This window comes from Nocardia sp. NPDC003345, from assembly GCF_053589395.1.
In genome coordinates, this window is record NZ_JBSFRU010000014.1 from 1 (window position 1) to 41,875 (window position 41,875).

A 41,875-nucleotide genomic window follows, 5' to 3' on the forward strand; every position below is an offset into this window, starting at 1 on the left:
CAGCCCCGACAGGTGCTGCGGATCGGCGACGAGGTCTTCGGGCATGGGGGCTACTTTCGGTGACGCGCTTGATCTTCCTCCGGTGGGTGAGCCTACCGGTTCGACGTTCGGTCATCGCTATGTGAGCGGGTCGACGGCCACCTGTACCCGTGTTCGGGCAGCGTCACCGCCTGGATGATCACCGGGATATTGCAGCCGTCTTCTTCGGTCGATCGGCACGGAAAGCAAGGGGCCGATCGCGCGAGGAATCGGCCCCAGGGTGTGCTTCCTACTTGTTGAGGTGGATCCAGGCCTTACCCGAGAGCTGTTCCAGCTCAGGGTGCTGCGGGTACTGGTCCGCGGTGGCGACCAGGGTCGCCTCCACCCGCCCCGGCCCAGGGCCCATACCCATACCGGTGATCACATTTCCGGGCGCGTACTCGAGGACACCGTTGGCGAGGACCTTGTGGGACTGGCCGCCGGTGGCGCCGGTGTCGAGATTCTTCCACCGGATCGCCACCCGGTAGGGCTGACACCCTGTCCCGACCTGGGTGATGTTCACTTTCACCCCGAGATGTCCCACCCCCGGCTGCGGGACCGTTTCGGCGTTGATGATGGCCGAGCAACCCGCCCCCGGCACCCGGGCGAGGGTGGGGTTGAACTGCGTGACCTGATCGGACGGCACTGCGGCCGCTGGACTACTGAAACCGACGAGCGCGGCAACGGCCGCCGCGGCAGCCACCCCCACCTGAAGCGAAACCTGTTTTGCACAAGCACTTTTCAGATTCATGCTCGGTCTATCGGCGGAGGCCGGGGCGTCGTTAGTCACCGGTCGGTCTCGATGCGGTATCGGCAGGGTCCACGTAGGGCATCCGGTAACGGTGCCCCGGGTTGTCACGGCACGTCACCTTCGCGGCGTCTCTTCGACCCAGATCGGATCGGAGCGACTGTTGTGGCGCACCCATTTGTGCGAATCCGCCTCGAAACCGACGGCGTCGGTGAGCCAATAGGTTTCATCAGGTGCCCAGCCCGCGATAACGCTCGCTGTCTCCGCGTCGACGTCTATCGCAGTGCCCGCCGCGGCCAGGTAGCCCGACACCGTGAGGTGCACACCCGCATACTGCTCGGAGCATCGGACCCAGTCGGGGATGACCCATCGTCCGCGGCGGCCGGTCGTCCGGTACCAGTCGTCCTGCTTCTGAGCGGTGACCTCGATCGGGGACAGCCTGCACAGTTCGGCCCACGCCCGCGCGCTGTCGACCTCGTATACGCGGGAGCCGGTAGGGATGTTCACGCGCCGGACCGCGGCGCGCTCCCATCCCAGGCTGTCTTCGACGAACCACAATCCTGCGGGGGCACCATCGAACAGGCGTCGGGTCGAACAGCGGACATTCGGGGCCGACCACCACCTACCGGTCCAATTCACCGACGGGTCCGCCGACCGCTTTCGTGCTGCCCGGTCTTCCTCGCGGAGGGTGCTGTCATGGTGGTCGCGCAGAAGTTCCGCGTTGGTCGAGCCGTCCGAACCCGGACCGGTCTCACTCCAGCTCACCGACCACTGCTCCGGGTCGGCGGCGGTTGTCCACCATCGCGAAAGCGGGGATCGGGCAATGTGTTCGGCGAACCGGCTTAAGCCGCTTCGTATGGGCCCGGTGCCGGCGAGGAGATCGTGGCCGTCCGGTTCCTGCCAGTACATCGCGGTGTCGGTTGCCTCGAAGAGAGCCGAGCGTAGCGACTCGTCCGTCACGTCGGGGAGTGGCAGCTCCGACAGATGATGTGCGACATCCTCCGGAGTGCGGACGGTCCGGCGGGCTTCTTCCGCGCCGGGCCCGAACAAGCCCGGTGCGCTTCCTCGACCGCATTCGAGGTGGTAGGAGGCGAGGAAGACCGAGGAGCCGAGCGAGTCGGATGGCTGTGTTCGCGCGACCCCCATCGCATAGGCCAGTAGCATTCGCCGCCCGCGGGGGCCGGCGGTCAACGCTTCCGCTGTGGTCATCGCATCCACCGTAGGCTCGGCGGGGTGGATGCGCGAATAGCGAAGATCGTCGGTGAGCTGGCGGACCGGGGGGATATCACGGGCATCCGGGAATTGGCAGACGATTGTCTCGCGCGCGGCGAGGCCGCTTTCGTCGCGGATCTCGGTATCGCGCTGGCGCGCGAGTACGGTGCCGACAGCACGCGGAAATGGCAGTACCGCGGCGTCTTCGATCATCTGCTGCGGCTGCTGGCCCGGACACCCGGGCCGGAGAACGTCGCCCAGGCGCTGCGCCTGCTCACCGCCGTGGACGCGCGTGAGCGGCATCGGTATGCGGCCTCGCTGCTGGCAGCCGGGCAAGACCTGGAGGATCTCGGCGTGGTGTTCGCCGGTGGCGGTTCGCACGGCGGTGCGTCGGAGGAACTGCGCTCCTGCCTGGTGCATGAGATGCTGCTGCGCGGGGCGGCGGTGGCGGACATCGGGCCGCTAGCGGCGTGGGCGACCTCACCGCATCGCGGCGGGCATCCGCTGGCCTGGCTGCCGCTGGTCCGGGCAGGGTTCGAGGACAGGCCCGATCTGCCTGCGTACAGCGCGAGCGGTAGCAGTTACGCGCTGCCGTTCGGCCCCGCGGCCGGTAGCGAGGTCCCGATCCGGGCCGGTGCGCTCGTCCCGCCGGTCGTCGAAACCACGACGCCGTCGCGTGGTGCGGCGATGACCGCGGCGGTGGCGAACTGGGTCGAGGAATCCAACGGGCGGGTCGAGGCGCGAACCTTCGAATTCGCGGAACCGCTCGGACACGGATCGGTCGCGGCTGCCGTCGCGACCCTGGAATTGGGATGCCTGGCGGGCGCGACCGCGAGGACGGGTTTCTCGGTCGTGGCCTCCTCGCCGGCGGCGGTGTGGCGCGTACTTTTCGCCGCGGCCTCGTCGGGAGGCGCCTACAACTCCGGCCACTACGCGGCCTATGGGCGGCTCGCGGCGTGGCGTTCGCTGGCGGCACTGTCGGGATGCGCGGCGGACGCCACCGCGGGCGAGGTCGAGGCCCGCGTCCAGGAGTGCGCTTGGTATGAATTGAGCGCGACCACGGAGTGGTTCGAGCAGGTGGCGTGGGATCTCGGTGTGATCGCTCTCGGCCCGCAGAGGCGGGCTCTGGCCGTGCTCGCCGCCACGGATACCGATTGACAGACATCGAGACCGTGGGCGACCGCGGTGGTTCCCGGGCGGCCGGGTTCACGCCGGCCGTCCGGGAGAGCCCGAACGGTCAGGCCGGAACCCGGTCCGCGGCGAGGAACTCGTCGACGAAGCCCAGTGCCCGCTTCTCCAGACCCGCGTAGTGGGCTTCGCGGACGGCGCCGGTCAGGGCGTCGTCGAGGAGCAGATTTCCGGCCGCGTCCAGCCGCTGCCGCTTCTCTTCGGCGCCGGGCAGCAACCCCACCGACGATCGCGCGAAGCCGCAGTAGTAGGCGATCCCGTCGTCGAGCTGGGTGCTCAGCGCCTGCTGCATGAGTTCGACGACCGCGTCGTCGTCCGCCGCACCCGCCAGGCCGAGCCACAGGATCTGTTTCCCGGCGAGCCGGGGTTTGCTGCGGCCGTAGGCGAATCCGTAGTTCCAGACCCGGTCGATCCACCCTTTCAGGATCGCCGGAACCTGCATCCAGTACACCGGGAACACCGTGACGATCACGTCGGCGGCGAGGACGCGGCGCATATGAGCCTCGGTCTCGGGGGAGTAGGGCTTATCGCGATTACCCCATTCGGGCAGGTCGGCGGCGGTCATCCGGGCGTCGAAGTTCTCGGCGTGCAGGTCGAGCAGGTCGATCCGGTAGCCGGCGGCGGTGAGACGCTCGGTGGCCAGCCGGGCGATATGGGCGGTGAGCGAATCGGGGCGCGGGTGGGCGACGACGACGAGGGCGGTGCGGGTGGTCGTGGCGTCGTCTGTCGGAGTGTGCGACACGGGGGCCTCCATCTCGATCCGGTTCCCCGGATGCTCGGTTGTGCGGTCTCATGTCATTTCACACGCCGATCCGTGGACGATCTATGGATATCCATCTACATCTGATAGGAGTTCGTCTACTCTCGATGGAGTGGATCCATTGAGCAAACTGCTGGGCGGTATCCGAGCGGACGGGTCGGTACTCACCAACGCGGTATTGGAATCGCCGTGGAGTATCCGCTTCGCCGACCGGGCGCCGCTCACCATGATCACCGTGCTGCGCGGCGGCGGAACGCTGTTGCTGCCGGACGGGGTGCGGCGGCGGATCACAGCGGGCGATACCGCGATCGTGCGGGGGCCGGAACCGTTCCTGCTCGCCGATGCCGCCGATACCGTCGGTCGGCCGCACGAGGAATACGAGATCGCCTGTTTCGCACCGGACGTGAAATGCGATGCCGCGCTGGAGGACGGCCGCTGGGGTAACGACCCGGTGGGGGAGACCCGGCTGATCGTCGGCGCCTACCGGACCTCGGGCCGGCGCCACGAGCGGCTCATGCGCGCGCTGCCGCCGGTGCTGGTGGTATCCGACGATCCGGAAGTCTGCGAATGGATGGAGACGGTGGCCGTCGACGCGTCGCGGCGACCGGCCGGGGCGCAGGCACTGATGGACCGTCTGCTCGACTGGGGGCTGGTGTGCACGCTGCGCGACTGGTTCGAGGCACAGGACTGTGAGGCGCCCGGCTGGTATCGCGGACCGGCGGACCCGGTGGTCGGGCCGGCCCTGGAGGCGATGCACGGAAAGCCCGCCGCCGGTTGGACGGTCGCGTCGCTGGCCGCGGAGGCCGGGGTCTCGCGGGCCCTGTTCGCGCGGCGTTTCTCCGAGGTGATGGGGCAGTCGCCGCTGGCGTATCTCACCGAATGCCGCATGGACGACGCGGAGGAGTTGCTCGCCGACCGCACCCTCACAGTGGCGCAGGTGGCGAAATCCGTGGGTTACGCGGACGCGTTCGGTTTCAGCGCGGCGTTCAAACGGCATCGCGGGTTGCGGCCCAGCGATTTCCGTGCCGCCTCCGAAATCGGAGCCTGATCCGGAGGCGCTGCCCGGAACCGGAAAGTTCGCCGGGTGTGTTTCCCTGACGGTGCCCCCGGCTACGCTGTGGCCGGGTTACGGGCTTGTCGGAGGGAACGAACAGTGGCCGCATTGGCTTCGGGGGCGGCGTTCGCCGGATACACCATCGAACGACTGCTGGGCGCGGGCGGTATGGGCGAGGTCTACGCCGCGCGCCACCCCCGGCTGCCCCGCTCGGACGCGGTCAAGGTGCTGGCCGCGGAGTTCACCCGCGACGATTCCTACCGCCGCCGGTTCGAACGTGAGGCCGATCTCGCCGCGTCGCTGTCACATCCCGGAATCGTCAGCGTGCACGATCGCGGGGAGTTCGACGGGCGCTTGTGGATCGCACTGGAGTTGATCGACGGTATCGACCTGTCCGCGTCGATCACCGGCGCACCGGGCGGGTTGCCCGCGGCCGATGTGACCCGGGCGGTTACCGAGGTGGCCGGCGCCCTGGACTACGCGGGCGCCCGCGGACTCGTGCACCGGGACGTCAAACCCGCGAACATCCTGCTGGCCGGGACGGGACATTTCCTGCTGACCGATTTCGGCATCGCCCGGATGGGCCCGGAGAGCTCCGATCTCACCGGCACCGGGCTCACGGTCGGCACCGTGGCCTATGCCTCTCCGGAGCAGATGCAGGGACTGCCGATCGACCCGCGTTCGGACCAGTACTCGCTGGGCGCCACCGCTTTCCATCTCCTCACCGGCACACGGCCGTTCGCGGGCACCAATCCGGTCGCGGTGATCATGGCCCACGCCCAGCAGCCGGTCCCCAGCGTGCGGGAGCGGCGGCCGGACCTCGCGCCGGAGGTCGACGCGGTGCTCGCCCGGGCGATGGCGAAGAACCCAGAGCAGAGGTTTCCCACCAGCAAGGATTTCGCCGGCGCGCTCGGGCACGCGCTCGCAGCGACGGCGCCGCACGGATATCCGCCGGCCGGACCGGCGGTGCCGGCGACGGCGGACCGGTATGCGGCCACCATGGTCCGCCCGCCGCAAGCCGGTTACGGCCCGGTACATCCGTCCCCGCCGCCGGGATACCGGGTCCCGGCGGCGCCACAGCGTAACCGCAGGGTGCCTATGGTCATCGGATCGTTGCTGGCGGTGGCGGCGGTCACGGTCGTGGCCGTGCTGGGTGTCCGGGCATTGTCCGACAGTGCGGGCGCGGCGGAGGCGGCCCAGTTACCCAGGAATCCGGTGACACCGGTTCTGTCATCGCTGGAGAAGCGCCCGGACGCCCCCGTCTGGACCCTGCAGGAGGTACCCGGTCCGCCCGGTTCGCAGTTGGAAGCCGTGACCGCGCTGGGCGGGGATTCCGAGGTCGTCGTCTACGGGCGCACCTACTACTCGGACCGCGCCTACCTCGATATCGTCGACGCGAATACCGGCCGCCTCCGCGACGGCGCCGGGCCGATCGAGCTGGATCCGGCGGGCCGCCGGCTCCGGGACTGCGTGGTGAACGCGAGCCGCTCGGCGGCCGCCTGCCGTCTCGATGGTTCCTCGGTGCCGGCCGACGCGGTGGTCGTAATCGATCTGGCGGCGAATCGGCTCATCGCCACTGTGCCCGCCGCGGGCGATATCTACCGGTTGGTCGCCGCGGGCGACCGGTTCGTCTTCGTCGATACCCCGGACCGGCCGCAACCACCCGCACTGCGCTCGATCGGCGCGGACGGCCGGGAACTCCCGGCGATTCGGTGGACCGGTGCCGACGCGCAGGCGGCGTCGTCGGAACCGCGGCACTCGATCGAGGTCTTCGATCTGGTCCGCCTGGCCGTGATCACTTCCGCGCCCGATCCCGCGGACCCGCTGTCGAAGTGGCAGTTCCGCGTGATCCGGTTGGAGGACGGCGTGGAGGTGTTCCGCCGGGACACCGTCGAGAAGATCGAGGACAACGACTGGAATGTCTTCATCGACGGATTCGTCGTCGCCGAGGGTTCGGCGCCCACCGGCATCTACGACCGGGACGGGGTGAAGACCGCGGAGACGCCGAAAGGGTGGCGTCCGAGCGAACGGCCCTACAGCACCGACCCCGGCCGGGCGGAGACCTCGGTTCCGACTGTGATCCAGACCGACGAGAACAAGACGACCTATGCGGGAGTCGGGCCCCGCTCCGGAACGATTCTGTGGGAGAACCAGTCGTTCGGCGCGTCCAACTACCCGGAACGACTACCACTGCAAGGGCTGGGAACCCTGATCGTGACCTCGGATTCGGGCCGTGTGGTCGACGCCTACACCGGCGAGTACGTGGTCCCCGGCTATGTTCCCGAAGCCATCTTGCTCGGCACGGACGGCAGCCGGATCCTCGTCGGCGACGATCAACTCGGTGCCGGCGCAACACTGCAGGTGTACGACAGCGGCGGCGAAGTCTGGAAGCTCACCGGTAAGGACGAGCCGGCGGCGATCGGGGGCAAGGTCTACTTCGGGAATCTGCGGCTGGTCTGATCACCCTCCTCGAAACAAGCGAAGCATTGTCCTGACCGGGCGGTCTATGCTGTGAAGTGAGGATCCGACGGATGCCGAGGGGCGCATGATGTCGACCATGGTGATGACCGGCGGAACATCGGGGTTCGGGGCCATAGCGGCCGGCCGGCTGCGATGCTCGGAGGAGACCCGTCTGCTGCTGGGGACCCGCTCCGATCCGCAACCCGACTCCCTGTGCCTGCCGCTGGACCTCGCGGCGCTGGACTCGGTTCGCGATTTCGCGGCCGCGGTCCGCGCGGAAATCGCCGAGACCCCGGTCGACGCGCTGGTCCTGAATGCCGGTCTGGTCCTCGCCGACGCCGCTCGCCGCACTCCCGACGGCTTCGAGACGACTTTCGCCGTCAACCATCTGGCGCACTACCTGCTGCTGCGGCTACTCATGCCCGCGCTCGGCGAGGGCGCCCGGGTGGTGCTGACCACGAGCGGCACCCACGATCCGGCGATGGGCGCCGGTCTCGAACCGCCCCGTCATGCGGATGCCTCGCTATTGGCCTACCCCGACCGCGACCCCGGGCTGCACGACCATCCGCGGAAGGCGGGACAGCATGCGTACACGGCCTCGAAACTGTGCGCCGTGCTCATGGCGCGGGCGGTAGCGGAGCGGAAAGAGATGCGGGACAGAGGGGTCACCGCCCTGGCCTACTGTCCGGGCCAGGTGTTCGGCACCGGGCTGGCCAAGGATCTGCCGTTCCCGATGCGCGTCGCGTGGTCGGTGCTGGGATCACCGGTGCTGAGCCGGCCGGCCCGGCGGTTCGACCGGACCCTCAACACCCGGGCCGACGCCGGGGACACCCTCGCCGATCTCGCCTCCGGGGCCGTGACGCCGCCGGCGGGCCGGGTCTACGCCGCCTTGCGCGGTGGCCGGCTGACCTGGCCCGAACCCTCGACCGCCGCCTGTGATGCGGGGGCGGCGCACACGCTGTGGGAGCAGAGCGCGGAACTCGTGGGCCTGCCCGCCTGAGATCGCCGATCCCGCCGACTGTCTACGGGCTCCCGCTGCCGGCGGCCCGCCCCGGTTCACCGACGGGCGGCTCGGTGAGCGCGAGGACGATCGCGGTGGCGGAATCGGCGAGCCGGTCCCGGGGCAGGGGCAGCCGGCCGTCGACCCAATCCAGATACAGCGCGACCAGCGCGCCGCTCAGGGCGGTGCCGATCACCGCCAGGGTCTCGTCGCTGTCCGGTATCAGCGCGACGGCCGCCGCGCCCAGCCCGGGGACGAGGGTCCGCAGGAACAGGGGCAGGCGGTGGGCGCTGTGCTCCCGGAGGGTGTCGTCCGTCATCGGTTCGCGGAGCAGGATCCGGGCCCGGCGCGGGTCTTCCTCGAAGTAGGCCGCGCATATCAGCAGCGCCGCGCGGACGGTGCCGGTGAGATCGGCCGTGGCGGGCGCCTCGGCCAGTCGCGCGAGCAGTTCGCCTTCGTAACGGTCGTAGACCGCGACGATCAGCGCTTCCCGGTTGTCGAAACTCTCGTAGAAGTAGCGCGGGCTCAGGTTGGCCCGGCGGACCACTTCCCGCATGGTGACCGCCGCCGTTCCGCCGGTGCCGAGGAGGTCGGCGCCGGAGTCGAGGATCTGGGTGCGCCGATCCGCCGATCGATCGTCGAGGGTGCGGCCGCGCCACAGCTTGGGGGAGTCCACCGGATCATCATGGCACCGGCGCGAGCATTCATTGACATCGGGTGATTCAACATGAATCATGTGATTCACGTTGAAGCTCGATCGCTTCCGCACCGCGCTCGTCGAAAGGCCCTGCCGTGTTCAGTGACGAACAGTTCCAGCAAGCCCTGCGCCGCCCCCGGCTCGCGCGCCCGGCTCCCGAATTCCTCGACGGCAACCGCGCCGTACCCATCCGGGTGGTCCCCGAACGAGAGTTACAGGCCACCACCGAGGAATGGTTCGTCCAGTTCGACCGGAAACTCGAGTACTACGGCAAACTCGGCCTGGACCTGTCCTGGCTGATGGAGTGGGCGAAGAAGTACTGGTGGAGTTTCCTGGCCCGGGACATGAGCCTCAACCACGAGCTGTACGCGCCGGATATCCGCTATACCGATGTCACCACGTTCGGGCGCACCATCGTCGGCATCGACGAATTCGTGAAATACAACTTCGCCTTCTTCGACGCCATCCCGGACTGGCGCTACGACCCGCTACCCGACCAGGTGTATCTGGACGTGATGCCCGACGAGAAGGTCCGCGTGGTGATCCGCTACATAGGCAGCGGGCACTGGGACGGACCGCTGCGCCTGTACCCCTACGACGAGAGCGCACCCGTCCTGTACGGCACCGGCCGCTTCATCCAGTGCCCGGCGGTCGACCGCTACCACTTCAACGCCGACGGGCTGATGGAAGAGGGGGAGACCCTCTACGACGCCTTCGATGTCACTCAGCGTGGCGGTATCCTCCCGCGCGACGACAGCTGGCAGTTCAAAGCACTGATGTCCGCCTCCAAGATCCCGGCCCTGCTGCAACGCTTGAAGCTCTGACCAGCGAGGGCACTCGCGGGCTCAGGTCAGCGAGCGGACCGCGGCGATATCGTATTCGGCCACCGACGCCGCGCGGATCGCCGCGTTCTGTTCCGCATCCGTGCCCGCGCCGCGGAACGCCTCGACCGCCTCCTGGTCCTCCCACCGTTCGAAGATATTGATCCGGGCGGGGTCGGTGAGGTCGGCACCGAGGGCGAAGTCGAGGCAGCCGGGCGCGGAGCGGGCCTGCGCCACCACGGTGACGCAGCCGGCGAGATAGGCGTCGCGGTTTTCCGGGTCGACGAGAAGGTATCCGGCGACGATGATCATCCGTGCTCCTGACTGTCGGGTTCGTACAGCAGTGCAGACCCGCCGGTCGTGCCCGATTCATCGGTGCCCGGTCAGTACCCCTTGGACCGCAGGAATTCGGCAACCGTGACCACCGCCTGCGGATTGCGTGGACCTTCCACCAGCGCGGCATAGGGCAGGGCGATGATGTTGTCCTCCTGGACCGCCGTGGTCCCCGCCATCAGCGGCTGCCGGCGCAGCTGGTCGATCTTGCCGCGCACCGAATTCTCGGGGCCCGCGCCGTAGTCGACGATCACGATCACCTGCGGATCCCGCTGCGCCGCGGCCTCCCACGAGGTGGTGGTCCAGGAGTTGTTCAGATCGTCGAAGATATTGCTGCCGCCCGCTTCCCGGATTATCTGGGAGGGGGCGGCGGTGCGGCCCGAGGTGAACGGCTCGGGAGTGGCGCTGTCGAACAGGAAGACCCGCGCGGGATCCCGCCCCGCGGGGGCGCTCGCCGCGGCCTTCGCGACCTGGTCCCGGTAGCCGGCGACGAGTTCGTCGGCCTTCGCCCGGACGCCGAAGATATCGCCGAGGTTGGTGAGGTCGGTGTACAGCGCGTCGAGTGGTTCCATCACACCGCGCCGGTCGGTTCCGGGTTGCCGGCACGCCTCGGTGAGCTGGTAGGGGACCGCGCCGATCGAGCGTACCCAGTCGGGGGTGAGGCCGGTCGACTCCTTGAAACCGTAGTTCCATCCGGCGAAGACGAAATCGGGTCCGGCGGCCTGGACGACCTCGCGGGTGAACGCGTCACCGAGCGAGGGCGTGCGCTCGAACTCGGCCTGCCACGGGGAGGTGGCGATATCGCGGTCCTTGCCGGGGTAACTGCCGTACCCCACCAGCCGGTCGGCGAGGCCGAGCGCGAACATCATCTCGGTGATACCGGTGTCGTTGGTGACCACCCGTTCGGGGACTCCGTCCACGGTGAGCGGGGCACCGCAGTTGGTCACCGTCACCGAATCGCCCGGCGCCGCGGCCTCGGGTTCCTGGAGTTCGGCCCCGCAGGCCGCTGGGAAGAGCGCGGCGATTGCGAGCGCGATCGTGACGATCGGCCGGGAAGTGCGCATCTAACAGTCCTTTTCGTCGAAGATCACCTGCGGGACACCCAGCCGGGGATGAGTGACGATATGACCGCCGATCGAGAACCAGCGGCCGATCACCTCGGCGGTGATCACCTCATGCGGAGTGCCGGAGCAGACGAGCCGGCCCCGGTGCAGGACGAAGAGCCGGTCGCAGTGCTGCGCGGCCAGATTGAGATCGTGCAGCGCCGCGATCACCGTGATGCCCAGACCGCGGGCGGCGGACAGAACGCTGTACTGGTGGTGCACGTCGAGGTGATTGGTCGGTTCGTCCAGGACCAGCACTCGCGGCTGCTGCGCCAGGGCCCGCGCGATCAGCACCCGCTGGCGCTCCCCGCCGGACAGGGACAGGAAACTGCGGTCGGCGAGATACCCGATATCGGCGGTTGCCATCGCCGCCGCGCAGATCTCGCGATCCCGCCGGCCCGTACCGCGCAGCAGGGCGGTATGCGGCAGGCGGCCGGTCGCGACGATCTCGGCGGCGGTGAAATCGAAGGGTGTGGTGGCGTCCTGGGTCAGCGCCGCCACCTGCCGGGCGTTCTCGCGCATACCGATCGCCGCGATGTCGGTCCCGCCGACCAGGACCCGCCCCGCGGTGGGCGTCAGCGCCCGGTACAGGCAGCGCAGCAATGTGGACTTCCCGCTGCCGTTGGGGCCCACGATTCCGACGAACTGCCCGGATTCGGCGGCCAGCGTGACCGCCTCGACGATCGGGGTGCCGTCGATCTCGACCGTGACATCCTCGTACCCGACCCGCATCAGTCGCGTCCCCCCAGCAGGGCGCCGCGGCGGCGCATCAGCAGTACGAACACCGGCACTCCGACCGCGGCAGTGATCGCGCCCAGCGGTAACTCCTGCGGCGGGATCAGCGTGCGCGCCAGCAGGTCGGCGGTCACCAGGAACACCGCGCCCAGCAGCGGGGTGACGACGATGAGCCGCCGGTGATCGGCGCCGACCAGCAGCCTGGCCACATGGGGCACCACCAGTCCGACGAATCCGACGGCCCCGCACACCGCGACGAAACACCCCGTCATCGCGGCGGAGATCACGAAGAGCAGCAGCCGGAACCGGGAGGCGGATAAACCCAGCGCGGCACTGACCTCGTCACCCATCGCCAAGGCGTTCAACTGCCGGGCACATACCGCGAGCGCCGCCAGACCGAGCGACGCCACCACGGCGACCAGGGGCACCATCTGCCAGGTGGCGCCCGCCAAACTGCCCAGCAGCCAGAACATCACCGACCGCGCGGCGTCGCCGTGCGGTGCCAGGAACACCAGCACCGTGGTCGCGGCGGAGAATCCGTAACCGAGGGCCGTGCCGGTGAGCACCAGCCGCAGCGGCACCAGCCCAGCGGCCGATCGGGCCATCAGATAGACGAGCACGGTGGCACCGAGCGCTCCGGCGAACGCGGCGGTCGACAGTGCGTAGACGCCCAATGTTCCGAAGATGCCGAAGAGGACGACGGCGGTGGCGCCGACCGAAGCACCCGAGGAAATGCCCAGCACGTACGGATCGGCGAGGGCATTGCGGACCATGGCCTGGACGAGCAGGCCCACACCGCTGAGCCCGGCGCCGACCAGCGCCGCCAGCAGCACCCGGGGCAGCCGTGACTCGACCACGATCCGGTAGTTCGCGATATCGGCCGCGGCCACCGGCCCGCCGGTGAGTTCGGCCCACAGGAACCCGACCGTGTCACGCCAGGGGATGGGCGCGGTGCCGAGCGCCAGCGCGAACACCGACACCACCGCGAGGGCGGCGGTGAGCGCGGCGATCAGTGCGGGCAGCGGTGGCCGGGCCGATTCGGGCGCCCTCATCGGGCCGTATCCACCGGCTCCGTCCGGACGTCGTGCTGCGTGGACATGCCGGTACCGCGACCCATGATCTCGTCAACCGTTCCCTCGGAGTCGACCGAAGACCACACCGTCGGCGTGGTCACGCCGGCAGGTCTTCGGACTCGCGGACCCGGCACCGGAGACTCCGGCGTCACCTACTGGCGGTCGCTTCCCGGGCACGGGCCCAGTGCTGATGACCGCGGTCGTTTCCACATACCGCTGCGGGGCAGCTCCGGATTCACACCGGATTCCCTCTTACGAACCGCCTGTCGGGGACAGGCGGTAACCGAGCGCGGGGCCACGATAGCAATCGGTCCGAGCTCGCCCGGCACCTGCCTGTGTGAAGTGATTCGCCTCACTTGCGTCGCGGCCGAGAGTCACAGGCGGGTGCGTTCCGTGGCGAGCCATGTCCGGAGGTGGGCGCGAGCGGCCGACTCGCCCGCGGGGTATCGGTGCAGCATGAGTAGTCGCCAGCACAGGCCGAACAACTGCCGAAGCCGGATGCACGTGGCGAGTTCGTGATCGCCGGGGCGATCGGGGTAGCCGTCCGCTGCCGATACCGCGAAGTGGGTGCCGTCCAGGTCCGCCAGGGATGCGAGGTCCCAGCCGACCGGTCCGCGCCAGGTGTCTTCGAAGTCGATCCATACCGCACCGTTCGGTGTGGCCAGTACGTTGCCCCGATGCGCGTCACCGTGCAGTGGCTGGGTCGGAAATTCGGCGAATCGTGCACGGAGTTCAAGGGTTTCGGCGCGTAGTGCCGACGCTTCGGTGCCGGTCAGCAACAGTTGTCGGTCGAGGAGGTCGACCAATCGCGTGATGTCCCCGAACGGCCCGTCGGCCGGCAGTTCACCCGGGTATCCACGCAGCACGGTGTGGAGTTCCGCCAAAGCGGGGGCCAACTCCTCCGTGCTCGGTACCCGTCCGCGTTCGTGTGGAATGTATTGCCAGAAGGAGATGTCCAGTCCCGCGTGGTGATGGGGGCCGGCCGGCGGGTCGCAGGCCGGCACAGCGACCGGCATGCCCCGGGTGTGTAGGTAGCGTGCGAGATCGATGTCGCGGGCCAGCCAGGCCGCAACGCCCGGCCGTATCAGGGCGCTCGTGGTCGCGACTCTGGCCACGACAGACGCGGGCCTCAGGTGGATCAGCACGTTGCTGCCGTCGGACAAGACGTGCGGGTCGATGACCCGGCAACCGAGCCGGCGGGCGAAATCGGTTGTTTCGGCGACGACGCGGTGGGTGGCATAGATTCCGGGGAAGGACATCATGGTTCGACCGTCGCAGACGGTGCGCCATCGCGGCCTTCGGTGCCGGGAGTTGTTGTCGATTCGGTCATATCCGTTGCCGGCTTCCCCGTTCGCCCTGCGAAGACGGTGAGGAGGGAGCCCGCCAAGGAGACGAGGGCGCACAGGGTGAACGCGAGCACAGAGGCGTTGCTGAAGGCAGCTGTGGCGGCGGTCGCGAGCTCGTTGCCGGCCGGTTCAGCGAGGTCTTGTGCGATCGCGAGTGCACCACCGATGGTGTCTCGGGCAGCGTCGGCAACGTCGTCGGGCAACTGGTCGGCGATCGGTGCCAGGTCCCGTCTATAGGCGAACAAGGCGGCGCTGCCGATCAACGCGATGCCCAGCGCGCCGCCCAACTCCGCGCCCGCTTCGCTGAGTCCCGAGGCCATGCCCGCACGTTCCGGTGGCGCGCTGCCGACGATGAGATCGGTGATCAAGGCGATGCCCGGTGCCAGTCCGAGCGGGAACACCACCGACCCCAGCACGAACAGTCCGAGCATGGAGTGGGCGGCGGCGAAAGTCCGAGCGCCGCGCCGGAAGAAAAACTGGCGACCCAGATACCGATGGCGACACGCCGCTGCTCGGGGTCGAGAAACATATTGCGAATGAGCGAGAGAGTCGACGGCGCCATCGCCGCCGCCGCCAGACCCAGCAGTGCCCGCGCGACGATCAGTAGTTCGGCCGTCGGCGCAACCGCGGCAAGGATCGATACGAATCCGAAGACCGTCGAGCCGATGAGCAGCAACTTGCGACGGCCGATGCGATCGCCGAGGATGCCCATCGCGATCAGCGCTCCCGCCAGCAGGAATCCGTAGCTGTCGATGATCCACAGCAATTGGGTACTCGACGGCCGCAGTGCGGCCGTCATGGCGGGGACCGCCAGATGCAGGACCGTGAAGTCCATCGAGTAGAGGATGCAGGGCAACGCCAATACCGCCAGCCCCCACCACTCGCGGCGGGTCGTGCGTTTCGGGAGATCGACATGGTCGGGTGCGTGTGTCATACGCGCACCCGGAGGCGCCCGTTCGTGGGCAGGGTCGCCTCCACGGTTCGTTGACAGTTCATGGCGACACAGTGTCGGGACCGGCCTCAGACGTTACGCCGGCCGGGAAAATTCATCTCGAAGAGCGGAACGAGGCCAGCAAGGATTTCCGGGCGTCGCCGCTCAGGGAAGCCCGCGGCTGCTGCCGCAGGGCCAGGATGGTGTCCCGCATCTGGCCGATGTACCGGTCGCAGCCGTCGCAAGACCTCAGGTGATCGGCGAACCTCCGCTCGTTCGCCTCGTCGAGGTTGCTTTCGAGGTGATCGGTGACTGCTTCGACGAATTCGCCACAATCCATCTCCGCCATTACGGCAGCTCCTCCTTTCCGCGACTCCGCACGCCGACGGCAGCGAAGTACTCCTCGATTCTGCCCCGGACGAATGCCCGGGCGCGGTGCAGCAGCACCCGCTGATTCGCCGACGAGATCTCCAGCATCGAACACACCTCGTCCGCGCCGTATCCGTGCACGTCGCGCAGGCTGATGACGATACGTTGCATACGCGGTAACGCCTGCACCGCCGCGGCGACACATCCACGCAACTCCCCATCGAGCAGTGCCTGCTCAGGCGATGGCCACGGCGACGGGAGGTCTCGCCAGTGATGCGGGAACGGCTCGGCCGGACTCTGGAACCTGGCAGGGTCGACCGTCGGCCCGGCAGCATCGCCGACGGGCAGCATCTCGCTGAACGGGACCGAACGGTGTTCGGCGAGTCCACGACGTTTGGCGATGTTGATCAGGATCCGGAACACCCACGTTTTCAGGGACGACCGCCCCTCGAACTTGTCGATGCCCGCGATGACCGCCAGCCAGGTCTCCTGCACGACCTCGGCCGCGGAGTCCGCGGTGGACACGAATTCGCGTGCCAGACGCAACATTGCGCCGGACCACAGATCCAGCAGGAACTCGAACGCCGCTTCGTCTCCGGCCCGCAGCCGCGCCAGCAATTCGGCATCGTCCACGGGATCGGTTCTCGGCATGCCGGAAATGTATGGCGCCATCGCTCCTCGGTGAGATTCACCGGTGAATGTAGCGTCGGTCGGGCTCGGGCGAGCGACTCAGGCGCGCGACCCGAACCGTTCCAGTACGGCGCTGGCCTCCTGGCTGGCGGTGCCCTCGTCGGCCAGATGGGACATGGTCTCCGGGATCGCGCGGCCGTGGTGGGCCATGGCCTGGGCGTAGAGGCGACCGGCGCGGTAGGAGGAGCGGACCAGGGGGCCGGCCATCACGCCGGCGAAACCGATCTCCTCGGCGGCCCTCGAATGCTCCACGAACTCTTCGGGTTTCACCCAGCGATCGACCGGGTGGTGGCGCGGTGACGGGCGCAGGTACTGGGTGATGGTGAGAATATCGCAACCCGCTTCGTGCAGGTCACGCATGGCCTGGGTGACCTCCTCGGGGGTTTCGCCCATGCCGAGGATGAGATTGGATTTGGTGACCAGGCCGTCGGCGCGGGCCGCGGTGAGCACCTCGAGGGACCGCTCGTAGCGGAAGGCGGGGCGGATCCGCTTGAACACCCGCGGGACCGTTTCCAGGTTGTGGGCCAGCACCTCCGGGCGAGAGGAGAAAACCTCGGCCAGCTGGTCGGGTTTGGCGTTGAAATCGGGGATGAGCAGTTCGACGCCGGTGCTCGGGTTGAGTTTCTTGATGGCGCGCACGGTTTCGGCGTACAACCAGGCGCCGCCGTCGGCCAGATCGTCGCGGGCGACCCCGGTGATGGTGGAGTAGCGCAGACCCATCGCCTGCACACTCTCGGCCACGCGGCGCGGTTCGTCGCGGTCCAGCGGCGACGGTTTGCCGGTATCGATCTGGCAGAAATCGCAGCGCCGGGTGCACTGCTCGCCACCGATGAGGAAGGTGGCCTCGCGGTCCTCCCAGCATTCGAAGATGTTCGGGCAGCCGGCCTCCTCGCAGACCGTATGCAGCCCTTCACGTTTCACCAGACCCTTGAGTTCGGTGTATTCGGGGCCCATGGTGGCGCGGGTGCGGATCCAGCCGGGTTTGCGTTCGATCGGGGTCTCGGCGTTGCGGGCCTCGATACGCAGCAGTTTGCGGCCGGCCGGAGCCTGGGCGGAGGTCATGAGTGAGGACCTTTCGGTTCGCGTGCCGGGGTGCCGGCGGCGTGGTCCGCGACTGCCGGGGTGCCGGCCTGCGGAATATCGTGTTCGGTGACCGGCAGCTCCCCGTTGAGCGCGGCCGGGACGAGTTCGGCGATCCGCGGCCGGGCCTCGGCGACGGTGACCGCACGGCCGAGTTCCTGGCTCAGGCTGGTGGAGCCGACATCGCGGATACCGCACGGGACGATGGCGCCGAACGCGCCCAGGTCGGGATTGCAGTTCAGCGATACGCCGTGCAGGGTGACCCCGCGCTGCACCCGGATACCGATCGAGGCGATCTTGCGTTCCGGCAGCAGGCCACTGGCGGCCAGCCAGACGCCGGATCGCCCGGGGACGCGTCCGCAGGGCACGCCGAGATCGGTGACGGCCTGGATGAGCGCCTGTTCGAGCCGGCGTACGTAATCCACCACGTCGAGCGGTTCGGCGAGCCGGATGATCGGATAACCGACCAGCTGGCCGGGACCGTGCCAGGTGATCTTGCCGCCGCGGTCCACATCGATGACCGGGCTGCCGTCGATGGGCCGGTCGGCCTCCTCGGTGCGGCGGCCGGCGGTGTAGACGGGGGGATGTTCGAGCAGCAGCAGGGTGTCGCGGCCGTCTCCGCCGGCGCGGGTGGCGGCGAGTTCGCGTTGCAGATCCCAGGCCTGCTGATAGTCGATCAGGCCCAGATCGCGCACGTCGACGGGGGTGGTGTCGTAACGCGCGGACCGGGTCGCGGTGCGGGTGTCGTTCACGATCACGACGTTACGCTCATCTCCAGTGTGAGCTGCATCAGTGTCAGATCCATCCAGCCGCCGAATTTGCGCCCGACCTCGGGCAGCACGCCGACGGTGCGGAACCCGAACCGCTCGTGCAGGGCGATGGAGCCGGTATTGCTCGATTCGACGGCCGCGACCATCGCGTGGATATCACCGGCGCCCCGGGCCCGGGCGACGAGTTCCCCGAGCAGGGCGGCCCCGATACCGCGACGCTGGAAACGATCGGCGATGTAGACGGAGTTCTCCACCGTGTGGCGGTATCCCGATTTGGGCCGCCACGGCCCGTAGCTGGCATAACCGGCTACCTCGCCGTCTATCTCGGCGACGAGCACGGGACGGCCGTGTCCGGTGCGGTTGGCGAACCAGGCCAGCCGCTCGTCGAGGCCGACGGGTTCGTCGTCCCAGATGGCGGTGGTCTCGGCGATCGCCCGGTTGTGGATCTCCAGGATCGCGGGCAGATCCCCGGTCCGCCCGTCGCGGATCAGGAGGGCGGCGGCAGTCCCGGTCACCGGCTCACCGCGGCGGCCAGGGCCGCGCCGACGGTGGGATGGCGGAACTCGTATCCGGTCTCCTCGAGCACACCGGGCAGGGCGCGCGGACTGTGCAGGATGGCCTCCTCGGCGAATTCGCCGATCGCGAGGCGCAGCGCGATCCCCGGGACGAACAGCGGCGTCGGCCGCCGCAGCGCCCGGCCCAGCGCCCGGGTGAACTCGGCGTTGGTCACCGGCGCCGGACCCACCGCGTTGAGCGGTCCCCGCACGTCGGGGTTGTCGAGCGCGTGCCGGATCGCGCCGACCTCGTCGTCGAGTGAGATCCACGGCTGATATTGGCGGCCGTTCCCGAGCCGGCCGCCCAGACCCAGCAGGAACAGGCCTTTCAGCTGGGGCAGCATTCCGCCGGTCCCGGCGAGGACCACGGCGCTGCGCAGCAGCACCACCCGGGCGCCCGCGTCCCGGGCGGTATGGGTCGCGCGCTCCCAATCGCCGCACAGCGTGGGCAGGAAACCGGTACCGGGCGGCCCGGATTCGTCGACCGCCCGCGAACCGGTATCGCCGTAGTAGTGCACCCCGCTGGCGTTCACCAGCGTGGGCACCCCGGCGCGGGCGACCGCGGCCGACAGGACATCGGTCGGGGTGAGCCGGCTGTCCCGGAGTTCCTGTTTGTAGGCTCCGGTCCAGCGTTTGTCGCCGATACCCGCGCCGCACAGGTTCACCACGGCGTCCACGCCGTCGAGGATCGCGGGGTCGAGATCACCCCGCGCGGGATCCCAGCGGCGTTCGTCGGGGGCGGCGGCCGGCCGCCGGACCAACCGGACCACCTGGGTCCCGTCGCGGCGTAGCGCCGCGACGAGAGCGGTTCCGATCAGTCCGGACGAGCCGGCGACCACGACAGCCATGCGGATGCCCTTACAGGCCCAGGTCGGCCTCGAACGCCGCCTCTTCGAGGCGGTGCCGGATGGTGGTGAGGAACCGTCCGGCATCGGCACCGTCGACGAGGCGGTGATCGTAGGTCAGCGGCAGGAAGCACATCGACCGGACGCCGATGAATTCGCTACCGGATTCGTCGGTGACCACGGTCGGGCGCTTCACGATCGCGCCCGTGCCCAGCATCGCGGCCTGCGGCGGTACCAGGATCGGGGTGTCGAACAGGGCGCCCTGGCTGCCGATATTGGTGATGGTGAAGGTGCCACCGGCCAATTCGTCGGGTTTGAGGCCGCCGGTGCGGGCCCGGTTCGCGATATCGGCGATGGCCCGGGCCAGACCCGCCAGCGACAGATCGCTGGCGTTGTGGATCACCGGCGAGAGCAGGCCCTGCTCGGTGTCGACGGCGATACCCAGGTGCACCGACGCGTGGTAGGTGATCTCCTTGCTGTTCGCGTCGTAGCTGGCGTTGATGTTCGGGTGCACCCCGAGCGCCTCCACCACGGCCTTGGCGAAGAACGGCAGGAAGGTCAGGTTCACGCCTTCGCGTTTGGCGAAATCGGCCTTGGCCTTCTTGCGCAGCGAGGCGATCTTGGTGACATCGGCCTCGTGCACCTGGGTGAGCTGCGCGGTGGTCTGCAGCGACTCCAGCGTCTTGGTGGCGGTGATCTGCCGGATCCGGTTGGCCTTCTGGGTGGTTCCGCGCAGTGCGGCGAGCGCGGGGCTCGGCGCGGGAGCGGCCGGCGCCGCGGCGGCGGGCGCGCCGGTGGACCGGGCGGGCGCCGCGGCCGGTGCGGCGGGCGCCTTCTTGGCTTCGGCGGCGGCCAGCACATCCTGTTTGCGGATCCGCCCGCCGACACCGGAACCGGTGACCGAGGCCAGGTCGACGCCGTTCTCCTCGGCCAGTTTCCGGACCAGCGGAGTGACGTAGGGGGTGGCGCCGTTCGACGAAGCCGGGGCCGGGGCCTGCGCGGGAGCCGGAGCGGCCGCGGCCGGCGCCGGCTGGGGCGCGGGGGCGGGCTGTGGTGCCGGGGCGGGTTCCGGCTCGGGCTCCGGTGCGGGGGCGGGCGCGGCGGCGGCCGGTTCGGGAGCCGGAGCCGGGGCGGAACTCTGCGCGGGGCTACCGGAACCGATGACGCCGAGCTGTCCGCCGACCTCCACCACGTCGTCCTCGTTCGCGGTGATCTCCAGCAGCGTGCCCGCCACGGGAGACGGGATCTCGGTGTCGACCTTGTCAGTGGAGACCTCGAGCAGCGGTTCGTCGACCGCGACGTCGTCGCCGATCGCCTTGAGCCACCGGGTCACGGTGCCTTCGGTGACGGATTCGCCCAGTTCCGGCATTTTCACCGAGGTACCGGAGGCATCGGACGGGGCGGAGGAGGATGCGGGCGCCGGGGCGGGCTCGGGTTCCGGAGCGCTCTCCTGCGCGGGCGCGGGAGCTGCTTCCGGTTCGGCGGCGGCCGGTTCGGGGGCCGGGGCGGGCGCGGGGGATTCACCCGCGTCACCGATCACACCCAGTTCGCCGCCGACCTCGACGACGTCGTCTTCCTGGGCCACGATCTTCGTCAACACACCCGCCGCGGGGGACGGGATCTCGGTGTCGACCTTGTCGGTGGAGACCTCGAGCAGCGGCTCGTCGACCTCGACCGTGTCTCCTTCCTGCTTCAGCCACCGTGTCACCGTTCCCTCGGTGACGCTCTCACCAAGAGCGGGCATCTGGACGGAGAAGGCCATGTCCGTTGACTCCTCTAACTGCTCGACGGGTCTACAACAGTTCGTTCCGGTCGGTCCCGCCGCGGGTCGCGGTGGGGTTCCAGCCGGCTTCATTCTGCGCGGCGCCGGAGATCCGTGTGGTTGTTGTTCCGGTAACCATCCTTGCATTCCACGTCGCGCGCGGTTACCGGAGGGCTTCCCAATCCGTCGCCTGGCACCATGGAATCACCGCCGGATTCGGTGGTATTCGGATGTCGAGCAGGAGGTCGGCGACGGTGGGTTTGCTGGACCGGTTTCGTCGTGCCACGGTCGGGCGCAGCGGCGTTTCGCGGGCCCACGCCGCCGAGACCCGCTATCTGGCGGAATGGGTACGCGCACACGCCGGTGTCGAGGGTTTCGTCGAACCGAAGACCACTGTGACAGATGTCACGGTGGTGCTGGTGGCCGCCGACGGTGAATGGACCCGGCGCGTGGTCGGCGAGCGCGGGGCCCGGCGGCTGGCCCGCGATCTGGGCATCCCCGTGTACGACGTGGGCCGCACCGGCTATCCGCAGCGGATGCGCGACTACGACGCGCGCCGCCGGATCGAGCGCCGGCGCGACCTCGACCGCGAGCTCGGCACGGACTGAGCCGGACGGCCCGGAAGCCGCCCGGCCCGCCCGGCGCTCCCGCTATTCGGCGGCGATGTCCTCGAGCACCGCGATCAGGGTGCGCACCGGTACCCCGGTCCCGCCCTTGCCGATATAGCCGAACGGCCCACCGGTGTTGTAGGAGGGTCCGGCGATATCGATATGCGCCCACTGCACGCCGTCGGCGACGAACTCCCGCAGGTAGGTCCCGGCGACCAGCATGCCGCCCCAGCGGTGCGAGGTCGCGTTGACCATATCGGCGACCTTGGAGTCCAGGTCGGCGCGCAATTCCTTGGGCAGCGGCATCGCCCAGCCGTGCTCGCCCACCTCGCGCGAGATCCGGGCCACCCGATCGCGGAATTCGTCGGTCCCCATCACACCGGGGGTGCGGGTACCCAGCGCGACCATCTGCGCACCGGTCAGGGTCGCCACATCGATCAGATACGCCGGATCGTCCTCGCAGGCACGGACCATCGCGTCGGCCAGGATCAGGCGGCCTTCGGCATCGGTGTTGGTGACCTCGATGGTGGTGCCGCCGTACTGGGTGAGGACATCGCCGGGCCGCTGCGCGGTGCTCGACGGCATGTTCTCGGCCATCGGCACCGTCGCGGTCACGCTGATCGGCAGACCGAGCCGGGCCGCGAGCAGGGTGGTCGCCACGACCGCCGCCGCACCGGCCATATCCGAGGTCATGTTCTCCATGTTGGCGGCGGGTTTGATGGAGATACCGCCGGTGTCGAAGGTGATGCCCTTACCTACCAGCGCGACCAACTTGTCGCCGCCGCGGTAGGTGAGCCGCACCAGGCGCGGTGGACGCGAGGAACCCTTGCCGACCCCGACCACACCGCCGTAACCCCCGGCCTCCAGCGCCTTCTCGTCGAGGACCTCGACCTCCAGGCCCGCGCCCTCGGCGAGGAGTTCGGCGCGGCGCGCGAACTCGGCCGGGAAGAGGTGGCTGGGCGGGGTGTTCACGAAATCGCGGGCGGTGGCCACGGCCTCGGCGGTGAGCCGGGCGCGCAACAGCGCGTCGCCGCCGAATTCCGGTTCGGGCACCAGCAGTTCGACGCGGGCGAGCGGGGCGGCTTCGGGCTTCGGGGCAGATTTCGCCGAACGGAACGGTGTGAACGAGTACGCGCCCAGGTAGAAACCCTCCGCGGCCGCGCCGATATCCAGGCCGGACAGGGTGGTCACCGCGCGCGCCACGCCGGTGAGCGAACGGGCGGCGACTCCGGCGCTGCGGCGGATCTGCTCGGCATCGAACTCGGCCGCGTTGCCCAGTCCCACGGCCAGCACACTGGCGACGCCGTCGAGACCGGCGGGCGCGGGGATCCGGATCAGCTGTTCGGCCTTGCCCGTACCGCCGACCGCGGTCACCTGGTCGAGGAGCCGGGTACGCAGGTCGGCGTCGAGTACATCGCCGAACAGGTCCTCGGGGACGAGCACGGGCCCCGTATCGGTGGTGGCCACACCGACGACGAGGACGTCGGCGCCGGGCTCGATGGTCTGGGTACGTGCCAATTCCGGTCCGAGAGGACGATCTGCGACTGCGGTCATGGCCACAGGCTATTCGCTGGCGGCCGCCTGCCGTGCCGCGACGCCTTCCAGCAGCATGTCCACCGTCTCTTCCAGGAGCCGGTCGAAATCGAGTTCCGGCGGCGGGCCGGCCGGATCGAACACCTTGTGCAGGGTGGGGCGGATCCGGGGATCGATGAGTCCGGCCAGGTCGGCGGGGATCCCGGTCGCGGCGTCCGCGCCACCGATCCGGTCGAGCCGTTCCGAACTCCACACCAGCGCAAGTCCCTGGATGAGGGCCGAATAACCGAGATAGGCCGACATGAGCCGGGCGCGGGGCAGTTCGAGCTGGTCGAGCGCGGCGAAGGCGCGTTCCAGGGCGTCGAACAGCCCCTGGCCCAGCGGCGGCCGGACCCGCGCCAGGACCGCCAGCAGCCACGGATGCCTGCGGTAGAGCCGCCATTCCTGCCGCGCCTCGTAGTGCATCCGGGCCCGCCAGCCCGTCCGATCCGGCGGCGGCGGGGTTTCGGCGAGCACCAGATCGGTCATCGACGCGAGCAGCCCGTCCCGGTCGCCGATATGGCGGTAGAGCGCGGCGGTGGTCACCCCGAGCTCCGCGGCCAGTTGCCGCATGGTGAGGCCCTCGAGACCCGCGTGGTCGGCGAGAGCCACCGCGGTACGAGTGATCTCGACCGTGGAGAGCCGGCGGGGTACCGGCCGGACGCGACCGGGAACGGTGCTGCGCCGGGCGCGGTAGGCGCGTGCCTGGCAGGAGCGGGAGCAGTAGCGGCGGCGGCGCCCGCGCGCGGGCTGGCGCAGGGCGTCACCGCAGACCGAGCAGGGTGTCACGCCTCCGATTTCATCACACGAAATGCTGTGACGAAATAGTGGGCAAGTGCTGGTCACAGGCATAGGTTCGCTGGCAGGAACATCGTTCACAGAGAGGCGGCGACGTGGGTACGCAATTGCGGGTACGGCGGGCGGAGCACGGCGATTTCGACCCGCTGGTGGCAGCGATGCGGGAGGCCGCCCCGGACGAGGCGGTGACCGAATGGATGATGCGCGACCATCCGGCCGGGGAATTCCTCGATATCTATCTCCCCGAGATGATCGAACGTGGTCTGGACGGTGACGAGATCTGGGTGGCCGGGGTGGACGACGAGATCTGGGCGGTTTCGGTGTGGCAGTACGTCACCTCGGCCGAACGCCTGCTGGCCGAGGCGGTCGAAGCGCGCCGCAACGCGGAAGGTATGCCCGGCGTCCGGCCGCTGCAGCGCTGGGCCTACGCCAGCGACCTGCTGGCACGCGAACATCCCCGGCGCTTCCCGCACAGCTACCTGGAGCTGATCGCGACGGTGCCGAGACATCGCGGGCAGGGCGCCGGCGCGGCCATCCTGGCCGATCGTCTCCGCGCCTGTGCCGCCGCCGGGCGGCCGGCCTATCTGGAGGCCAGTACCGAAAGGTCGGCGCGCCTGTACACCCGCCAGGGTTTCGTGCGGATCGGGCACACCGTGACGCTCCCCGAGGACGGGCCCACCCTGATACCGATGTGGTTCGAGGCCTGACCACACCGTGCGCCCGGCGGGGCTCGGCGGGCGCCCGCCCCCGGCGCGGGGCGGGGCGGCGTCCCCACGAGCCGGGATAGGCTCGCCGGGTGAGCGACGCCGAACTGCAGCAGGGCCCTGTCCACGACGTGCATGTCGAACTCGGTGCGAAGTTCGCGCCGTTCGGCGGCTGGGAGATGCCGGTGTCCTATGCGGGCACCGTGGCCGAGCACACCGCGGTCCGGGAGTCGGTGGGGCTGTTCGATGTGAGCCACCTGGGCAAGGCGACCGTCCGCGGTCCGGGCGCCGCGGAATTCGTGAACTCCGCGCTGACCAACGATCTGGGCCGGATCGGTCCCGGTAAGGCCCAGTACACCCTGTGCTGCGCCCCCGACGGCGGCGTCGTCGATGATCTGATCGCCTACTACGTCGGCGACGACGAACTCTTCCTGGTGCCCAACGCCGCCAGGGCCGGGTTATGGGTCCACCGGTTCTCGATGCGGGACCCTCTTCCGCTGGTGGGTTAACGGCGTTACGCTAACGCCACTAACCTATGAAGGCGGGGGCACCATGTTGATCCGAATCGCACATCTGGCCACCAGGTTCCCGAGAGCCGTGCTACTCGGCGCGCTGGTCGTGGCCCTGCTCTGCGGGATCTTCGGGGCCGGCGCGGCCTCCGGGCTGAAATCGGGTGGATTCGTCTCCTCCGACGCCGAATCGACTCGTGCTCTCGACCTGCTCGCCGATCACTTCGACGGGGCCGCCCCCAACTACATCCTGCTGGTGGAGTCGTCCGCGGGGGTTGACGACGGGGCGGTACGGGCGCGGGCGCTGCGCGCTGTCGACACCATCCGGGCGCATGAGCGGACCACGGATGTCCAGTCGTATTGGACCGCGCCCTCGCCCGCCATCGCGAGCGCGCTGCGCAGTACCGACGGTGACGCCGGTCTGATCGCGGTTCACCTGGACGGCGACGAGACCGATATCCAGGACAGCGCCGGGGAGCTCGGCGGTGTGCTGACGGGCACGGCCGACGGGATCACCGTGCGCGCTGGGGGCGTGGCCGCGACGTTCCACGAGGTGAACGAGCAGATCACCCACGATCTGGCGATCGCCGAGACGGCGGCCATCCCGCTGACACTGGTGGTACTGGTCCTGGTGTTCGGCAGCCTCGTGGCGGCTTCGCTGCCGCTGCTGGTGGGATTGTTCGCGATCGCCGCGACGCTGGCGATCCTGCGGATGTTCACCCTGTTCACCGACGTATCGATCTACGCGATGAACCTCACCACCGCTCTGGGCCTGGCGCTGGCCATCGACTACAGCCTGTTCATCGTGAGCCGGTTCCGGGAGGAGCTCGCCAACGGTCTCGACCCGCGCGCCGCCACCGTGCGGGCTCTGCAGACCGCGGGCCGGACGGTGCTCTTCTCGGCGCTGACGGTGGCACTGTCACTGTCGGCCATGCTGGTGTTCGACCTGTACTTCCTGCGCTCGTTCGCCTACTCCGGGGTGGCGGTGGTGGTCGCGGCGGCGGCCGCCTCGGTCGTGGTGTTGCCGGCCGCCCTCGTGCTGCTGGGACATCGCGTCAACGCGCTGGACCTGCGCGCCCCCATCCTGCGGCTGTTCGGCCGCACGCCCGCCCCGCTCGGCGCGATGGTGCCCGAGCGGACCGGCTGGTACCGGCTGGTGCTGCGGGTGATGCGGTTCGCGGTACCGGTATCGGTGGTGATCGTGGCATTGCTGCTGTTCCTGGGATCGCCCTTCCTGGGGATCAAATTCGGCTATCCCGACGAGCGGGTGCTGCCGACCTCGGCGGCGAGCCGGCAGGTGGGCGACGAGATCCGCGCCGAATTCCCGCGCGCCGATCCCGGCGGCAACACCACCATCGTGCTCGACGATTTCCGCGACGAACGGGCCGTCGCGGCCTATGCGGCGCAACTGTCGGAGGTCGACAAGGTGACCGCGGTCCTGTCGAGTGCCGGGGTATACGTGTCCGGGGACCGGCTGGGGGCCACTCCACCCGGTATGGCGAACGATTCCGGCACCTACCTGTCGGTGACCTCCGCCCTGGATCCGTTCTCCCCGGCCGGTGGCGAGCAACTGGAGGAACTGCGGGCGGTGCCCGCCCCGGCGCCGGCGCTGTTCGGCGGGGCCGCCGCCATGAACCACGATTCGCTCGACGCGCTGGCCGATCGGCTGCCGCTGGCCGGACTGCTCATCGTGCTCACCACGTTCGCGGTGCTCTTCCTGTTCACCGGCAGCGTGATCCTGCCGCTGAAGGCGCTGCTGCTCAACACCCTGTCGCTGACCGCCGCGTTCGGCGCGATGGTGTGGATCTTCCAGGAGGGGCATCTGGAGGGCCTGCTGAACTTCACCGCCGTCGGCTACCTGGTACCGACCATGCCGATCCTGATGTTCTGCCTGGCCTTCGGGCTGTCCATGGACTACGAGGTCTTCCTGCTGTCGCGGATCCGGGAGGAATGGCTGCGCCGCCGGGCCGGGCGCACCGGCTCGGAGTTCGCCGCGGAGGACAATGCCGAATCGGTCGCGATCGGGGTGGCCCGGACCGGCCGCATCTTCACCGCCGCGGCCGTCCTGATGGCCATCGTGATCGGCGCGCTGACCACCTCGAAAGTCTCGTTCATCCAGCTCATGGGTCTGGGCCTGACCCTGACCGTGCTCGCCGACGCCACCGTCATCCGGGCGCTGCTGGTACCCGCGCTGATGAAGCTGATGGGCCCGTTCAACTGGTGGGCGCCGAAACCGCTGGCCCGGCTGCACGACCGGTTCGGGTTCAGCGAGGAGCCCGGGGAGGCCCGCACCGTCGAAGAGAGCCCGGTACGCGTATGACGGGACGGCCGCGGTCACCACGGGGTACCGGTCCGCGGTTGCGGGCCGAGATCCTCACGGCCACCCGGGAACTCCTCGAACGCACCGGCAATGTCGGCGCGGTATCGATCCGGGCCGTCGCCGAACTGGTCGGGGTCAGCGCGCCCTCCATCTACCGCCATTTCGCGGACAAGGACGCGCTGATCGAGGCCGCGGTCGCCGAAGTCTTCGAAGCGTTGAATACCGCCATGCAGGCCGCGGTCGACCCCGCGGAACCCTCACCGCTGCGGTTGCGCCGCCTCGGGCTGGCCTATGTCCGGTTCGCGCTGGATCATCCGGAGCAGTACCGGCTGGCGACCATCCCGACCTCACACCGGGGCGCCGTGGACATGGTGCTCACCAGCGGCGCGTTCCGGTACTTCGCCGGCACCGTGGAAGAAGCCATGTCGGAGGGCCTGATCGACCGCGGGGACCCGACTCCCCTGGTACTCGAGTTGTGGGCGGCCGCCCACGGAATCGCCTCCCTACTGCTGGCGAAACCCTATCTGCCCTGGGGAGATCCGATGGCCGTCGCCGCCCGGGTCCTGGATGCGGCGTGTTTCGGACATGTGGTCGGCGAATTGATGGGCCCCGGCACGACGCCGGAGGAGGCGACACACTTGCTGACCCAACTGCGCGACCGCGTACGCGGCCGGGACAGCGACTCGCTCAGCTGACCTGGTCGTCCGACGCCGTGAAGGTATTGCACTGGGCGGTGCGATTGTGTTCGACGCCCAGGCCGAACCAGCGTCCGCCGTTCTCCGGGGTGCCGTGGTCGCGCATATCGCCGCGCTGATCGCCACGGTGATCGGCGTCGGTGCGGGCCTGGGTCATCTGATCGTCGGTCAGTGAACCGCCGTCGGCCGAAGACACCAGATACATACCGTCGAAACAGTTGGCCTGCAGTTCCACTCGCCGCGACAACTCCAGCCCCTCCGGACTCCGTGCACCCGCGTCGACCCGTTCGCTGTTGGCGGCGAGCAGGATTCCGGACATGTTCTGGATGTGGTGACCGTACTCGTGGGCGAAGACCGAGAGGTACACCACCCAGTTGTCGCCGTAATAGTCGGTCTGCAACTGGCTGATCGGCATATAGACGGTGCGATTCGCGGGGCAGTAGAAGGCGGCGAAATCACCGGTCGAGCCGGTGCACGGCGTGGAGATTCCGTCGGTATCGGCCGAGACCATCACGGTCGGTGGCTCGAACGGCAGCCCCGCCGACTCCAGCACCGGTTTCCACGCGTCCTCGAGGCACTGCTCGGCGCCGGCGAAGAAAGCCCGCGCGGTGTCCTCGTCGGTCGACCACGGCGCGTACTCGCAGTTCGCCGGAATCAGAGTGGCCTCGGGGTCGGTGAGCAGGGGGTTGGCCGCGGTGACGGCCGGACCGGTCGCGCCGGTGTCGTAGGTGTGCTCCGGTTGCGGACCGAGTACGTCGAGAGTTCCGGCGTTCAGCGCCCCGCGTACCAGCGCGCCGAGTACCACGACCAGAACCGCGAACAGTACGACCAGCACCCGGCCGCTGCTGCCGCGGGAACGGGGCCGGGGCGCGTTCGGGACTCGATGCGGAACCGGCGGGGGCATGGGCGGTGCGACGATCGGCCGATAGCCCGGTATCGCCTGCCGCTGGGGCGGGGCGGGCGGGTAGCCGGGCGGACGGTGCGGATAGCCCGGCGCGGGCGGATAACCCGGCGACGGACGCTGCGGCGGCGGGTAGCCCGGCCGGTGCGAAGGCCCGGGCTGCGGATAGCCCGGCGGCGGACGCTGCGGCTGCCCCGGGGGCGCCTGGTGCGGCGGGCGCCCGCCGCCCTGATTCGGACGCCGGCCGGGCGGCGGAACGGGGCCGCGGCCGAAAGGTGGTTGTGTCACTCCCCCGGACTCCCTCACATTCTCGGTTCACCAACGGCCGCTGACGGCAGGATAGCAAGCTGTCTAAGGTAACGAGTCATGCTCACTTTTCGGGGGGGCGCGACGGCGCTACTGCTCGCACTGACCGCACTGGTCGCACTACTCTTTCCGGCCGCGCCGGCCCGAGCGCAGGAACCCGGCGGGGCGATCGTGAACCTCGAGATGACCCTCGGCCGCGACGGTGTGCTGGAGGTCACCGAACACGTGACCGTGCCGCCCGGAGGGCGGTTCACCATGTCGCTGCCGCTGCGGGTGCAGATCAGCGAGAATTCCGAACGCCGGTTCGCGGTCACCGATATCGAGGCCACCGGGCCGGGTACCGCCGAGGTCGCCGACGATCTGTTCACCGTCGACGCGGGCCCCGGCGAGACCACCTTCCGCTATTCGGTGCAGAACACCGTCAGCGACGCCGACGGCAGTCAGGTGTTCCGCTGGTTCGGCGTGCTCAATGTCGATATCGCCGAGATCCACGCGTCCCTGATCAGTCCCAGTTTCGAGATGGGGATCGTGGACTGCGTGCTGGGTCCGCTCGGCGCGACGCGGCCCTGTGCGCAGGTGCATATCGAACCCGACGGTGTCCTCTACCTGGATCAGACGAATCTGAGCAAAGGTGAATCCGTCGATCTGACCCTGCAGGTCCCACCGGGCACGGTGCCGGCCAATGCCGATATCAGCGGACCGGGCGTTTCGGCGTTCGCGATCACCGGACCGGCGGTCGTGGCCTTCGTGGTGCTGCTGATCGCCCTGATCGCGCTGGTCCTGTACCTGTACCTGGTTCGGCGGCAGTCGGTTCCGGCCGCGCCCATGGAACCGCTCGATCGCAGCACCGGACGGACGCTGTTCAGCTCACCCGCGGGCATCCTGCCGGGCGAGGCGGGGGTGCTGCTCGACGGCTACGCCGATCCCACCGATATCGCCGCCACCGTCGTCGACCTGGCCGTGCGCAACTATCTGTGGATCGGCCGGATCGGCGAGGACGAGTGGCGGATCGTGCGGGTCAATCCCGCCGACGAGCAGCTGCGCGGCTACGAGCGAGTGTTCTACGACGCCCTGCTGCCCGCGGGCGTACCCGAGGTGACCATGTCCGAATTGCGCGTCCCGGGCAGGCTTCCCGTCGAACCGTTGCGACGCGCGATGGTGGCCGATGCCGTGGAGCGCGGGGCCTTCATCGACCCGGCCCGCCGCCGGATTCCGCTCTGGCTGGGTGGCGGGCTCATCGCACTGGGCGCCGCCGTCACCGTCGTCGCGGCACTGCTGTCCGGGCACGCCCTGGTGGGCGTGGCCATCGCGCTGGCCGGTGGCGCGCTGCTGGGGGCACAGAAGTTCCTTCCGGTGCGCACCGCCTACGGCCGGACCCTCACCGGTCAGGTACGCGGACTACAGCGGGGCCTGGAGCAGGTCCGGAGCATGGAGATTCCCGCGGGCGACAGCGAACTCGTGTTCTCCCGGGGCCTGCCCTACATGGTGGTGTGGAGCCGCGCGGACAACTGGGTGCGCGCCTTCCGGGATATCGACCCCTCCGACGACGACGAACCCGGCCTGTACTGGTTCGGTGGTTTCGACGACGACCGGGATCTGCACCGGTTCGCCGTGCACTTCCCGTATTTCATCACCGCGGTGGAAACGCTCTTCCCCGCGAAATAACGCCGGAGCCCACGCGCACCAGCGCGTGGGCCCCGGCGAGGGTCGGACGGTCAGGCGGTCACCCGGCGCAAGGCGGCGATCGGATCGGCGTACAGCGCGCTGAGCGAGGTGACCACGGCCGCGAATTCCTGCACCTTCGACGCATAGCCGGTGACCCGGATATCGGTGGGCGGCAACACCGTCGCCTCGTTGAAAGCACGCGCCACGTGCGCCAGCCCTGGGCGATAGGCGGTGAACGCCTGGCCACCGAGGACCACACGGTCGGGGTTCAGCATGTCCCGGACCAGCGCGACCGTCCGGCCGAGCACATCGGCGCGTTCGGCGAGCAGTTCACGCGCCGGTTCCGAACCAGCGGCGGCGGCCCGGTACAGATCGGCGATGGCGGAACTGGATTTCCCGTTGTGCGCCGGGATGATTCCACGCCCGACGGCCCGCGCGTGCAGCGCGCGATCGCCGACCGTGGCCTCCAGGCAGCCGCGCCGGCCGCAGCCGCATTCCACCGACGAACCGGTGGGCAGATGCGCGATCGACCCGGGACCGTTACTCGGGGTGTGCACCCGGCCGTCCAGAGTCACCGAAATACCGGCGGTTTCGCGGACGTAGAAGTAGAGGCTGCTGCCGCGGGCGCCGTCGGCGCGCTCGGGATCGTCGGCGGGATTGCCGACCACCGCGGGCAGCAGGAGTTCGGCCGCGGCCATCGCCTCGACGTGCGGGGCGACCGTGATCGGCAGCCCGAGCACCTCGCTGAACACCGCGCCCACCGGGGCCGCCTGCCAGCCGAGTTTCGGATGGTCGACGATACCGGTCCGGGGATCGACCCGGCCGCCGAGCGCCACCCCGACCCACAGCGGGGTCCGCCGGTACCAGCGCTGCAGAAAGGATTTCGCGCTGTGGGCGACGGTTTTGACCGCGAACTCGCTCCCGGTCCGCGGAGTCGCGATGGTGAGACCGCCGAGGATGCGCCCACGCAGATCGGAGACGACGATTCGGGTGGTCTCCGCGCCGATATGGACGCCGAGCGTGCCGAAGGTGTCGACATCGGCCTCGAACGGAACCCGCGGGCGGCCCACCGCACCGGAGGCGGTGAGGTCGGCACGCTCCCGCAGCAGGCCGGCCGCCAGCAGCGAGGACACCTGACGGTTCACGGTGGCGATACTCAGTCCGGTGGCGCGGGCGGTTTTGTCCCGGAACACCGGCCCGGTGGTGGCGGCACGCAGCACGGCCGCGGCGGGATTATCGGAAAGACGCAGGTCGGGAGCGATGACCGGGCGAGCCACCCGGGTACGGACGGTGGTGGGGGCCTGCGACGCGGTGCGTTCGGCGGTGCGGACAGCCATATGATTTTCCCTCGATGAAGATCCCGGATCACGGGAGGCCTACAGGTACTGCAGCGAGGCGGCGAGTGGTTCGGAAACGCTCAACCGCAAAAGCGGGAGCAACACAACTCGCGGGTGAGGGGCAGCCGCAGGCCCAGAGCGGCGGTCACATAAGTGACCGGCTTCGGGGCGACTCGGCTGTCGGACATAACAAATAAATTAACATCCTCTACGGCCATCCACCAACGTTTCCGGGAAATCCGCGACCCCGGCCGGAGCATCTTCGCTGGTAGCGAAGCATTTCAGCAGTGATTCAGCCACCTGGAGGCCGCGTGCGCGGGCAGGACGGCTTCACGTATACCTGGATGTTTCCCCTCTTACCCATCGAATCGAATGAATTCTCCCCGACGGCATGGAGAATTCATGGAATATGCCCGCCTCCTATTCTCCCCGAGCTCCCGGGAAATATTCTCCGCACATCGCCGGGGAATATTCCCCGGGTTTCCGCGGAGAATTACCGCGGCCGGTTCGCCACGCGGGAACCGCCGCCGGCCGCCGGGACGCGCGAATCACCGCGAACGGCCCGGAAATGGGCGAACGGCCCTGTTCCGAGCGGTTTTCCACTGCTATGCTCCGACCCGCTGGGTGGGGAGTTCGAAGGGGGACCGATATGCCCGTACCTGATCCGGATCGGCAACCGGCAACCGGCGACGACGCCGGCGCGAACGACCGCTACGGGACCGCGGCCGCGCACCTGTACGAGGCGGCGCGAGCCGGAGAGTTCCATATGACCGAAGATGCCGCCCGCCTGCTCGCGGGGTCCTGTGATCGGCTGGTGGAACGGATCCGGCTGGCCCGCGCCGACGCGGCCGGCCTCCCCGCGGTCCGCGGGCTCCCGGATCTGCCTTCCGGTCACGCGCTGGCGCGAGGTTTCGGCGCGAAGGGGCAGGAGTACCTCGACACCCTCGGCGCCTTCGAACAGGCGGCGTTGCGTCACAAGGCGGCCTATCTCGCCGCTGCCTCGTTGTTCGAGGAGGCCGACGCGGCGAACCGCGCCGCCCTGATCCCAACGGTGGCGGAACAGGCGTGACGTGCGGCATCATGTCGAACTACGCAGGGGTGCAACAAGTTTGATAGCGACCGGTTTGCCGTGACCACGACGGCCGACGGTGAACCGGACAACCGAGGGGGCCGATGGTGGCGCACAAGGGGCAGACCGGGACGACCGATACCGGAACGGATCCGGCCTATGTGGCCGACCGCGAGGTCTTCGGCGCCTATACCCACCGGCAGATCTGGGATCTGGTCCACGAGCGGCTGGACCCGGGTGAACTGAACCGTCTGGCCGGCGCCTGGGATCTGGCCGCCGAATCGGTCGATACGGCCTTCGACGAGTTCGCCCGCGATATCGCCCGCCTCTCCGGCGAATGGTCCGGTATCGCGGCCGCCGAAGCGGCCCGCGCGGCCGCGGCGCTGGTCCGGGCGGGCGACGATGCCGCCACCGTGTGCCGGGTGGTCGGGCAGCTGCTCGCCGGCGATGCCACCGCCGCCGAATCGGTCCGCGCCGCGATCCCCGCCCCGCCTCCGCCGTATCTGCCGGACCCGGACCCGGCGGTCGAGGCCGCGACGGGCCCGGCTCGCCGCACCTCCTACAACACCACCGCCGCGACGCAGACCGCCGAGGCGCAGGACGCCATGACCTATCGCTACAACCCGGCCATTCCGGCCAGCGGCGACCAGGTCCCACGCTTCCCCTCTCCGGCCGGGATCTCGACAGGCACCGATTCCGGCCCCGCTCCGTCCGGTAGATCCACCTCCACGGAAACGTCACAGCTCACCGGTTACCCGTCGACGGCCGATGCCCCGGACGAATCCCGCCCGGCTCCGCCGGATCGGCCCTCGACTCCCGACGGAACCGTCCCGGAATCGCCGGGCGCCGACGGACCCGCGGCGCCGCAAGCGCCGACGCTCCCCGCGTCGCCATCCCCGGAACCCGCACCGCGGCCCACCCAGGAGCAATCCGCCCCCAAGGTGGTATCGGGCGATTCCGGCCCCGCGGTGCCGGCCGAGCCCGCCCTCGGTGCTACCGAGGCGGCGGAGTCCGGCCCGGGCGGCACTTCCTCCGAATACACATCCACCGGCGAACCGGTCCCGGATGCGGGAACCACCGAGAGCACCGATCCGACCGGCGATACTTCCGGATCCCCGTCGGCCGGTAGAACTGCCGACCCCGCCCCGGCAACCGGCCTGCCGGGCTCCGGCGACCCGGAGTACATCCGATCCGCCCAGGACACGTACACCGAATCCGCGGGGTTCCGGTCCACGGAGCCCGCCTGGGTAAGACCGGATTCGGCGCCCGGAACCCACTCCGCCACACCTACCTTCAGCGGTCCGGCCGCCGGCCCGGGCGGCGAGCGGATCACGACCGAAGCGCCCGGGGCGCCGCGTGCCCTACCCGGTTCGCCCCCGTCCGCCCCGGCCGGAGTTCCGGCCGCGCCGCCCGGCGGCCCGGGAACGACGATCCCCGGCGGCCAGGCCGCGACTCCCCCCGGAACCGCGCTTCCCGGGACGGCCACCCCGGATGGCCGGCCCACCGCGACCACGCCGGGCTCCGGCGCACCACGGCAGGGCCTCCCGCATCCCGCCGATCCCGTGTCCCCGCCCGGCCTCGCCGATGCCGCGGGCGGCGGGACCACAGGACCCGAACCCGCCGATTCGAACACAAAACCGGACGACACCACCGACGCGGCCGACCCACCGGGCACGAGGCCACCCCGGCTACCTCCGGCCGCGGTTCCGGTGACCGGGCCATCGGCACCGGGCACGCGCCGGTCCCGGCCGAGCCCGGACTACCTGCACACGCCGAACGAAGCGCTCACCGAAACCCCGCCGAGAGTGCCGCCGGTTCCCGGCGAGCAAACCGGCTCCGGCAGACCGGACGGCGCCGATCCGGACGGCGTCGCGCCGGGCAGCGCCGATCCGGACGGCGCCGAGGGTGGCGCCGATCCGGGTGGCGCCGATCCGGGTGGTGGGAGCCGCTGATGGAATGGGTGTTCACGCCGGACGAATTCAGCCATATCTGGCAGACCGAGACCGGGCTGGACCGGCGTCCCCATCCCATCGACCTCGCGCCACGCGGCACCGTCGCCACCGAGCGGGCCTTGCACCGACTCGACCTGCCGGGTCGTTTCCCGCCGAACGGCGACGCCGACCTCACCGGCACACTGCGCTTCGTGGCCCGAACCGATGTCACGCGGGTGACCGTCTTCGGCGACGAGTTCGACGGCGCGGAACGCGGGCCCGATCCGGTGCTCGCGGTGGCGGTGGCGTTCGGGAACTGGGGTGCGCTGATCCGCGCGCATTCCGCCACGATCACGGTGGTGGCCTGCCATGCGCGGACGCTGGGCAAACACCTGGTCAATACGCTGGGGCCGGCACGCCCCGGCACCCTCCCGGTACTCCGGGAGCCGCGCGCCGCGGTGCTGTGCCCGGACCCGGCGGACAGTCGGGGCACGGCCGCGGACCGGGCCGCGAATCTACGCGCGACGCTGCACCGGCCCATAGACGCGCGCGGGTTCTTCACCATCGCGGTGGCACCCGATGATCCGATGTCACCGCCGCCGATCCACCGCACCTGGCTGGATTTCACCGGCGACGGCCGCTATCTGCTCAGCGCCGGCAGCCATCTCACCCTGACACCCGTGGACGAGGCCGGGCTGGCGGCCGAACTGATCCGCCTCGCCCGTATCCGCTGACCGCCCGGCGTCGCGGGATTCACTTCTGCTTCGCGGCGGCCTTCATCTCCTTCTTGAACGCCCGCACCTCGAGCAGCGTCTCCGAATCGACGATATCGGCCGCCGACCGCCGCGACCCGGGTTCGGCGTAGGCACCGGCAGCGGCCTCCCAGCCCGCCGGACGCACTTCGAGCTGCTTGCCGAGCAGAGCGAGGAAGATTCGGGCCTTCTGGTCGCCGTAACCGGGCAGCGCCTTCAGCCGTTTCAGTACCTCTTTACCGTCCGGATCGCCGGCGGTCCAGATCGCGGTAACATCGCCGTCGTACTGCTCGATCACGTATCGGGCCAGGTCCTGGATTCGCCGCGCCATGGACCGGCCGTAGCGGTGGATGGCCGGGGGCGTCGCGGCCATCTCCTCGAATTCGCCCTGATCGGCGGCGGCGATCGCGCGGATATCCAGCCCACCCATTCGGTCGGCGATCTTCTTCGGCCCGCGGAAGGCGTGTTCGAGGGGATACTGCTGGTCCAGGAGCATCCCGATCACCAACGCCAGGGGGCTCGTCGACAGCAGTTCGTCCGACTCGGGGTCCTGCGCCAGGCACAACTCGGCCATACCGTGCTCCTCACTCTGGACTACCAGCGATGATCCCACGGCGGCGCCAGCGGCTAGGCTCGCCCCATGCCAGACACGGCGATATACCCACCCACCACACTGGATGGACACGGACCCATGGACAGTTTCGGGTTACGCCCCGACCGTTTCGATGCCGCCGGCCAGGATCAGCTGGTCGATATCCGCGATCTACAGGCCACTCTCCCCGGCCTCACCAGATTGCGCGACTGGGCGCACGAAGCCCTCGCGCTACAACCGGGTGAGAGCGTCGTGGATCTCGGATCCGGGACCGGCTCCGAGGTCATCACCTTCGCCGAGGAGGTGGGACCCACCGGTTTCGCCGTCGGCGTGGAACCCGACCCGAATCTGCTGGCTGCCGCCGAACAGCGCGCCGCGACGGCGAATTCGACGGCCACCTTCCACTCCGGCGACGCCTACGGCATCCCGTTCGGCGCCGCCACCTTCGACGCGGTGCTGTGCGAGCGGGTGTTCCAGCATCTGACCGCACCGGCCCGGGCGGCCCGCGAGATCGCCCGGGTGCTGCGGCCGGGCGGCCGTACCGTGGTGATGGACGCGGACTGGGGTTCGGCGATCGTGCACCCCGGAGACCACCGCGTGGTCCGCGATGTGATCGACACTCTCGTCTCCGCGACCACCGACCCGTATTCCGGCCGCCGACTGCAGGGCCTGCTCACCCGGGCCGGTCTCGAAGTGGAGACCACCGGCTCGCAGGCCCTGGTACAGGACCGCTCGGTCGGAGCGGGCGCGCTGGTCAGCCGGGTCTCGGCGATGGCCGTCGCGCGGCGGGTGATCACCGAGGCCGAGCGGGAGCGCCTCCTCGCCGACCTGGCCGCGGGTGCGGCCGCCGGCGATATCCACCTCTCGGTGACCATGTTCGCCGTATACGCCCGCAAACCCGCCTGACCCGCCGGTCGGGAAACCGCCTATCCGATCAGTTTCTCGGTCGCTGCCAGCAGGACGCAGGTCGCCAGGCCGTCCATGGCCCGCTCCAGCTCCGGCAGTGCCGGGAAACTGGGCGCGATCCGGATGTTCCTATCGTCCGGGTCGTTCTTGTACGGGAAGGCCGAACCGGCGGCGGTGAGCGCGATACCGGCGCCCTTGGCCAGCTCGATCACCCGCGCGGCCGTGCCCTCGAGCACGTCGAGGCTGATGAAGTAGCCCCCCTTGGGCTCGGTCCAGGACGCCACCTTCGAAGCGCCGAGACGCTCCTCGAGGATGCGCAGGACCAGGGCGAATTTCGGCTCCAGGATGGCGCGATGCTTCTGCATATGCGCCCGGACCCCGGCGGCGTCGGTGAAGAAACGCAGATGCCGCAGCTGGTTGATCTTGTCCGGCCCGATGCTCTTCTTCCCGGCATGACCCAGGTACCAGTTCAGGTTCTCGGTCGAGGCGCCCAGGAAGCTCACGCCGGAACCGGCGAAGGTGATCTTCGAGGTCGACGCGAAGACCAAGGGCCGGTTCGGGTTTCCGGCGGCGGCCGCCGGGTTCAACACATCGAGCACCGGGGCCGCGGTATCGGTCAGCGGATGCACCGCGTACGCGTTGTCCCAGAAGAGGCGGAAGTCCGGCGCGGCGGCGGGCAGCGAGAGGAGTTCGCGGACAACGTCTTCGGAGAAGACGGATCCGGTCGGATTCGAATAGTTGGGTACCGCCCACATCCCCTTGATCTGCGGATCACCGGCGAGCAGGTCGGCTACGACCCTGGTGTCGGGACCGTTGGGCCCCATCGGGACGGGGATCATCTCGAAGCCCAGCGATTCGGTGATCGCGAAATGGCGGTCGTATCCCGGGCTGGGACACAGGAATTTCACCACCGGCTCGTCGGCCCACCGGCGCGGCGAGTCCGGGAAACCGAACAGGGTGGCGAAGACGATGGTGTCGTGCATCAGCTCGAGGCTGGCGTTGTTGCCGGCGATCAGGTTGTCCACATCGATCCCCAGGAGTTCGCCGAAGATCGCGCGCAACTCCGGAAGCCCGTGCAGCCCACCGTAGTTACGGCAGTCGGTACCGGTGCCGTCCCGGAAATCGCCGTCGCCGGGCAGCGAGAGCAGGGCCGAGGAGAGGGCGAGTTGTTCCGGCGAGGGCTTGCCTCGGGTCAGATCGAGGGTCAGCTGAGCGGCCTGCAGTGTCGCGTAGTTCGCGGACTGGAGTTCGTGCTCGGCGGCGAGTTCGTCGGAACTCATCAAACCGATCTGCGTTTGCCGGGGCATCCTGGAGCCTTTCCAACTACCTGGTGAGGTGTATGCGTTCTGGGGATGCCGCGAGTTACGGCAACCCCCGGGCCACGTTACCCGGGCGGCGGTCGTCACCGGGAGGTGTTGGGTTCAGCGGCGCCGTCCGCCCTGCGGAAATTCGAATTCCTACCGCCGGGACCGGGAATCGTCATCGGTTCGGCCGCGCCCCCACCGCCGGTCCGGTGCCGTGGCTCGAAACACACGGTCCGGAATAAGGGGACCCCGCGCACCCGGCAGAGCCCGTTGACCCTTGCTGCCTTCCGGCCCTGGGGGAGTTCACAGGATGCGCGCCGCGCGGGATCCGTGGGCCAGTGTAGCGGTTGTTCCCCGCCGGGCGCCCCCCCGGGGGCGGGCGAGTGTTCGCCGGACGTCGCCGGTGGACGACCGGCGCTCGCTACCATTCTCCTCAGCGGGAGGGGATATCCCTCACCGGACGAGGGGATGGCGAGGATGACGGATACGAATCCGCCGGAGCGGGATCGGGCGGAGCAGACGAAATGGTGGGAGACCCCCGGGGGCGCCGGTTCCGATCCGGCCCGGCCGCAGTCGGGGAGTTCGGTGCCCGACGCCACCATGGTCAACCCCAACGCCGGCCAGGGTTTTCCCAGCGATCAGCACGGGCAGCCGTACTCCAGCGGACAGCAGCAGTATCCGAGCGGTCAGCAGCACTCCGGCGGGCAGCAGTACCCGAGCGGTCAGCAGCCGCATTCCGGCGGGCAGCAGTATCCGAGCGGACAGCAATTCCCGGGCGCACACCAGTCCCATCCCGGTGGTCAGCAGTTCCCGGTCCCGGGGCAGGCACCCGGCGGGCAGTGGCCGGGACCACGACCCGGCTTTCCCGCGCCGACCGGGTATCCCCGCTCGCGGTCGAACAACACCGCGCTCATCGTCGTCGGTGTCGTGCTGCTCGTGGTGGTCGTGGTCTGTGGCGGCGGAATCGCGCTGCTCAACGCGGGCGAGGACGAGAAGAAGCAGGAATGGGCGGGCGACTACGGTATGGGGTCGGTCACCAACTCCTGCGATCTCATCGACGCCGGTGTGCTGGACCAGTGGGCCGCCACGCGCGATGAGACCACCCACCAGGAGAACGCTCCCACCGACTACGGCGGCGGATCCCTCAACTGCCGGATCAGCAACGAGGGCGCCGATACCAACAGCGCCCGGCTCACCCTGGACGTGGCCTTCACCGGTGAGTACACCACCTACGGCTACGACGACTGGAAGAAGACCGATACCGCCACCACCGGTACCGACTACGACTCCGGATCGGTGAGCGGCCTCGGCCAGGAAGCGTATTACGCCTCCCACGTCAGCGATTACTCCTCGTTCGAGACCGTGGACTATTCGGTCGCCGCGAAGGACAGCAATATCTCGGTCAAGGTGTCGATGTACATCAGCTACGACGGCCCCGTCGACACCTCGACCGTCGATCAACTGTGCCGCGATCAGGTCCGGAAAGTTCTCGACGAACTGCGGGAATAGCGCGGATACCCGCGCCGCGAAGATTACGGCCCCCGCCGATGGATCGGGTCCATCGGCGGGGGCCGGTTGCGGAGGATGCGGGATTCGAACCCGCGAGGGCTGTTAACCCAACCCGCGTTCCAGGCGAGCGCCATAGGCCACTAGGCGAATCCTCCGCCGAGCAGCATACCCGTCACCCGCTCGCATCGTGAAAACGCCCGCTCATCGGCCCCCCGGGACCGGTGCGGTTCGCTACGCGAGGCAACGATTTGTGACGGCTGTCGCGCCTGCCCGCCCCGACGGTGCCATGATGGCTGCCGTGGATCCCCAGGTGATCGAGATCGTTCAGAGTTCCCCGGCCTGGTGGCAGTCGTGGCTGCCGCTGCTCGGCTCGCTCGTGCTCGGTGGTGTGGCCGTAATCGCGGTACTGGTCAACAATCGGACGAACCGGGACGCCATCGCGGCGGCCGACGACCGCGCCGCGCGCACCCTGTCCGCGTCGACGCAACAGCAGACCGATAGCGCGCAGCGCCAGGCCGATACCGCTAGGCAGCAGCTGGACGCCGCGCATCACCAGGTGAAATCCGCGCACGCGGTGGCGTTGCTGCAATCGGGTGAGCACTGGCGGCGTGACACCGTGGTCGCCGTGGTCGCGGATTCGCTGGGCATGTCCAGCCGGATCTGCCAGGCGTTACGACGTGACGAGGACTGGACCGATGAACTGATCGGCGATCTGATCCACGACCTGGAAGCCGGTTCGGACCGGGCGAATGTCCTGCGTCTGGTCGGCTCGGATCCGCATTACAAGCAGTGGCGGCAACTGGCCGATACCCTCTCCGACGCACTGCTGGCCGCGCTGACCCTGCAGC

General features: G+C 69.4%; 39 protein-coding genes, 1 tRNA gene, 1 other RNA gene, 2 pseudogenes and 1 riboswitch. Of the genes and pseudogenes, 17 read left to right on the forward strand and 26 right to left on the reverse strand.

Annotated elements, in window-relative coordinates; all coding sequences use genetic code 11:
• Positions 1 to 268: 268 nt before the first annotated feature.
• Together ACWDU1_RS03235 and ACWDU1_RS03240 are read right to left on the reverse strand one after the other, a co-directional pair.
• The gene (locus ACWDU1_RS03235; protein WP_449995507.1) at positions 269 to 727 is read right to left on the reverse strand and encodes a hypothetical protein; all 459 of its coding nucleotides are present in this window, start codon (positions 725 to 727) and stop codon (positions 269 to 271) included.
• A gap of 156 nt (positions 728 to 883) precedes the next feature.
• Entirely contained in the window at positions 884 to 1,975 is a 1,092-nt protein-coding gene (locus tag ACWDU1_RS03240) for a hypothetical protein (RefSeq protein ID WP_449995577.1), read from the reverse strand.
• A 93-nt stretch (positions 1,976 to 2,068) separates the two neighbouring features.
• Here ACWDU1_RS03240 and ACWDU1_RS03245 point away from each other — a divergent pair, with 93 nt between their 5' ends.
• Positions 2,069 to 3,136, forward strand: coding sequence for a DUF6183 family protein (locus tag ACWDU1_RS03245; RefSeq protein WP_449995509.1), 1,068 nt, complete (start codon positions 2,069 to 2,071; stop codon positions 3,134 to 3,136).
• Between the two features lie 79 nt (positions 3,137 to 3,215).
• On the opposite strand, the gene ACWDU1_RS03250 is transcribed toward ACWDU1_RS03245, so the two are convergent.
• Complete coding sequence (locus tag ACWDU1_RS03250; RefSeq protein ID WP_449995511.1) at positions 3,216 to 3,908, reverse strand: NAD(P)H oxidoreductase; 693 nt, start codon at positions 3,906 to 3,908, stop codon at positions 3,216 to 3,218.
• 130 nt (positions 3,909 to 4,038) lie between these two features.
• Between ACWDU1_RS03250 and ACWDU1_RS03255 the strand changes: the two genes are divergently transcribed.
• From ACWDU1_RS03255 to ACWDU1_RS03265, 3 genes are all read left to right on the forward strand, one after another.
• On the forward strand, positions 4,039 to 4,974 hold the full coding sequence (locus tag ACWDU1_RS03255; protein WP_449995513.1) for an AraC family transcriptional regulator: 936 nt from the start codon (positions 4,039 to 4,041) through the stop codon (positions 4,972 to 4,974).
• Between the two features lie 105 nt (positions 4,975 to 5,079).
• The gene (locus ACWDU1_RS03260; RefSeq protein ID WP_449995515.1) at positions 5,080 to 7,440 is read left to right on the forward strand and encodes a protein kinase domain-containing protein; all 2,361 of its coding nucleotides are present in this window, start codon (positions 5,080 to 5,082) and stop codon (positions 7,438 to 7,440) included.
• A 97-nt stretch (positions 7,441 to 7,537) separates the two neighbouring features.
• Positions 7,538 to 8,440, forward strand: coding sequence for an SDR family NAD(P)-dependent oxidoreductase (locus tag ACWDU1_RS03265; RefSeq protein WP_449995517.1), 903 nt, complete (start codon positions 7,538 to 7,540; stop codon positions 8,438 to 8,440).
• A 22-nt stretch (positions 8,441 to 8,462) separates the two neighbouring features.
• Here ACWDU1_RS03265 and ACWDU1_RS03270 read toward each other — a convergent pair whose 3' ends face one another.
• Positions 8,463 to 9,116, reverse strand: a complete 654-nt coding sequence (locus ACWDU1_RS03270) for a TetR/AcrR family transcriptional regulator (protein ID WP_449995519.1) — start codon at positions 9,114 to 9,116, stop codon at positions 8,463 to 8,465.
• Between the two features lie 116 nt (positions 9,117 to 9,232).
• Here ACWDU1_RS03270 and ACWDU1_RS03275 point away from each other — a divergent pair, with 116 nt between their 5' ends.
• Entirely contained in the window at positions 9,233 to 9,961 is a 729-nt protein-coding gene (locus tag ACWDU1_RS03275; RefSeq protein ID WP_449995521.1) for a nuclear transport factor 2 family protein, read from the forward strand.
• 21 nt (positions 9,962 to 9,982) lie between these two features.
• Here the strand turns inward: ACWDU1_RS03275 and ACWDU1_RS03280 are convergent, their stop codons facing one another.
• The 14 genes and pseudogenes from ACWDU1_RS03280 to sucB form a co-directional block, all read right to left on the reverse strand.
• Entirely contained in the window at positions 9,983 to 10,270 is a 288-nt protein-coding gene (locus tag ACWDU1_RS03280; RefSeq protein ID WP_449995523.1) for a putative quinol monooxygenase, read from the reverse strand.
• 71 nt (positions 10,271 to 10,341) lie between these two features.
• Positions 10,342 to 11,355: an ABC transporter substrate-binding protein gene (locus ACWDU1_RS03285; RefSeq protein WP_449995525.1), complete on the reverse strand. Its 1,014-nt coding sequence runs from the start codon at positions 11,353 to 11,355 to the stop codon at positions 10,342 to 10,344.
• On the reverse strand, positions 11,356 to 12,126 hold the full coding sequence (locus ACWDU1_RS03290; protein ID WP_449995527.1) for an ABC transporter ATP-binding protein: 771 nt from the start codon (positions 12,124 to 12,126) through the stop codon (positions 11,356 to 11,358).
• Positions 12,126 to 13,181, reverse strand: coding sequence for a FecCD family ABC transporter permease (locus ACWDU1_RS03295; RefSeq protein ID WP_449995529.1), 1,056 nt, complete (start codon positions 13,179 to 13,181; stop codon positions 12,126 to 12,128). The genes ACWDU1_RS03290 and ACWDU1_RS03295 overlap by 1 nt, the downstream gene beginning before the upstream one ends.
• 123 nt (positions 13,182 to 13,304) lie before the next feature.
• A riboswitch (cobalamin riboswitch) is annotated at positions 13,305 to 13,489 on the reverse strand.
• Positions 13,490 to 13,576: 87 nt separating this feature from the next.
• The gene (locus ACWDU1_RS03300; protein ID WP_449995531.1) at positions 13,577 to 14,464 is read right to left on the reverse strand and encodes a phosphotransferase; all 888 of its coding nucleotides are present in this window, start codon (positions 14,462 to 14,464) and stop codon (positions 13,577 to 13,579) included.
• A complete protein-coding gene (locus ACWDU1_RS03305; RefSeq protein WP_449995533.1) occupies positions 14,461 to 14,952 on the reverse strand; it encodes a hypothetical protein in 492 nt (163 codons plus the stop codon). The genes ACWDU1_RS03300 and ACWDU1_RS03305 overlap by 4 nt, the downstream gene beginning before the upstream one ends.
• Before the next feature lie 47 nt (positions 14,953 to 14,999).
• A pseudogene (locus ACWDU1_RS03310) lies at positions 15,000 to 15,482 on the reverse strand (MFS transporter); the annotation flags it as partial.
• A gap of 112 nt (positions 15,483 to 15,594) precedes the next feature.
• The gene (locus ACWDU1_RS03315) at positions 15,595 to 15,828 is read right to left on the reverse strand and encodes a zf-HC2 domain-containing protein (RefSeq protein WP_449995535.1); all 234 of its coding nucleotides are present in this window, start codon (positions 15,826 to 15,828) and stop codon (positions 15,595 to 15,597) included.
• Positions 15,828 to 16,499 carry an RNA polymerase sigma factor gene (locus tag ACWDU1_RS03320; protein ID WP_449995537.1) on the reverse strand — a complete coding sequence of 224 codons (672 nt, stop codon included), beginning with the start codon at positions 16,497 to 16,499 and terminating at the stop codon, positions 15,828 to 15,830. Before ACWDU1_RS03320 ends, ACWDU1_RS03315 begins: the two co-directional genes overlap by 1 nt.
• Before the next feature lie 78 nt (positions 16,500 to 16,577).
• On the reverse strand, positions 16,578 to 17,600 hold the full coding sequence (lipA, locus tag ACWDU1_RS03325) for a lipoyl synthase (protein WP_449995539.1): 1,023 nt from the start codon (positions 17,598 to 17,600) through the stop codon (positions 16,578 to 16,580).
• Positions 17,597 to 18,370, reverse strand: coding sequence for a lipoyl(octanoyl) transferase LipB (gene lipB, locus ACWDU1_RS03330; protein WP_449995541.1), 774 nt, complete (start codon positions 18,368 to 18,370; stop codon positions 17,597 to 17,599). The genes lipA and lipB overlap by 4 nt, the downstream gene beginning before the upstream one ends.
• 2 nt (positions 18,371 to 18,372) lie before the next feature.
• Positions 18,373 to 18,903, reverse strand: coding sequence for an N-acetyltransferase family protein (locus tag ACWDU1_RS03335; protein ID WP_449995543.1), 531 nt, complete (start codon positions 18,901 to 18,903; stop codon positions 18,373 to 18,375).
• Positions 18,900 to 19,790, reverse strand: coding sequence for a TIGR01777 family oxidoreductase (locus ACWDU1_RS03340; RefSeq protein WP_449995545.1), 891 nt, complete (start codon positions 19,788 to 19,790; stop codon positions 18,900 to 18,902). Before ACWDU1_RS03340 ends, ACWDU1_RS03335 begins: the two co-directional genes overlap by 4 nt.
• Positions 19,791 to 19,800: 10 nt before the next feature.
• The gene (gene sucB / locus ACWDU1_RS03345) at positions 19,801 to 21,549 is read right to left on the reverse strand and encodes a 2-oxoglutarate dehydrogenase, E2 component, dihydrolipoamide succinyltransferase (protein WP_449995547.1); all 1,749 of its coding nucleotides are present in this window, start codon (positions 21,547 to 21,549) and stop codon (positions 19,801 to 19,803) included.
• 254 nt (positions 21,550 to 21,803) lie between these two features.
• On the opposite strand from sucB, the gene ACWDU1_RS03350 reads away from it, so the two are divergent.
• Positions 21,804 to 22,157, forward strand: coding sequence for an oxidoreductase (locus ACWDU1_RS03350; RefSeq protein ID WP_449995579.1), 354 nt, complete (start codon positions 21,804 to 21,806; stop codon positions 22,155 to 22,157).
• Between the two features lie 42 nt (positions 22,158 to 22,199).
• Here the strand turns inward: ACWDU1_RS03350 and ACWDU1_RS03355 are convergent, their stop codons facing one another.
• Both ACWDU1_RS03355 and ACWDU1_RS03360 read right to left on the reverse strand, forming a co-directional pair.
• Positions 22,200 to 23,711 (reverse strand): leucyl aminopeptidase, encoded by a 1,512-nt coding sequence (locus tag ACWDU1_RS03355; RefSeq protein WP_449995549.1) that lies wholly within the window; start codon positions 23,709 to 23,711, stop codon positions 22,200 to 22,202.
• Between the two features lie 9 nt (positions 23,712 to 23,720).
• Entirely contained in the window at positions 23,721 to 24,518 is a 798-nt protein-coding gene (locus ACWDU1_RS03360; RefSeq protein ID WP_449995550.1) for a TetR/AcrR family transcriptional regulator, read from the reverse strand.
• Positions 24,519 to 24,622: 104 nt separating this feature from the next.
• On the opposite strand from ACWDU1_RS03360, the gene ACWDU1_RS03365 reads away from it, so the two are divergent.
• From ACWDU1_RS03365 to ACWDU1_RS03380, 4 genes and pseudogenes are all read left to right on the forward strand, one after another.
• Positions 24,623 to 25,234, forward strand: a complete 612-nt coding sequence (locus ACWDU1_RS03365; protein ID WP_449995552.1) for a GNAT family N-acetyltransferase — start codon at positions 24,623 to 24,625, stop codon at positions 25,232 to 25,234.
• Positions 25,235 to 25,323: 89 nt separating this feature from the next.
• A pseudogene (locus ACWDU1_RS03370) lies at positions 25,324 to 25,680 on the forward strand (glycine cleavage system aminomethyltransferase GcvT); the annotation flags it as partial.
• 103 nt (positions 25,681 to 25,783) lie between these two features.
• On the forward strand, positions 25,784 to 28,060 hold the full coding sequence (locus tag ACWDU1_RS03375) for an MMPL family transporter (protein ID WP_449995554.1): 2,277 nt from the start codon (positions 25,784 to 25,786) through the stop codon (positions 28,058 to 28,060).
• The gene (locus ACWDU1_RS03380; RefSeq protein WP_449995556.1) at positions 28,057 to 28,755 is read left to right on the forward strand and encodes a TetR/AcrR family transcriptional regulator; all 699 of its coding nucleotides are present in this window, start codon (positions 28,057 to 28,059) and stop codon (positions 28,753 to 28,755) included. The genes ACWDU1_RS03375 and ACWDU1_RS03380 overlap by 4 nt, the downstream gene beginning before the upstream one ends.
• On the opposite strand, the gene ACWDU1_RS03385 is transcribed toward ACWDU1_RS03380, so the two are convergent.
• Positions 28,748 to 29,590 (reverse strand): neutral zinc metallopeptidase, encoded by an 843-nt coding sequence (locus ACWDU1_RS03385; RefSeq protein WP_449995558.1) that lies wholly within the window; start codon positions 29,588 to 29,590, stop codon positions 28,748 to 28,750. The genes ACWDU1_RS03380 and ACWDU1_RS03385 overlap by 8 nt on opposite strands.
• Positions 29,591 to 30,022: 432 nt before the next feature.
• Between ACWDU1_RS03385 and ACWDU1_RS03390 the strand changes: the two genes are divergently transcribed.
• The gene (locus ACWDU1_RS03390) at positions 30,023 to 31,627 is read left to right on the forward strand and encodes a DUF2207 family protein (RefSeq protein ID WP_449995560.1); all 1,605 of its coding nucleotides are present in this window, start codon (positions 30,023 to 30,025) and stop codon (positions 31,625 to 31,627) included.
• A gap of 50 nt (positions 31,628 to 31,677) precedes the next feature.
• On the opposite strand, the gene ACWDU1_RS03395 is transcribed toward ACWDU1_RS03390, so the two are convergent.
• Positions 31,678 to 32,964: an ROK family protein gene (locus tag ACWDU1_RS03395; RefSeq protein ID WP_449995562.1), complete on the reverse strand. Its 1,287-nt coding sequence runs from the start codon at positions 32,962 to 32,964 to the stop codon at positions 31,678 to 31,680.
• 649 nt (positions 32,965 to 33,613) lie between these two features.
• Here ACWDU1_RS03395 and ACWDU1_RS03400 point away from each other — a divergent pair.
• The 3 genes from ACWDU1_RS03400 (at position 33,614) to ACWDU1_RS03410 (ending at position 36,698) form a co-directional block, all read left to right on the forward strand.
• Entirely contained in the window at positions 33,614 to 34,033 is a 420-nt protein-coding gene (locus ACWDU1_RS03400) for a hypothetical protein (RefSeq protein ID WP_449995563.1), read from the forward strand.
• 104 nt (positions 34,034 to 34,137) lie between these two features.
• A complete protein-coding gene (locus ACWDU1_RS03405) occupies positions 34,138 to 35,985 on the forward strand; it encodes a hypothetical protein (RefSeq protein WP_449995565.1) in 1,848 nt (615 codons plus the stop codon).
• A complete protein-coding gene (locus ACWDU1_RS03410; protein ID WP_449995567.1) occupies positions 35,985 to 36,698 on the forward strand; it encodes an ESX secretion-associated protein EspG in 714 nt (237 codons plus the stop codon). Before ACWDU1_RS03405 ends, ACWDU1_RS03410 begins: the two co-directional genes overlap by 1 nt.
• Before the next feature lie 19 nt (positions 36,699 to 36,717).
• Here the strand turns inward: ACWDU1_RS03410 and ACWDU1_RS03415 are convergent, their stop codons facing one another.
• Positions 36,718 to 37,290 carry an HhH-GPD-type base excision DNA repair protein gene (locus ACWDU1_RS03415; protein ID WP_449995569.1) on the reverse strand — a complete coding sequence of 191 codons (573 nt, stop codon included), beginning with the start codon at positions 37,288 to 37,290 and terminating at the stop codon, positions 36,718 to 36,720.
• Between the two features lie 117 nt (positions 37,291 to 37,407).
• On the opposite strand from ACWDU1_RS03415, the gene ACWDU1_RS03420 reads away from it, so the two are divergent.
• Complete coding sequence (locus ACWDU1_RS03420) at positions 37,408 to 38,214, forward strand: methyltransferase domain-containing protein (RefSeq protein WP_449995581.1); 807 nt, start codon at positions 37,408 to 37,410, stop codon at positions 38,212 to 38,214.
• A 20-nt stretch (positions 38,215 to 38,234) separates the two neighbouring features.
• Here ACWDU1_RS03420 and ACWDU1_RS03425 read toward each other — a convergent pair whose 3' ends face one another.
• Together ACWDU1_RS03425 and ffs are read right to left on the reverse strand one after the other, a co-directional pair.
• On the reverse strand, positions 38,235 to 39,521 hold the full coding sequence (locus ACWDU1_RS03425) for an aminotransferase class I/II-fold pyridoxal phosphate-dependent enzyme (RefSeq protein ID WP_449995571.1): 1,287 nt from the start codon (positions 39,519 to 39,521) through the stop codon (positions 38,235 to 38,237).
• A gap of 235 nt (positions 39,522 to 39,756) precedes the next feature.
• Positions 39,757 to 39,851, reverse strand: an RNA gene (gene ffs, locus ACWDU1_RS03430) — signal recognition particle sRNA small type.
• Positions 39,852 to 39,995: 144 nt separating this feature from the next.
• On the opposite strand from ffs, the gene ACWDU1_RS03435 reads away from it, so the two are divergent.
• Positions 39,996 to 41,027 carry a hypothetical protein gene (locus ACWDU1_RS03435; RefSeq protein WP_449995573.1) on the forward strand — a complete coding sequence of 344 codons (1,032 nt, stop codon included), beginning with the start codon at positions 39,996 to 39,998 and terminating at the stop codon, positions 41,025 to 41,027.
• A gap of 69 nt (positions 41,028 to 41,096) precedes the next feature.
• Here the strand turns inward: ACWDU1_RS03435 and ACWDU1_RS03440 are convergent.
• Positions 41,097 to 41,182: transfer RNA gene (locus tag ACWDU1_RS03440), tRNA-Ser, on the reverse strand.
• Positions 41,183 to 41,316: 134 nt separating this feature from the next.
• On the opposite strand from ACWDU1_RS03440, the gene ACWDU1_RS03445 reads away from it, so the two are divergent.
• A partial coding sequence (locus tag ACWDU1_RS03445; protein ID WP_449995575.1) for a hypothetical protein occupies positions 41,317 to 41,875 on the forward strand: 559 nt, incomplete at its 3' end.

What these genes read in the sequence shown, in the direction of transcription:
- ACWDU1_RS03300 (WP_449995531.1), bottom strand. Translation starts at nt 14,464, where the DNA reads ATGATGTCCTTCCCCGGAATCTATGCCACCCACCGCGTCGTCGCCGAA.
- ACWDU1_RS03395 (WP_449995562.1), bottom strand. Translation starts at nt 32,964, where the DNA reads ATGGCTGTCCGCACCGCCGAACGCACCGCGTCGCAGGCCCCCACCACC.
- ACWDU1_RS03315 (WP_449995535.1), bottom strand. Translation starts at nt 15,828, where the DNA reads ATGGCGGAGATGGATTGTGGCGAATTCGTCGAAGCAGTCACCGATCAC.
- lipA (WP_449995539.1), bottom strand. Translation starts at nt 17,600, where the DNA reads ATGACCTCCGCCCAGGCTCCGGCCGGCCGCAAACTGCTGCGTATCGAG.
- ACWDU1_RS03375 (WP_449995554.1), top strand. Translation starts at nt 25,784, where the DNA reads ATGTTGATCCGAATCGCACATCTGGCCACCAGGTTCCCGAGAGCCGTG.
- ACWDU1_RS03265 (WP_449995517.1), top strand. Translation starts at nt 7,538, where the DNA reads ATGGTGATGACCGGCGGAACATCGGGGTTCGGGGCCATAGCGGCCGGC.
- sucB (WP_449995547.1), bottom strand. Translation starts at nt 21,549, where the DNA reads ATGGCCTTCTCCGTCCAGATGCCCGCTCTTGGTGAGAGCGTCACCGAG.
- ACWDU1_RS03435 (WP_449995573.1), top strand. Translation starts at nt 39,996, where the DNA reads ATGACGGATACGAATCCGCCGGAGCGGGATCGGGCGGAGCAGACGAAA.
- ACWDU1_RS03355 (WP_449995549.1), bottom strand. Translation starts at nt 23,711, where the DNA reads ATGACCGCAGTCGCAGATCGTCCTCTCGGACCGGAATTGGCACGTACC.
- ACWDU1_RS03425 (WP_449995571.1), bottom strand. Translation starts at nt 39,521, where the DNA reads ATGCCCCGGCAAACGCAGATCGGTTTGATGAGTTCCGACGAACTCGCC.
- ACWDU1_RS03380 (WP_449995556.1), top strand. Translation starts at nt 28,057, where the DNA reads ATGACGGGACGGCCGCGGTCACCACGGGGTACCGGTCCGCGGTTGCGG.
- ACWDU1_RS03400 (WP_449995563.1), top strand. Translation starts at nt 33,614, where the DNA reads ATGCCCGTACCTGATCCGGATCGGCAACCGGCAACCGGCGACGACGCC.
- ACWDU1_RS03240 (WP_449995577.1), bottom strand. Translation starts at nt 1,975, where the DNA reads ATGACCACAGCGGAAGCGTTGACCGCCGGCCCCCGCGGGCGGCGAATG.
- ACWDU1_RS03280 (WP_449995523.1), bottom strand. Translation starts at nt 10,270, where the DNA reads ATGATCATCGTCGCCGGATACCTTCTCGTCGACCCGGAAAACCGCGAC.
- ACWDU1_RS03290 (WP_449995527.1), bottom strand. Translation starts at nt 12,126, where the DNA reads ATGCGGGTCGGGTACGAGGATGTCACGGTCGAGATCGACGGCACCCCG.
- ACWDU1_RS03405 (WP_449995565.1), top strand. Translation starts at nt 34,138, where the DNA reads ATGGTGGCGCACAAGGGGCAGACCGGGACGACCGATACCGGAACGGAT.
- ACWDU1_RS03340 (WP_449995545.1), bottom strand. Translation starts at nt 19,790, where the DNA reads ATGGCTGTCGTGGTCGCCGGCTCGTCCGGACTGATCGGAACCGCTCTC.
- ACWDU1_RS03320 (WP_449995537.1), bottom strand. Translation starts at nt 16,499, where the DNA reads ATGCCGAGAACCGATCCCGTGGACGATGCCGAATTGCTGGCGCGGCTG.
- ACWDU1_RS03410 (WP_449995567.1), top strand. Translation starts at nt 35,985, where the DNA reads ATGGAATGGGTGTTCACGCCGGACGAATTCAGCCATATCTGGCAGACC.
- ACWDU1_RS03295 (WP_449995529.1), bottom strand. Translation starts at nt 13,181, where the DNA reads ATGAGGGCGCCCGAATCGGCCCGGCCACCGCTGCCCGCACTGATCGCC.
- ACWDU1_RS03285 (WP_449995525.1), bottom strand. Translation starts at nt 11,355, where the DNA reads ATGCGCACTTCCCGGCCGATCGTCACGATCGCGCTCGCAATCGCCGCG.
- ACWDU1_RS03415 (WP_449995569.1), bottom strand. Translation starts at nt 37,290, where the DNA reads ATGGCCGAGTTGTGCCTGGCGCAGGACCCCGAGTCGGACGAACTGCTG.
- ACWDU1_RS03420 (WP_449995581.1), top strand. Translation starts at nt 37,408, where the DNA reads ATGGACAGTTTCGGGTTACGCCCCGACCGTTTCGATGCCGCCGGCCAG.
- ACWDU1_RS03390 (WP_449995560.1), top strand. Translation starts at nt 30,023, where the DNA reads ATGCTCACTTTTCGGGGGGGCGCGACGGCGCTACTGCTCGCACTGACC.